Annotated in this window: 46 protein-coding genes and 12 pseudogenes (2 of these 58 cut by a window edge); 24 read left to right on the top strand and 34 right to left on the bottom strand. The window is 45.2% G+C overall.

Annotated elements, in window-relative coordinates:
* Positions 1-319 carry the 5' portion of a hypothetical protein gene (locus CS022_RS10990; protein ID WP_129122312.1) on the bottom strand. It extends 86 nt beyond the left edge of the window, so the window shows 319 of its 405 coding nt (coding positions 1-319); the start codon lies at positions 317-319; the stop codon falls past the left edge of the window.
* A gap of 719 nt (positions 320-1,038) precedes the next feature.
* Between CS022_RS10990 and CS022_RS26300 the strand changes: the two genes are divergently transcribed.
* The 7 genes from CS022_RS26300 (at position 1,039) to CS022_RS10955 (ending at position 7,735) form a co-directional block, all read left to right on the top strand.
* A complete protein-coding gene (locus tag CS022_RS26300) occupies positions 1,039-1,545 on the top strand; it encodes a hypothetical protein (RefSeq protein ID WP_328590347.1) in 507 nt (168 codons plus the stop codon).
* A 2-nt stretch (positions 1,546-1,547) separates the two neighbouring features.
* Positions 1,548-2,258 carry a hypothetical protein gene (locus CS022_RS10980; RefSeq protein ID WP_129122311.1) on the top strand — a complete coding sequence of 237 codons (711 nt, stop codon included), beginning with the start codon at positions 1,548-1,550 and terminating at the stop codon, positions 2,256-2,258.
* Positions 2,259-2,308: 50 nt separating this feature from the next.
* Entirely contained in the window at positions 2,309-2,974 is a 666-nt protein-coding gene (locus tag CS022_RS10975) for a GGDEF domain-containing protein (RefSeq protein WP_161569610.1), read from the top strand.
* 108 nt (positions 2,975-3,082) lie between these two features.
* Positions 3,083-3,343 (top strand): glutathione S-transferase N-terminal domain-containing protein, encoded by a 261-nt coding sequence (locus CS022_RS10970; RefSeq protein ID WP_129122309.1) that lies wholly within the window; start codon positions 3,083-3,085, stop codon positions 3,341-3,343.
* A gap of 10 nt (positions 3,344-3,353) precedes the next feature.
* Positions 3,354-4,061, top strand: coding sequence for an alpha/beta fold hydrolase (locus tag CS022_RS10965; RefSeq protein WP_129122308.1), 708 nt, complete (start codon positions 3,354-3,356; stop codon positions 4,059-4,061).
* A 318-nt stretch (positions 4,062-4,379) separates the two neighbouring features.
* On the top strand, positions 4,380-5,600 hold the full coding sequence (locus tag CS022_RS10960; RefSeq protein WP_129122307.1) for an ammonium transporter: 1,221 nt from the start codon (positions 4,380-4,382) through the stop codon (positions 5,598-5,600).
* A gap of 575 nt (positions 5,601-6,175) precedes the next feature.
* Positions 6,176-7,735 (top strand): chitinase, encoded by a 1,560-nt coding sequence (locus CS022_RS10955; RefSeq protein WP_408057232.1) that lies wholly within the window; start codon positions 6,176-6,178, stop codon positions 7,733-7,735.
* Between the two features lie 82 nt (positions 7,736-7,817).
* On the opposite strand, the gene CS022_RS10950 is transcribed toward CS022_RS10955, so the two are convergent.
* Positions 7,818-8,582 (bottom strand): alpha/beta fold hydrolase, encoded by a 765-nt coding sequence (locus tag CS022_RS10950; protein ID WP_268967892.1) that lies wholly within the window; start codon positions 8,580-8,582, stop codon positions 7,818-7,820.
* Between the two features lie 255 nt (positions 8,583-8,837).
* Between CS022_RS10950 and CS022_RS10945 the strand changes: the two genes are divergently transcribed.
* Entirely contained in the window at positions 8,838-9,524 is a 687-nt protein-coding gene (locus tag CS022_RS10945; RefSeq protein ID WP_129122305.1) for an SDR family oxidoreductase, read from the top strand.
* 67 nt (positions 9,525-9,591) lie between these two features.
* On the opposite strand, the gene CS022_RS10940 is transcribed toward CS022_RS10945, so the two are convergent.
* Positions 9,592-10,056, bottom strand: a complete 465-nt coding sequence (locus tag CS022_RS10940; protein ID WP_129122304.1) for an Mpo1 family 2-hydroxy fatty acid dioxygenase — start codon at positions 10,054-10,056, stop codon at positions 9,592-9,594.
* A 362-nt stretch (positions 10,057-10,418) separates the two neighbouring features.
* On the opposite strand from CS022_RS10940, the gene CS022_RS10935 reads away from it, so the two are divergent.
* Complete coding sequence (locus CS022_RS10935; protein ID WP_129122303.1) at positions 10,419-10,781, top strand: DUF4377 domain-containing protein; 363 nt, start codon at positions 10,419-10,421, stop codon at positions 10,779-10,781.
* Positions 10,782-10,839: 58 nt separating this feature from the next.
* On the opposite strand, the gene CS022_RS27700 is transcribed toward CS022_RS10935, so the two are convergent.
* The 10 genes and pseudogenes from CS022_RS27700 to CS022_RS26285 form a co-directional block, all read right to left on the bottom strand.
* Positions 10,840-11,289 carry a type II secretion system protein gene (locus CS022_RS27700; protein WP_129122302.1) on the bottom strand — a complete coding sequence of 150 codons (450 nt, stop codon included), beginning with the start codon at positions 11,287-11,289 and terminating at the stop codon, positions 10,840-10,842.
* A 90-nt stretch (positions 11,290-11,379) separates the two neighbouring features.
* Positions 11,380-13,008, bottom strand: coding sequence for a BatD family protein (locus tag CS022_RS10925; RefSeq protein WP_161569609.1), 1,629 nt, complete (start codon positions 13,006-13,008; stop codon positions 11,380-11,382).
* Positions 13,009-13,037: 29 nt separating this feature from the next.
* Entirely contained in the window at positions 13,038-14,936 is a 1,899-nt protein-coding gene (locus tag CS022_RS10920; protein ID WP_129122300.1) for a vWA domain-containing protein, read from the bottom strand.
* Positions 14,929-15,890 (bottom strand): annotated as a pseudogene (locus tag CS022_RS10915) (vWA domain-containing protein). The gene CS022_RS10920 and the pseudogene CS022_RS10915 overlap by 8 nt, the downstream one beginning before the upstream one ends.
* Before the next feature lie 72 nt (positions 15,891-15,962).
* Positions 15,963-16,403 (bottom strand): annotated as a pseudogene (locus CS022_RS10910) (DUF4381 domain-containing protein); the annotation flags it as partial.
* Positions 16,400-17,374, bottom strand: a complete 975-nt coding sequence (locus tag CS022_RS10905; protein WP_129122299.1) for a DUF58 domain-containing protein — start codon at positions 17,372-17,374, stop codon at positions 16,400-16,402. The gene CS022_RS10905 and the pseudogene CS022_RS10910, both read right to left, overlap by 4 nt.
* Entirely contained in the window at positions 17,371-18,327 is a 957-nt protein-coding gene (locus CS022_RS10900) for an AAA family ATPase (RefSeq protein ID WP_129122333.1), read from the bottom strand. Before CS022_RS10900 ends, CS022_RS10905 begins: the two co-directional genes overlap by 4 nt.
* Before the next feature lie 274 nt (positions 18,328-18,601).
* Positions 18,602-19,963 (bottom strand): annotated as a pseudogene (locus tag CS022_RS10895) (8-oxoguanine deaminase).
* 248 nt (positions 19,964-20,211) lie between these two features.
* The gene (locus tag CS022_RS26290) at positions 20,212-20,481 is read right to left on the bottom strand and encodes a type III PLP-dependent enzyme domain-containing protein (protein WP_235869461.1); all 270 of its coding nucleotides are present in this window, start codon (positions 20,479-20,481) and stop codon (positions 20,212-20,214) included.
* A 170-nt stretch (positions 20,482-20,651) separates the two neighbouring features.
* Positions 20,652-21,245, bottom strand: a pseudogene (locus CS022_RS26285) (alanine racemase); the annotation flags it as partial.
* 390 nt (positions 21,246-21,635) lie between these two features.
* Here CS022_RS26285 and CS022_RS10885 point away from each other — a divergent pair.
* Both CS022_RS10885 and CS022_RS28075 read left to right on the top strand, forming a co-directional pair.
* Positions 21,636-22,577 carry an FAD/NAD(P)-binding protein gene (locus tag CS022_RS10885; RefSeq protein WP_129122298.1) on the top strand — a complete coding sequence of 314 codons (942 nt, stop codon included), beginning with the start codon at positions 21,636-21,638 and terminating at the stop codon, positions 22,575-22,577.
* A 111-nt stretch (positions 22,578-22,688) separates the two neighbouring features.
* A pseudogene (locus CS022_RS28075) lies at positions 22,689-23,038 on the top strand (DUF3088 family protein).
* Between the two features lie 98 nt (positions 23,039-23,136).
* Here the strand turns inward: CS022_RS28075 and CS022_RS10875 are convergent.
* A complete protein-coding gene (locus CS022_RS10875; RefSeq protein ID WP_129122297.1) occupies positions 23,137-23,436 on the bottom strand; it encodes a DUF4242 domain-containing protein in 300 nt (99 codons plus the stop codon).
* A gap of 519 nt (positions 23,437-23,955) precedes the next feature.
* Here CS022_RS10875 and CS022_RS10870 point away from each other — a divergent pair.
* Positions 23,956-24,990, top strand: coding sequence for an AraC family transcriptional regulator (locus CS022_RS10870; RefSeq protein ID WP_129122296.1), 1,035 nt, complete (start codon positions 23,956-23,958; stop codon positions 24,988-24,990).
* Positions 24,991-25,034: 44 nt separating this feature from the next.
* Positions 25,035-26,600 (top strand): AMP-binding protein, encoded by a 1,566-nt coding sequence (locus tag CS022_RS10865; protein ID WP_129122295.1) that lies wholly within the window; start codon positions 25,035-25,037, stop codon positions 26,598-26,600.
* Positions 26,601-26,612: 12 nt separating this feature from the next.
* Here CS022_RS10865 and CS022_RS10860 read toward each other — a convergent pair whose 3' ends face one another.
* On the bottom strand, positions 26,613-27,272 hold the full coding sequence (locus tag CS022_RS10860; RefSeq protein WP_129122294.1) for a hypothetical protein: 660 nt from the start codon (positions 27,270-27,272) through the stop codon (positions 26,613-26,615).
* Between the two features lie 319 nt (positions 27,273-27,591).
* Between CS022_RS10860 and CS022_RS10855 the strand changes: the two genes are divergently transcribed.
* Positions 27,592-28,062 (top strand): nuclear transport factor 2 family protein, encoded by a 471-nt coding sequence (locus CS022_RS10855; protein ID WP_235869460.1) that lies wholly within the window; start codon positions 27,592-27,594, stop codon positions 28,060-28,062.
* Between the two features lie 59 nt (positions 28,063-28,121).
* Here the strand turns inward: CS022_RS10855 and CS022_RS10850 are convergent.
* The 4 genes and pseudogenes from CS022_RS10850 to CS022_RS10835 form a co-directional block, all read right to left on the bottom strand.
* Positions 28,122-29,503, bottom strand: a pseudogene (locus CS022_RS10850) (class II fumarate hydratase).
* Between the two features lie 16 nt (positions 29,504-29,519).
* Positions 29,520-29,897 (bottom strand): hypothetical protein, encoded by a 378-nt coding sequence (locus tag CS022_RS10845; protein WP_129122293.1) that lies wholly within the window; start codon positions 29,895-29,897, stop codon positions 29,520-29,522.
* A gap of 211 nt (positions 29,898-30,108) precedes the next feature.
* Positions 30,109-30,936, bottom strand: a complete 828-nt coding sequence (locus tag CS022_RS10840) for a DapH/DapD/GlmU-related protein (RefSeq protein WP_201746257.1) — start codon at positions 30,934-30,936, stop codon at positions 30,109-30,111.
* An 883-nt stretch (positions 30,937-31,819) separates the two neighbouring features.
* Positions 31,820-32,284 (bottom strand): GNAT family N-acetyltransferase, encoded by a 465-nt coding sequence (locus CS022_RS10835; protein WP_129122292.1) that lies wholly within the window; start codon positions 32,282-32,284, stop codon positions 31,820-31,822.
* Between the two features lie 348 nt (positions 32,285-32,632).
* On the opposite strand from CS022_RS10835, the gene CS022_RS10830 reads away from it, so the two are divergent.
* The 5 genes and pseudogenes from CS022_RS10830 to CS022_RS10810 all read left to right on the top strand — a co-directional run bounded on the left by CS022_RS10830 (position 32,633) and on the right by CS022_RS10810 (position 42,188).
* Positions 32,633-33,106 (top strand): peroxiredoxin, encoded by a 474-nt coding sequence (locus tag CS022_RS10830; RefSeq protein ID WP_129122291.1) that lies wholly within the window; start codon positions 32,633-32,635, stop codon positions 33,104-33,106.
* 250 nt (positions 33,107-33,356) lie between these two features.
* Complete coding sequence (locus CS022_RS10825; protein ID WP_129122290.1) at positions 33,357-34,484, top strand: efflux RND transporter periplasmic adaptor subunit; 1,128 nt, start codon at positions 33,357-33,359, stop codon at positions 34,482-34,484.
* Between the two features lie 10 nt (positions 34,485-34,494).
* A pseudogene (locus tag CS022_RS10820) lies at positions 34,495-37,586 on the top strand (efflux RND transporter permease subunit).
* Positions 37,587-37,893: 307 nt separating this feature from the next.
* Positions 37,894-39,047: pseudogene (locus tag CS022_RS10815) on the top strand (efflux RND transporter periplasmic adaptor subunit).
* Positions 39,022-42,188: pseudogene (locus CS022_RS10810) on the top strand (efflux RND transporter permease subunit). Before CS022_RS10815 ends, CS022_RS10810 begins: the two co-directional pseudogenes overlap by 26 nt.
* 60 nt (positions 42,189-42,248) lie before the next feature.
* Here CS022_RS10810 and CS022_RS10805 read toward each other — a convergent pair.
* The gene (locus CS022_RS10805; protein WP_235869457.1) at positions 42,249-42,545 is read right to left on the bottom strand and encodes a hypothetical protein; all 297 of its coding nucleotides are present in this window, start codon (positions 42,543-42,545) and stop codon (positions 42,249-42,251) included.
* A 303-nt stretch (positions 42,546-42,848) separates the two neighbouring features.
* Between CS022_RS10805 and CS022_RS10800 the strand changes: the two genes are divergently transcribed.
* Positions 42,849-43,049: a hypothetical protein gene (locus CS022_RS10800; RefSeq protein WP_129122289.1), complete on the top strand. Its 201-nt coding sequence runs from the start codon at positions 42,849-42,851 to the stop codon at positions 43,047-43,049.
* A gap of 130 nt (positions 43,050-43,179) precedes the next feature.
* Here the strand turns inward: CS022_RS10800 and CS022_RS10795 are convergent, their stop codons facing one another.
* Complete coding sequence (locus tag CS022_RS10795; protein WP_129122288.1) at positions 43,180-43,431, bottom strand: hypothetical protein; 252 nt, start codon at positions 43,429-43,431, stop codon at positions 43,180-43,182.
* Between the two features lie 486 nt (positions 43,432-43,917).
* Between CS022_RS10795 and CS022_RS10790 the strand changes: the two genes are divergently transcribed.
* Positions 43,918-44,259 carry a DUF1428 family protein gene (locus CS022_RS10790; RefSeq protein ID WP_129122287.1) on the top strand — a complete coding sequence of 114 codons (342 nt, stop codon included), beginning with the start codon at positions 43,918-43,920 and terminating at the stop codon, positions 44,257-44,259.
* Here CS022_RS10790 and CS022_RS10785 read toward each other — a convergent pair.
* From CS022_RS10785 to CS022_RS25325, 6 genes and pseudogenes are all read right to left on the bottom strand, one after another.
* The gene (locus CS022_RS10785) at positions 44,253-44,816 is read right to left on the bottom strand and encodes a type 2 periplasmic-binding domain-containing protein (protein ID WP_129122286.1); all 564 of its coding nucleotides are present in this window, start codon (positions 44,814-44,816) and stop codon (positions 44,253-44,255) included. The genes CS022_RS10790 and CS022_RS10785 overlap by 7 nt on opposite strands.
* A complete protein-coding gene (locus CS022_RS10780; protein WP_145964508.1) occupies positions 44,813-45,328 on the bottom strand; it encodes an extracellular solute-binding protein in 516 nt (171 codons plus the stop codon). Before CS022_RS10780 ends, CS022_RS10785 begins: the two co-directional genes overlap by 4 nt.
* Positions 45,329-45,457: 129 nt before the next feature.
* Positions 45,458-45,748 carry a CBS domain-containing protein gene (locus CS022_RS27315; protein ID WP_129122284.1) on the bottom strand — a complete coding sequence of 97 codons (291 nt, stop codon included), beginning with the start codon at positions 45,746-45,748 and terminating at the stop codon, positions 45,458-45,460.
* Positions 45,640-46,994 (bottom strand): annotated as a pseudogene (locus CS022_RS10770) (chloride channel protein). The gene CS022_RS27315 and the pseudogene CS022_RS10770 overlap by 109 nt, the downstream one beginning before the upstream one ends.
* 278 nt (positions 46,995-47,272) lie before the next feature.
* Positions 47,273-48,192: pseudogene (locus tag CS022_RS10760) on the bottom strand (mechanosensitive ion channel family protein).
* 116 nt (positions 48,193-48,308) lie between these two features.
* A complete protein-coding gene (locus tag CS022_RS25325) occupies positions 48,309-48,575 on the bottom strand; it encodes a hypothetical protein (RefSeq protein ID WP_201746260.1) in 267 nt (88 codons plus the stop codon).
* Between CS022_RS25325 and CS022_RS10755 the strand changes: the two genes are divergently transcribed.
* Positions 48,565-51,099: a M4 family metallopeptidase gene (locus CS022_RS10755; RefSeq protein ID WP_235869455.1), complete on the top strand. Its 2,535-nt coding sequence runs from the start codon at positions 48,565-48,567 to the stop codon at positions 51,097-51,099. The two genes, CS022_RS25325 and CS022_RS10755, sit on opposite strands and share 11 nt — an antisense overlap.
* On the opposite strand, the gene CS022_RS10750 is transcribed toward CS022_RS10755, so the two are convergent.
* The 7 genes and pseudogenes from CS022_RS10750 to CS022_RS27305 all read right to left on the bottom strand — a co-directional run bounded on the left by CS022_RS10750 (position 51,092) and on the right by CS022_RS27305 (position 55,207).
* Positions 51,092-51,613, bottom strand: a complete 522-nt coding sequence (locus CS022_RS10750) for a DUF4136 domain-containing protein (protein ID WP_161569607.1) — start codon at positions 51,611-51,613, stop codon at positions 51,092-51,094. The genes CS022_RS10755 and CS022_RS10750 overlap by 8 nt on opposite strands.
* Positions 51,614-51,734: 121 nt before the next feature.
* Complete coding sequence (locus tag CS022_RS10745; RefSeq protein WP_129122279.1) at positions 51,735-51,926, bottom strand: hypothetical protein; 192 nt, start codon at positions 51,924-51,926, stop codon at positions 51,735-51,737.
* Positions 51,927-52,091: 165 nt separating this feature from the next.
* Positions 52,092-53,114 carry an oxidoreductase gene (locus tag CS022_RS10740; RefSeq protein ID WP_201746256.1) on the bottom strand — a complete coding sequence of 341 codons (1,023 nt, stop codon included), beginning with the start codon at positions 53,112-53,114 and terminating at the stop codon, positions 52,092-52,094.
* Positions 53,111-53,389 (bottom strand): beta/alpha barrel domain-containing protein, encoded by a 279-nt coding sequence (locus tag CS022_RS27685; RefSeq protein ID WP_145964506.1) that lies wholly within the window; start codon positions 53,387-53,389, stop codon positions 53,111-53,113. The genes CS022_RS10740 and CS022_RS27685 overlap by 4 nt, the downstream gene beginning before the upstream one ends.
* Before the next feature lie 208 nt (positions 53,390-53,597).
* Positions 53,598-54,521 carry a 5-oxoprolinase subunit C family protein gene (locus CS022_RS10735; RefSeq protein ID WP_129122278.1) on the bottom strand — a complete coding sequence of 308 codons (924 nt, stop codon included), beginning with the start codon at positions 54,519-54,521 and terminating at the stop codon, positions 53,598-53,600.
* Positions 54,511-54,893, bottom strand: a pseudogene (locus tag CS022_RS27310) (5-oxoprolinase subunit B family protein). The gene CS022_RS10735 and the pseudogene CS022_RS27310 overlap by 11 nt, the downstream one beginning before the upstream one ends.
* The gene (locus CS022_RS27305) at positions 54,779-55,207 is read right to left on the bottom strand and encodes a carboxyltransferase domain-containing protein (RefSeq protein WP_129122276.1); all 429 of its coding nucleotides are present in this window, start codon (positions 55,205-55,207) and stop codon (positions 54,779-54,781) included. The pseudogene CS022_RS27310 and the gene CS022_RS27305 overlap by 115 nt, the downstream one beginning before the upstream one ends.
* Positions 55,208-55,723: 516 nt before the next feature.
* Here CS022_RS27305 and CS022_RS10720 point away from each other — a divergent pair.
* Positions 55,724-57,142, top strand: coding sequence for a cytochrome ubiquinol oxidase subunit I (locus tag CS022_RS10720; protein WP_129122275.1), 1,419 nt, complete (start codon positions 55,724-55,726; stop codon positions 57,140-57,142).
* A 3-nt stretch (positions 57,143-57,145) separates the two neighbouring features.
* Positions 57,146-57,671, top strand: the 5' portion of a protein-coding gene (gene cydB, locus CS022_RS10715; RefSeq protein ID WP_129122274.1) for a cytochrome d ubiquinol oxidase subunit II. It continues 473 nt past the right edge of the window; 526 of the gene's 999 nt are visible here — the first part of the coding sequence; its start codon is at positions 57,146-57,148; the stop codon falls past the right edge of the window.

Here is a 57,671-nt window from a genome sequence, read left to right as displayed (position 1 = left end):
CTGCATTTATGTAGGTGTTACAGGCAAATTCTTTAGTCTGCAGATTGGCTTCTTCTTTACTCAATTGCCATTGCCAACGGTTCCCCCTTGCACGGTGAACGAGCGTTAAGAGTCCTTTACTTTCATCGAAATGGAAATTTAGCGTTTTACCTCGGAACGACTGTGCAGGTTCGTTGTTCAGAGTCATCAGTTGTTTGCTGAGCTTTTCTGGAAGAGTCGCTTGATAATCAGAGTCGGGTTGTCCAGATGGAAGCACACTTTTACAGCCTGCTCCTGTTATCACTGCGGAAACGACCAACAGCGGCAAAAGTTGTTTCATAAATACTCTCTCCCTGAGTGCATATAGAGCGGTACTATTATCTGGCGATTTGTCGTTTTTATGATTGATGAAGTCATCACCAAGGGGTTGAGGCTAGGGTGACAAAGATGCATGAGCAAGTACTGGCTGCTCAAATCAAAAGCTGAATCATGTTCACCATGAAATATGATCTGCTCATGCTCGAAAGAGGGAAAAGTCTCTTGAATTTGTATTTAGAAACTGTGAAGAAAAGCGACAGAACACATTATGGTAGTGGGTGAAACTGAGTATTTATTCAATATAAAAGCTTGGTAAAGCATCACTTTTCATGCCTTCCTAATGCAACCCGTAACATTTTATTTTGGGCAGAACATCAATTGTTTGTATTTTGTTCTCCCGTATCGCCTTATCAGCCTCCCTAAAACGTGTTGAAATCGAGTCACTTTCTATTTTTCGAGACGCGAAATAAATTTGGGCAGCCTCCTCTTTTGCTTGTTACTGGAACCTTCCGGAGGCGGCTTTTTCTACCCAATGTAAACGGATAGAAACGCATACATCGTTGAAGAAAACCCAGTATCTGACCGTTAGAGTCAGCGCTGCTTTTTTACTACTTGGAGAGCCAGCTGTGGACTCGTTCTTCAAAGGCCAATAAAAACGACCGTGATGCGGACCTTAGTGCTCAAGCTAACAGCGACATGTCTTGAAAAATAATGACATTTATGACTTGGAGGGAGTCAGCTGTGAAAAGATGTATCTTTTGTGCTCTTATGCTTATCAGCGGCGCAAGTTTTGCGGTTTCCAATGCAACCTTTCCTGAAAATTTGGATGAGATGGTGTTGGTTAAGCAGAGCGTCATTCCTGCTAAAGATGTTGTCTTGCCCGAATCTACACCAACGTTTCTTCAAGAAACCGTCAAGATGTACAACTGGATTAACCATGGACAGGGAACAAAGATAAATATTTTTGTCCCTGAAAATAAACTTTCTTCCTACGGAGAGCATGGTCCTTACGATGACGGCACAACGGCTGTCGCGATATTCGAGGATCAGGACATTATTTTTGTTACCGAGCATCTAGCAGGCGAGGCACTTTATGGCACTTATGACAGAGTCGGTAATGATATAAGTCATACACACCCGTCGTTGCATGTAGAAACCTGTTACTCATGTCATATCGGTTACAAAGAGATATGCCGGGGCGGTACTTGTTCCACGCCAATCATTGATGTGTTTACAAATAAGAACTGATCATGAACTCGATTAGAACAAAAATCTTCGTTTCTCATCTGCTTCTAGTATCGTTGGTGATAGTTGGGATCACGTATTACAACTACAAAAATGCAGTGAGCTCTCTAATAAAAAGCTCTATTGACGCAAGAGAGAGCAGCATAGTGTCATTGGTCTCTTACATCAGTGATGCGGCTACAGGCAGTAACTACGCGCGCCTTTTGTTGCCGAGCTTCAAATCAGACTTATCCAAACAACATGGCCTGAGATATTTGTTGGTGAATGGGAAGTCGAGTTTCAACAATCAACCCATATCTATTGCTTATGACAGAGATTCCAGTCTGTTATGGCGTGTTCATTTCGAGAAGAATTACGCTGCTAACCTCAATCAAAGAATAAAGCGACTCGAAGAGAGGAAATCTGACAAGAGTGCAGATTTGGTAAAAGTGAACTTTCTCCTTGAGCGACTCGGTGAATCGAAAGACTTGTATGAAAAGAGTAAGATGTACAATGCCACAAATTTAATGGATCTTAATCATTTCCGAAGTAAAGGGCTAAGCCATGTCGATCTTGAGCGTGAGTACCTTTACGTCAAAGTGCTGTTGAAGAATGGGTATGCAGGGCATGCTGAATTACTCTTTGATATCAGTGATATTACACGCCTGAAGAGACTGTTTATCGAAGACAGCATCAGAGAGTTTATCGTCACGATTTTTCTCTCTATCCCTTGCTGATGTTTTTATCTTTCAGTATTTCGACACCACTAAAAGCGCTGTCGGAGCATATGAAGGGCAGTATTTCTGAACTGGAACATCAATCATCACCGGGGCTAAGGCGTCAGGACGAGATCGGTGAGCTTTCGAGACAATTTAGCAAGCTTATCGACAATGTGGCTCGTCAAAATCGTGAGTTGGATGATCTGTCGCGTCGAGACCCTCTGACGGGCTTATTAAATCGACGGTCTTTGACAGAAAAACTGCAACTTCTCAGGAAAGAGCACCCTGAGAAAATGCTGTGCGGCCTCTATATCGATATTGATCACTTTAAGGCTTACAACGATACCTATGGCCACATCTATGGTGACAACGCACTGGTGCTCGTTTCTGGTGAACTCGATGCTTTTGCGCGAGAAAAGTCTGGCTTCGCATTCAGGCTTGGAGGAGAGGAGTTTATGCTGGTGTTGACTGCTGATAATGAAGATCAAGGCTTTAATCATGCTCAAGACTTGTGTGAGCGTGTTGAGGAAATGGGTATTCCGCACAGTGGTGGAACTGATTCGAAATGCATCACGGTGTCTATTGGTTTAGCCTGTACAAAAGAAGAAAAGATCGTAGAAGAAGTAACACAGAATGTGTTAGTGAGAGCTGACAAGGCTCTCTACAGCGCCAAGGAGCTTGGGCGTAATCTGGTGCAGATGTACTCTACAAAGTATCAGGATCCCGCTAATTAATGACTAAATTAGTGCCTGCTAGATCAAACTCCTCACTAATGATGCACAACATGGAAGCTTGTTATGCGATAAACTCCTCTAAGAAGCGTTTTCAAGGAGGTTTTCGTTATGGCAAAAGATATCGCAGGGATCCAGCTCTATCATTTCAATGCTTGCCCGTTTTGTATTAAAGTTCGTGCTGCCGTCAAACTGATGGGTTTAGGTCTCGAAACGCGTAATATCAGGGAGAATAAGCAGTATCTCGAAGAGTTAGTTACTGGTGGTGGTAAACGACAGGTACCATGCTTGCGGATCGAAGAGGGCGATAGCGTACGCTGGTTGTATGAATCGGATGATATCATTGCATACCTGAAGCAAGAATACGCTTGAGAAGACCCGAGTGGCTGAACAAGAGCAACCGGTAGATATTTATCTACTACCCGGTACCATGTGCAATAAGGCGTTATGGCAACATCTCGTTACGCCTTCCTCTGTTCGGCTTCATCATCTACCTATATCCGCTGGCGAATCTATCGATGATATCGTCGATAATCTTCGGCAGCGTTTATCTGGAATGAACATTCCCCTTGTTGGCTTTTCTCTTGGCGGTTATTTGGCTGCAAGCCTGACCTCACGTTATCCGGAGCTTGTTTCAAAGCTGATGATCATTTCGAACAGCCCATGTGCCCTGAGTCATGCCGAAATTTCCCACCGTAAGTTGTTATTGAGTGCGCTGCAAAGCGGTAAATACCAAGGAATGACAGAGAGAAAAGCCGCTGCTTTTCTTGATCCGGAAACTTGTTCGCAGAGCATTATCGAAATTATGATGGATATGGATGCGCAGTTAGGTAGAGAGGAATTCATCCGGCAAATATCAGCGACGACCGAGAGAGATGATCTCTTAGATGTTTTGTCGCAATTAACTGTCCCGATAAGTTTGGTTTACAGCAAACACGATCCGCTGGTAGATGTCCCTTGGTGTGAAAGCCTCGTTGCCTCGAGACAGAGTGTGCAACAAAAAGTCTTCGATGGAAAAGGGCATATGCTTCCGTTGGAGAAAGCAAATCTTATTTCGAACTTCATTACTCAATGGGCCACCACTGATTAACCTATTCATAGACTATTATCGTCCCTGATCTATTCGTTAGCGCTATAACCTCTCTATGTGCCACCTGCCTAATTGTTGTGCGACCTAAATGCACCATGTGAGTGCGCGATGAGAATTTTATGCCCTCATTTAATGCATATTCACACCATGAAAGATGACCCTAACTATTTAATTGATTGTTTAATAACGGATTAAATGCTTGGGGCGACTTGGTACGTGTATTGCTTGAAATCTTCTGATTGGACTTAATCACCAACTTGGTGAATAAAAATAAAACACGCACAGGAAGTGTGCGAAATACAACGGAGAGTACAAGTAATGACCACATCAGTGACCGAAGTACATGGCGCGGTACAGACACTGACGCAGAGTTCCGACACAATGTTTTTATTATTGGGTGCCATTATGGTGTTCCTGATGCATGCGGGGTTTGCTTTTCTTGAAGTCGGTACCGTCCGACACAAAAACCAAGTGAATGCCTTGGTTAAAATCCTTGCTGACTTTGGCGTGTCAGCTATCGCTTACTTCTTTATCGGCTACTGGGTCGCATACGGTGGCACCTTCTTCGCTGATGCCGAAACACTCTCTCAGGGGAATGGATACGAGCTGGTTAAGTTTTTCTTCTTGCTCACATTTGCAGCAGCGATTCCGGCTATTGTGTCGGGAGGCATTGCCGAAAGAGCGCGTTTTTACCCTATTCTAGCTGCAACATTCCTGACAGTCGCACTTGTATACCCACTTTTCGAGGGCATGATCTGGAACGGCAACTTCGGTCTACAAGCATGGTTTGAAGAAAGCTACGGTGTTGGGTTCCACGACTTTGCCGGATCTGTGGTTGTACATGGTGTTGGTGGCTGGATTGCACTGATTGCTGTTCTGTTTCTTGGCATGAGAAACGGTCGTGTAAGAGCGGGTAAGCATACTAACTTCGCACCATCAAACATTCCTTTCTTGGCGCTGGGAGCGTGGATCCTTGCTGTGGGCTGGTTTGGTTTCAACGTCATGTCTGCGCAAACACTGAATGGAATCAGTGGTCTGGTCGCGATGAACTCGCTAATGGCGATGGTCGGCGGTATTTTGGCTGCGATGGTAGCGGGTAAGAATGACCCGGGCTTTATCCATAATGGCCCGTTGGCTGGTTTGGTGGCAATTTGCGCAGGCTCAGACTTGATGCACCCAATTGGCGCTTTGGTAACAGGCCTCGTAGCCGGTGCACTGTTCGTTTACGTGTTTACCTATCTGCAAAATAAAACTCAAATAGACGATGTACTGGGTGTATGGCCACTTCACGGTCTTTGTGGCGCATGGGGTGGTATCGCAGCGGGTATCTTCGGCGCATCTTCTCTGGGTGGCCTCGGTGGTGTTAGCCTCACTGTTCAGATCATGGGTACGCTTCTGGGTATTACTGTTGCGGTGGCGGGTGCTTTCTTGGTGTACGGCGTGTTGAAGTTGGCTATCGGCTTACGTCTGTCTGAAGAAGATGAATATCGCGGAGCAGACTTGGCGATTCATAAGATTTCTTCTACCAGCGCCGAGTAACTACTCACTGCTTTAAATTAAGGCCATGGTGTTCTTTCTTGTTCAGGAACCCGTGGCCTTTTTGATCTTCTTTACGCTTTGGCTTTCAGCTCAGGTGTTTGAAACATCATGAAACAGCACCTATTGATAGATTTGAAATATCTCGCATCACTGAAACAATAGTGAAATATTGATAATGCTATTTATTATCTCGCCTATCCGTTACCAGTCCTTCATATCCAAGCATTTCTGCTCGTAGTGGCTTTACGGCACAGTTAAATCGTCTGAATTCTGATGTTCGTTCTGACTGTAATTCAAATGTCACGTTATTGAGAAGCTGTACGCTTTCACTATATATTCAGCCTCGCCATGTACCTGAGCGCCGGAGTTATTCTGCAATCATACGATGACATACTATCTCCTTGTTAACGGATGGGTAGAGTGTTTTCGGGGCAGGGTACATGGCTTAACAATAAAAGAGCGTGAATAAAAAACTCTGTACCCTACATTGTCCTGAAACAAGGAATGATTTTTATGAAAAAAGGACTGCTAGCACTATTGGTCGGCATGAGTTTCTCTGCCAGAGTGCAATTACCATGTCTCCCCAGCCTGACCCTGAAAAGCAAGGCGCTTATTTGGTTGAGAAAGCGGAAATTGAAGCAGCGGAAGCTGCGTTAACTTCAGACCCTATGTACAAAATCTGGGCGAAAGCACTGGAGACGCGTCCAAACAACGTTGTTGAAGCTATCGACACGGGGCTCGCCAGCAACCCAGATAACGTAAAACGTGTTGAACGTGTTTTCCCTGAATCTGAGTGGAACTTCCTGACTCAGATGGCTGCACCTGAATATACCTACACGCGTTTCCTTCGCGCAATCGGTAAGTTCCCGGCATTCTGCGGCGACTACGCGGATAACCGCGATGCAGATGCTATCTGTGAGCGTTCAATTGTCACCGCCTTTGCTCACTTCTCACAAGAGACGGGCGGACACATTGCTATTGATAACACGTCTGATAACCCATTAGCCCTTGAAGAGTGGCAACAGGCACTAGTTCACGTTCGTGAAATGGGTTGGTCAGAAGGACAAGAAGGTTACACCACGGGTTGTGGCCAGAACGACTGGCAGAACAAGCGTTGGCCTTGTACGGCGGGCGAAGGCTACTTTGGTCGTGGTGCGAAACAGCTTTCTTACCACTTTAACTACGGCATGTTCTCTGAAGCCATGTTTGACGGCGACGCGACCGTTTTGCTTGAGAGCCCGGGTTTAGTAGCAGATTCATGGCTTAATCTAGCGTCAGCAATTTGGTTCTTCCTGACACCTCAGGCACCTAAACCAGCAATGCTTCACGTTATTGATGGAACTTGGTCACCGTCACTGCGTGAGAAAGAAGCGGGCATTGGTTACGGTTTTGGTACGACAATCAATATCATCAATGGCGGCATTGAGTGTGGTGAGCAGAACAAGACTAAGGGTCAGCCAGTCAACCGTATTCGTTACTGGGAAGGCTTGGCTGAGCATTATCAGATTGCCATCGGCGCAGATGAGAAGAATACCTGCTGGCAGCAAACGCCTTACGGTAGCCTCAACCTGAACGGTGCAACAGACGTTCTGTACACTAACTGGGACGGCAACTGGAAATACTATGCAGACCGCCCTGAAGGCTTCTCATTCGAATGTGAGCTGGTGGGTTATCAAACAGCATACTCTGCACTTGTACCGGGCGACTACCAGAAGTGTGTGACCAATTTCTATGGTTCACACGCAAGATGGCCAGAAGTGACTGTTGTAGAAAAACTGGAAAAACCGGGTAACGGCGATGGCACAGGCTCTGGCGGTGAAGTAGACCCAAATGCGTGGAATGCAGATAAGGTTTATAATACCGGTGATCAGGTTGTTGTTGACGGTGTCACCTACGAAGCACGCTACTGGACCAAGGGTGATAACCCTGCAACCAGTGAGCAGTGGGGCCTGGAAACAGGTGTAACATCAGACAAACAATTCAAGCGCTGCCTCTTGGCAGCGTTTTTTGTTTCTGGATTTACACGACTTGCGTTCATATCAGACCTACCTAGTTTCGCGCTAACCCTTACTCATGCCCAATGTTCGATGAACAGGTATCAAAATGGCTCGCACACCAATAACCTTTTGCCGTAGCAGTTGATGAACCGCAACTTAACCTCGGTGCGCAAAACCTTAAGTTAGCAATTAGATAGCATGACGCAACCCTATGTTTGACCTATAAAACCGTTACATTGTCAGGCAACTGTTGTTCAGTAAACCAAGCACGCAACAACTGATTAAATGCGTTTGGTACAGAAATACTCCAGTTATGCTGCTGCGCCAATTTAATCGATGAATCATGTTCAATAAGCCCGACCGTAACGTTGTGCTTACCCTGCAATTGGTTGATGGATTCCAGCATGGTTTTATGCTCTCCCTGCCCAGCGACAACAAGCGTGGGTACCGAAGTCTGCCAATCTTTTGCCAACCTGAAGGTTTGATTTGCTGCTAATGTCTCAATAAATGATTTGGCATCCACTTTTTGTAAATTCTGGAAAAAGGCGTCTGCGTACTGACTGGGAACCCCTGCCGAATACCGCCGATTAAGCTCTGACCACCACAGAAAATTGTTGAGTGGCTGAAGGCACCATTTATAGGAGTGATACATCAAGCTGCCAGTCAACCATTTGGCACCAGGTTGTGGTATCAGCGATGGGCTACTAGCCAGGCAGCTGGCAAACAGATCAGGACGTCGATCGAAAAGATTTAGAGCGATTTGTGCCCCCATTGAAAGCCCAACCAAATGTACCTTTGAATTTGCCGCAAGCTTTTCAATTACCTCGATGACATAATTAGCTGCACTGCTGATCGTAAATGTATGTTCAATCTTATTGTCACCATGAGCAGGTAAATCTGGTGCGATACAGTGGTAACCTCCACTAAACGCGACAATCTGTGGTTCCCACATCCGAGCTGCACCACCGCCACCATGTAAAAAGATAATAGGCTCATTGGCGCTTGAACCTTCAATCCAGACATTACATCAACCTCATTCGTACTGTTATTGGATATTCATCAATATGACCAATGTCATCAATCATACTGCAACATCACCTTGAACAAACATTGAATAGCGAGTTTTTGAACGATAAGTTGATGACAGTTATGAGAAAGCCTATTGAGGCACTCAATAACAAAAGACAGGATCCAGAGAGCGTCTTATGTTTTGAAAAATAATCTGCGGAGAATATTGAGCATGAAAACAGTACTTATCACGGGTGCAAATCGCGGTATCGGCCTTGAGTTTGTAAAGCAGTGTCTCAAGTCTCAGTTTCGTGTGTTTGCCACCTATCGTGACGCAAAAAGCGCTGACACTCTTATCAAACTCTTGGACAAAGAAGATAGGCTGACATTGATTCAATTTGATGTGACAAATTATAAAGCGTTACCCGACCTGGTAAAGCAACTTCCAGCTATCGACATACTCATAAACAATGCAGGGTACTTTGGCCCTAAAGGTTATGGCTTTGGTAATACTGACGAAGAAGAATGGCGGCAGGTATTGGAGATAAACACCATTGCGCCGCTTAAGCTGATTGAAGCCGTTTACCCTAACCTGATGGCAGGATCAGGCAGAAAAATAGCCTGTTTATCGTCAAAAGTTGGCAGTATGAAGGAAAATACCTCTGGCGGTGGATACATATATCGCTCATCGAAAGCGGCGCTTAACTCTGTGGTTAAGAGTTTGAGTAACGATCTCTCTAATGATGACTTTACCGTTTTAGCGCTACATCCTGGTTGGGTAAAGACTGACATGGGCGGGCCCAACGCACTCATTGACGTAGAAGAGAGCGTGGCGGGATTAATGTCCGTGATACTGGATAGCGATATTGCACAAAGTGGAAAGTTCTTAAACTTTGATGGAAATGAGCTGCCTTGGTAGGCAGCTTTTATGGAGGCTATTCATACGTCCGTTTACGAATTTATCCCATTGTTTTTCGGTACTGGATCTATCGATTAACGATTGCTTTTTGCATCCACACAACAACCCATGCAGGGCCAATTAGCAAAAATTGTATATCTTTGAAGAAAGATGGCTTCTTCCCTTCTATTTTGTGGCCGACGAACTGGAATATCCACATAACCACAAACAATGCCAAGCTCATTTCAAATACCGTGCTGATCCCTGCCTGTTCGTACATAACAAGCAGGTAGTAACACAAAGCAGTGAAGAGGCTCATGCCAATGCCTAAAGCTAATGAAAGGCTGAAGTAAAAAACCATGACCACCGGCATTATCAGTACCATCCAATTATTCCACCACTCGCCGGGCAGAGCAGGTATAGCGGGCAGAGCATAGAGAAAGCCCATCACTGTGAAATAGATACTTGGAACGGCAAAATAATGGATGAATTTATTGGTTTTATTTTGGTGGCTTTCAGAATACTCTTCGAGCCATGAATTTAACGAGCGCATAATTTATCCCTTAATCGAGCACCTGCACTACTGTAGAGCAGACAACGCCGCAAATGTGTGTTGGGGTTGAGAAATTAATTTAGGATTCCCTTAGTTTTCTGCTGTTGCACTATCTAGGGTAAACACTTTTGTCATATTTGAGAGCAAACTACTCGTGCTTACTTGATCTGTTGTCAAAAATCGAAGCCATATTGTTGAATGTTTTTTGCGCAGATGCTTTGTTGGGCGGATAGTACGCAATGGGTATCGATGCGATATTTTCAGGTGGCCCAGCGTCATATTGATGTAAAAATAGATGATATTCTGCGGGTATTTCGATTAAAATGCGCCCGATCCTAATGGTATGGCTATATTGGTGAGTTATGTTTAAAAAAGCGCTCGTTCTGCATGTGTCGATTTTATTGGCTGCCTGCAGCAACCCTCAGCTTCCTAACATCGATGTACCGCTGTTTAAACCGAGAATCTCTCCGGATGCAGATTTGCTGGTGGTAGATATCGCACCAAAGAAAGAATTCTGCGTGGGATTGATCCCCGGGAAGTGTTTGGTGGTTGATGGTGAGCTTTTTTACGACCAGATTCAGGGGTTCCGCTTTCAAGAGGGGTATCATTACAAAGTGAAAATGGCTGTTGAGAAGGCTTTTTCTGGAAGTGGTGTCCAGGCTAATGCAAGCCCGTACAAGTATACGCTTGTCGAAGTAATGGAAAAATCTGTACAGCCATTTTGATGATGCTGCTGAATAATGGGTAATAAAAAGCCGCTTTAAGCGGCTTTTTATTACCCATTTAAGTAAGATGCCTACAGTCGACAACTTCAACTAATGGCGGGATCCAGCTAGGTTCTGTTTCGTATTTGACGCACCGTTTTAGGTTGCTGCTAAGGTAAAACTCCTCCGATTGGACATCAGCGTACTTGTTTATTTTCCATCCTGTTTCCAAACCATCGATCACATTAAGAATGCTCTCGCCTTCTCCTGTGCCTGTTGGCCATCCGAAATGCACCTGTGTGCCATCTGCCAAACGTGTAAGTTTCTGTTTAGTTTTTCCTTCCAGTATTGCTTTGGAATGCACGATATTAGCCGCATCGATTATTGTACCTTTTAAGCTCTGCAGATCAGCCTCGTTAGCGTCGTTCCCAAGGTTGAGGAATTTGGGGGCGGCAGTGACAGCCAAAATGCTTGTCAGCACAATGACGACAACCAATTCAATCAATGTGAAGCCAATTTGTCTCTTCATGTTTCCTCGTACGTATTTCTGATTTTCAAAACAATACCTGAGTGGTCAAAACAAAAGGCGGATGAGGTCCCTGCCTTTTCGTCATCCCACTCAGCGGTTATTAGATGGCACCAGAGGTGCTAAATCCGTATCCGTACGATTTTCTTGAAGCTTCTTTCCATTACTTTTTTCAAGCATCTCCAAGAGTTTTTTGTTGTCCCAAGATGTGGTCTCTTTGCTGTACATCGAGGCATTCATTTTTTCTATTTCGTGCTTAACGCTATCTTTAATTTTCTTAGGATGGTTATCTTGCCGCCAGCGTTTATAAGCATTCTGAATCTGAATAGGATGATTCTCTTTTACAGCGTCAAACAAATTTTCCGATCTGGTTGGAGCATTAAAGGAAAAGTCCGGTGAATCAATGCGCTGACGGCGGCTGGTAACAACCCAGCCTGTGGCAGTGGCCAGCCACAAAACACCGAGAAGGGCGCTCACATAGGGCCAAATACCTGCATCAACGATTGTCACTACATCATTGACGTTTTGTGTTTGAGGTGCCACTTGAACAGGGCTGGTGCCCACCGTCGGTAAGCTTTGTTCTTTGGCCGGAGTGACCGTGAGTGTCAGTGGGGAGATCTCGCTGCTCTTTTCTGTCCCTGAAACAGTGTCCCACCAGGGAATAACCAGGCCGGGCAGTGTTATGCTTCCCTCTGACTTTGGGATAATGACTTGCTTAAGTGTCATGATGGTGTAGCCATCTTCATCACCATATATTGGTTTTTCGTCATAAACACGCACACTGTCTGGATAGCTCAGTTTAATATCAGGAAGACGGCTCTGACTGACGTTTTTAACCCTGAGTGTGATAATACGTGTGATCGGCTCTCCGGCTGCAACGGTGGTTGATTCTGGTTGCCAATCCTGAAGTAGATTGAGGTCAGGGGTCGGTAACCAAAGCCCTTTGAAGGACGCAGGGATCGGTGCGACGGATAATGTAATGTCGTCTGATTTGCGGTCAACAGGGATATTGACTGAAGAGCCAAATCGTCTGCCTTGCCGGACGACACTGCCTATGAGCTGTGAGCCCGTGATCGTCATTGTTCCATCCACTTGCGGCGTTACCTGATAGGTACGCGTTATCATCAAGTAGCGCTTGCCGTTTTTCACGACATCCTGTCTTTGATCTTCGCCGATCTGTTCGACACTGAGCCCGGGCGCGGAAGGTGCCGTCAGGCTCGCTTCTTGTAGGTTTTCAGCGATAAAAATACGGAGCTGATAACGTGTACTTTCACCCACATAAAGTGTCGTTCTTTCAAGTGATGTCTCTATCTGAATATCTAATTGTTGCGTAGCGTTAATGTTGGCTTTTTTTACCTTTACCCTGATGGGGGTTGTTTTAGCACCGGATATATCGAGTGAGGGGATCGTAAACGTCCCTTCTTTACGCGCAGCCAGACCTATTTTCCAGGTCACATTTTGTGAAAACTCACCATTAATCCAGTTTGTGGCGCTTGAAACACTGGGTCTACCGACCTGAAAATCCTGCTTAAGCGAGGATATGTCTAAGCTGTCAGAATCAACATTGCCGTTGACAGTCACCGTCAGCTCAAAGACTTGATTGACGGAGACGGGGTTGTCACTGACCGTAGCGACCGCCTCCAGTGCACGGGCATTCGACATGCCTGCAAAGGCAAATAAGACAAAAAGTAAAAACGTTTTGAAAAAATGTGACTTTTTCACGTTGTTATAAAATCCTTTCATGTGTCTGACTACCAGCTCTTTTCTGCTGATTCCGGTGCTTGCTTTTGTCGCGCCTGAAGGAGTATTTGTGCCCGTATGAGGCCACTTGGGTCATTGGGAACCTGCTCAAGTTTCTTCAACGTAGGATTACTTTGTTGAAGAGCATCAGATGGTGTGCCTGATTCTCCAGCGCGGGCAGATTGTTCATTTTCATCTTTTGCTTCTGAACCGTCGGAAGAGGGAGCTGGACTCTCTGCCTCTTCGCCATGGCCACTTTGCTCAGAAGACGCTTGTTGATCATCTTTTTCTTGCTGCTCATCATGGTTATTTGGTTCGGGTTTACCCGTAGCTTGTTGATGATTGCCGTCAGATTGGTCAGCATTTTCGCCAGATTGTTGCGACTCTTGCTGGTTGTCGGATTGTTGATTTTGAGCCGATGAAGATTGTGTCTGCTCATTTTGCTGTTCGGAACCCTCACTGCCGTCTTGATTCTGTTCTGAATCTTGTTGTGATTTGTCAGATTCCTTGTTCTTATCTTGTTGCTGTTGCTGTTGCTGTTGCTGTTGCTGTTGCTGTTGCTGTTGCTGTTGCTGTTGCTGTTGCTGTTGCTGTTTTGCAGCTTTAACTTTTTCAAGGTTCTTGCTGGCATCACTGAAATCAGGGTGCTCTTTAAGCAACTTATCGTAAGTTTCTATCGCTTTGTCATAATCGCCATTTTGCGCGTAAGCGTTACCAAGGTTATACCTTGAATTAGGATCTCTTTCTTCTTCTAGCGCTTGGATAGCCCCCTCGTAATCACCTGCGCGATAGCTTGCGATACCTTTCCATCGCTTGTCTGCAAACCCTTTCGCAGCGGCATCATAATTCCCTTGTTCGAAAGCCTCATGAGCGATTTGGTCTTCGGTTTTCCAAACACCTGCGTAAGAATGGCTTATCGGCATAATGCACAGTGCTATTGCAACAACAAGTCCGCGTCTAAATCCAAACAGACTCAGGATCAGCAAAGGAACAATTAACCAAAATCCGCCATTTTGTTTTTCTTCCAATGTTTGCCCTTCAGACTTTTCGGTGTCTGTCCCCGTTGTTGCTGTGCGGGCGATTATTGCATCAATGTCTTTTCCGTCACTTCTTACAAATCGGAGCACGCCGCCTGTTTTGTTTATCAGTGTCGCGAGTTCATTAATTTGAAGCTTTGCGACAACGGGCTTTCCGTTTTCATTCAGTAAGCTGCCATCAGGTAATTGGATAGGGGCGCCTTGTTGCGTCCCAACGGCAAGTACCGATAGCCGATATGGTGTATCTGCGAGGGTTCTTTCTAAATCAGATGCCTCTTGGCTGTTCACACCGTCAGTAATTAAAATAATGTCACCTGAATGATGACCAGCCTGATTCAGTAATTGGATTGCCTGTTCAATACCCGCCGAGGCATTACTGCCGGGGTAGGGAATCAATTCTGGCGACAATGAAGGTATTTGGTTGGCTAATGTTGCGCTGTCATCAGTCAGTGGACTGATCACATAAGCGTCTCCAGCGTAAGCAACCAGCGCCGTAGCCCCTTCTTTCCAGCCGGGCAGCAAATCAAGAGCTTTGAACCTTGCTTGTGACAAGCGGTTTGGTGCCACATCCGTGGCATACATTGAGCGAGACATATCCATTACCAATACACGGGAGCCCGCAAGGTGGTATGCAGGGATAGTTGTTTTCTGCCAACTTGGGCCTGCCAATGTTATCACCGCTAAAACCCAGCCTAAACCCAACAGAATAAGGGGTAGGACACGCGGCGTCGTCTGCTCAACTCCCATGTATTTTGTTAGGTGGTCGGCTATGAGTCCAGATTGACGACGACCGCGGACAAGCAGAGGCAGGATCAGTAACAAGGGTGCTAAGGCTAAAAACCAAACGGGATAGAGGAAAGTAAACTCAGCCATATTGTCTCCTTAACAACACGATGAAAACAGAAAGAACAAGCGCGACTGTCAATGGATAACGGAAAAGCTCGTCTCTGGGTCTCCATGTTTGCTCGGCGGTGTTGACTGGCTCTAGCTGGTTGATGAGCTGATAGATGTTCTCTAATTCTTTTGGGTTACGGGCACGGAAGTACTTTCCTCCTGTCAGAGCAGCAATTTTTGTCAGTGTGGCCTCATCGAGATCACGTGAGGGGTTGATACGTTCTGTGCCAAAGAAACTGCGATGAAGTATTTCGTCGGCACCTACACCCACTGTGTAGATCGTGACATTGTGTTCTTTAGCCAGTTCGGCGGCTTCTATCGGGTCGAGCACGCCGGATGTATTTGCCCCATCACTGAGCAGGATAATCACCCGTTGAGGGGCGTCGCTATCGATAAAGGTTTTCGTGGCAATGCCAAGCCCTTCACCAATAGATGTGCTGTTACCAATCATTCCGGCTATGGTGCGCTCAAGTTGCTCCTGAACAGTTTGTCTGTCAAAGGTCAGCGGGGTTTGTAGGTAGGCATGCTCGCCAAAAACAACCAGACCAAGGCGGTCACCGGGACGTTGCTTGATGAAATCACTGACAACAGTTTTTACCGCAGATAGTCGGTCAGTCATCCCAGCAGTTGTTTTCATGTCCTCGGTTTCCATCGACAAAGACAAATCAATGGTCAACATCAGGTCTCGGTGTTCTGGTTGATATCAACCGGATCGCCAAACCAAACGGGTCGCGCGCAGGCCGCAACAAGTGCAAACCAGAAAAGTGCCATGAGCGCTTTTCGCCAAATTGTGCCGGGCTGTCGTTCAGCCAATCCCGAAGGGAGGCTGGGAAGCGTTATCGGTGCCTGACGTACAATCGGTTTAACAAAGAAATAAACCAACAGTGGCAGAGGCAACAATACAAATGCCAGTGGCCATGCGAACTCAAACATTCTGCCTCCGGCAACTTTCTCCCGGTATACGCCCTGATTGCTTTTTGCCGGCGGAAGGGCGTGTTTCAGCCATTTCCTGGCTACGTCATGGCATTGTCTGAATTCTTCCTCAGAGAGTGATTCTGACGAGAATAGCCCTTTGCGCCAAGTCTCTGATAAGTCAGTAAAGGAAGACGAATTACCTTGAGTCGTATCCAAAAAAGCCAGCCAGTTGTGACCTGAGAGTTTTGCTACATGGTCGCGAGGAAAATAGCTAAGCGCGGCTTTTCTAAGTAATTCATTGACCGCTGTCAGCCCGTTTGAAGAATTTAGGCCGTCAAGCTGCTGGAGGGCCTGTCGTTGCGCGGCCCTGTTTCTAGTATTTTTTCTGAACCTAATAATAGCAATGACAATAAGTACAACTGCAACGACGAATACCAGCCACCAGCCCCATGCTAATGGCCAGTACGTAGGCGCATCAACGAGGTGAATGTCAGCCAGGGGAAGAGGCGTGGTTTTTATATCCTGACTCACATCGGTTTACCTCTTGTCTGCGTTGTTGCCACTTTATTCGACAAGCCAGATGTCAGTTGGGCCAGAAGCGGCTCTGCTGCCGAGAGAGAGTGCACTGGAATGGCAAGAGCGCGCGCCATATCTTTGATGAAATCCTGATGTTGCTGAAAATGGAGACTGAATCGACTGCGGGTTCTTGCTGATGAGAAATCAAGCCATGCAGACTGTTTGCGGTCACTGACTTGTTCTGTTCCTCTGAAGTCCGTTTGGCCTCGTTCAAGAGGATCACTGATCCGGACGAATTGAATGCGGTTATGCTGTCGCATGCGGCTGAGCGTCAGTCTGTCATTATCGTTGAGTGACTGAAAGTCGCTGATAATGACTATTTCACTCCCCTTGGGGCAGAGGTGATGAAGGTGCTGCAATGCCTTGGAGAAGGTGTGTTTTTCATGCTGCTCTCGGTGTTCTTGCTGAACCTCTTGTTGCGCCTCAATCAGCGTATTGATGACATTCAAAGGCCCTTGTTGACGCGCGGTAGGTTTACAATCTCTCAAAGACAAACCGTTCGATATGACGGTTCCAACTCTGTCTTTCTCGCCAACAGCTATCCAACTGAGTAAGCTTGCAAAATGTGCTGCCTGAACGGATTTCAGTAATAGCTTAGAGCCAAATTGCATCGAAGCGCTAAGATCTACCATCAACATAACGGGTTGTTCGCGCTCTTCGCTAAACAGTTTCGTGTGGGCTTTGCCCGTTCTTGCGGTAACACGCCAATCGATAGCACGAATATCGTCACCCGCCTGATACAATCGCACTTCGGCAAAATTCATTCCGCGCCCTTTGGCGGAACTCCTGTGTTGGCCGCTCATCTGTGACCACACGCTTTTTGCGGGAGGAAGCCAACGTATGGTTTGGCTTTTGTATTGCAGCATTTCAGGTAAAGACAAGGTCACCCCGTCACTGTAACGTGGAAGTTGTTGCTCTTGTGTCATACTGCGGCGACCTGATTCAACAGTTCATCAATCAGTAAGTCAGCCTGAATACCTTCTGCTTGAGCTTCATAGCTCAGCAGAAGACGGTGGCGCAAGACTGGGTAAGCCATTTTTTGCACGTCTTCTGGCGTGACATAATCACGACCACTCAACCAAGCATGAGCACGGGCACATCGATCGAGTGCCAGTGTAGCCCGAGGACTTACTCCCATTTGTAACCAGCTATCGAGTTTGTCGCTGTAGCGTCCGGGCTCTCTGGTTGCCATAGAAAGACGGATAATATACCGCTCAACATCTTCTGCCATATGGATAGTCAGCACTGCCTTACGCGCCTCAAAAATCTCAGGCTGAGAGATATGAACAGTGTCAGCGGCTGTTTCGCCCAACGCCTCACCACGATTAAGCCGTAAAATCGCGAGTTCGCTTTCTTCACCGGGGAAGCTCACGTTCAGTTGCATGAGAAAGCGGTCTAGTTGCGCTTCCGGCAACGGATAAGTGCCTTCTTGCTCAATCGGATTTTGTGTGGCCATGACGAGGAAAAGCTCTGGTAATGTGTGAGTTTTACCACCTGCCGTAACTTGCTTTTCCGCCATGGCTTCGAGCATGGCAGCCTGCACTTTCGCCGGTGCACGGTTGATCTCATCGGCGAGGATCAGTGCGTTAAAAATCGGCCCTTTTTGAAAACTGAAATCGCCTGTTTCCGGGCGGAAGATGTCAGTACCAGTCAGGTCAGCAGGCAGTAAGTCAGGTGTGAACTGAATGCGATGAAAGTCGCCTTCGATACAGTCAGATAAGACTTTAACGGCCCGTGTCTTAGCAAGGCCAGGCGGACCTTCGACCAAAATATGACCGTCCGCCAACAGTGCGATAAGAAGTTCTTTAACCAGTTCAGGCTGACCGATAACCTGACTTTCGAGATAGGCATTTAGCCGTTGAAACAGATTCACCAACATAAGCTGAAACATTTAATCCTATTATTTTTGACTCTGAATATGCCTAACACGAACGCTTCGGCTTTCTTTGGAGTCACGAAAGAGTCGAAAGTTCGGGGCTGACGTAAAATAAACGGCTTATTTTTTACAAAATACTGTAGAGGGAGGTCAAGAGGCTCTGTGTCTCAGTGAGATTATGGTAAAAGTTTAGCGGGTCAAACTGACGGCAGTGATACGTATTTGACCCATTATGTCTGGAGATATGAGCCGGGATGGCCTACAAACTGACAATCGCCTATTTAGCTTGGCTCATTTTGCTGGCAAGTCTTTTCGCTGCCGCTCGATGCTGATGGATGAGTGAATTGACGTCAAGTTGATTGACGGTCCATCCTCAACGCGCCAAGCTCCGTTCACCATTACCCTGTCTGCGTGTTGTGCACCACAAAGTACCAATGCAGCCAGTGGGTCATGGCTGCCGGAAAAGCGAATGTCGTCGAGTTTGAACATGGCAATATCAGCCATTTTTCCTGCCTGTAGCTCGCCAATATCGGTTCTGCCAAGACACGCTGCTGAGCCTTTGGTCGCCCACCTGAACGCGTCTAAATGACTTATTTTTGCCGAGCCATAACGCAACCGTTGTATATATGTAGCCATGCGTAACTCGTTGACGAGGTTTGAACCATCGTTAGAGGCTGAGCCATCAACACCAAGGCCAATATTTGCGCCTGCAGCCTCCAGTTCGAGGTTACGGCAAATCCCAGAGGCCAACATCATATTTGAACTTGGGCAGTGGCATATGCCTACACCCGCTGCACCGAGGCGAAAGATCTCTTCTTCATTAAAATGGATGCCATGGGCTAACCATGTACGACTGTTCAACCAGCCAACGTGCTCAAGATAATCAACGGGCCGCATACCAAATTTCTCAAGACAGAACGCTTCTTCATCTTCCGTTTCACATAAATGGGTATGCACCATCACCTGTTTATCCGCAGCCAACTTGGCAGTTTCTTTCATCAAATCTGTGGTGACTGAAAAAGGTGAGCAGGGCGCAAGGGCAATTTGTGTCATTGCACCGTGACTTGCTTGATGATAAGAATCAATGAGACGAAGGCTGTCATCCAGTATTTGTTGCTCTGTTTGAATGGTATGACGAGGCGGAAGCCTCCTTGGTCTTTACCAAGCTCATAGACCCGCGTGTGAGCACTGTGCGTAATCCGAGTTTCTCGGTTTCTTGCACCTGAATATCAATGGCGTGTTCCAGCCCATGAGGGATGAGGTAGTGGTGATCTGATGCTGTTGTGCACCCTGATAACAGTAATTCGACGGAAGCGAGCTGCGTTGATAACCTCATCATTTCTTCGTCAAGACCTGCCCAAACTGGATACAAGGCCTTCAGCCAATGAAAAAGTTCTTTATCAAGTGCGTCTGGGTAGGCGCGGGTCAGGGTTTGATAAAAGTGATGATGTGCGTTAATCAGGCCCGGCAAAATAACGTGTTGTGATGCATCGAAGACGTCATCAAAATGGCAGGAAGGCGCACCGCCGCTCGCGACGAGCTCAACGATTTTGTCCCCATCAACAACGAAACCACCGCTTGCATCATCGTTGTTGCCAGTCCAAATCGCCAGTGGTGACTTTATCCATAGTGTCGCCATCCTATCTCTCCCTGTCTCACTGAAAAACACTCTCTAAAGTGTAGTCAAACCTGTATGCACTCAATGTGTCGTATTCACGCTCTATGCTTCAAAACTTTTGGTGAGATCATTTGCATGAGAGAGTTAGCGACAGTGAAATTGTATACAATTCCCTTCGATTTTTTGGTGTTAAAGCTGAGATGACTGGACATTTGTTGATGTAAAACAGGTCTCGTTAAAGACCTGTCAGAGTGGGGATAAGAAAATAATCAGTCGCTACGGCCTCGGCCTTTAATAGACCATGACTCAACAACCTCGCCATTTCTGATGCCATAAAGCCTATCGAAATTACTCAGCGTGGTGTCACAATGGCTTGGCAGCATGAGAAGTTGCCTACCGATATCGACGAAAGTTTCTCCTTCAGGTAAGTGGAGGATCCCGTGTTCATCGCCGCCGCTGGCGTAGCTGATATCTGAGCGTTCATCGACTTCGGCCGGTCCCATATCAACAGAAAGGCATTTGGTGCCTGCATCAACCACGGCTCGTGAGGGGGTGGGGCGGCTGATAACGGTTGTCCATACTTTGAGGCTGGTGCAAACTGATGGTTGGTTGCTGCATCGTTTTCATCGCCGATTTTTTGGTAAGACGCATCCATAAAAATATATGAACCCGCTTGGATTTCGGTATATCCCAACCCCTCATAGGCTTCATAAGTGCCTGTGCCGCCGCCGCTGATCACTTCAGGGGCTAAGCCTTTAGGGATTAATTCTTGATTAATGAAAGCAAAAACGTCTTCAACTGCCTGCCGAGCGACGCGGTTTCTCTCGTCATACCCTTTAACATGTTGAAGATGCCCACTGTATGCCTGGATGCCTTCGTAATTGACGTTCGGTGATGAAACAATGAGTTCAATGAGGTCAACAAGTGTCTGATCTGGCATGACTCCGCACCGTTGTTGGCCGCTCTCCACCTCAATCATAAGCCTGACATTCACATCGGCAGCAGTGGCAAACTTAGAAATCGCCGTGACGTGTGCCTGATTGTCGATGACTTGAACAAAACGCGCGTCTGGGTAATTGGTATGAAGGTCAATGAGCCGCTGATATTTTTTTTCACCTGCAATCGGTGTGGTGATTAAAATATCATTAACACCGCCTTTTGCCATCACTTCCGCTTCGCCGAGTTTTGCGACACAGATGCCTTCCGCACCCTCCGCTATTTGTCTTAACGCCAGTTCAGGGATCTTATGCGCTTTTGTATGTGGTCTGAGCTTAAGCCCTTTCTCATTGAGGCGTGATTGCATCTCTTTCAAGTTCGCATCAAACAGCGTCAGATCGACTATCAATGCGGGAGTATCAAGTTGATTCAAGGTCATTGCTATTTACCTGTCAGCTGCCACTTTAACAAGTGACGGATTTTAGATGTTAGGAGTGTAAGGAAAGGGCTTTTTTCAAAGAAATATCGAGTCTTGAAAATGTGACATTGAGCACACCAAGAACAGCTCCGTATGATACTTAAAAGTCAATAAAAACAATATTTTATGAAATATACGAAAAAAAACACTTCTCAAAACTTGAGCATTGTCTAATTTATTCTACATTTGAAGTCTATTGGTTCCAGTTAAAAAATGAAAATAAAAGTTCCAGAGCGAAGTCTGTGGTAAGGAACGCAAGCAACGTCAGAGGATTTCATCATGCAGGACATGACACTTTTAGCCTATAAAGCGCGTACAACCATCCCTGATTACGTCGATACATTGGTGATCGGCGCGGGATTATCAGGTCTTTACAGTGCGTGGCAAACCGTAAGACACAATCCCGTTAGCACGGTATTGGTGCTGGATAAATTCAAACTAGGAGATAACCCGAGTGGCTCTTCCTTAGAACGGAAAGCCAATACGACGTCACCAGAGCAAGCATCATCACAAAGTACCGTCAATATCTTGGATCGGTTGATGAGTCGCTATAGCTCGTTACTTGAGGGTGTTGAGGAGCCAAAGTCTGTCTTTGAAGCAAGGTCAAGTGAAAAGAGAAACGAGATAAATGGATGTAAAGTCTGGGCGGAATCATACTACTTGTCAGTCAAAGAACGCATGATTGCGCCATCGTCTATGCTGGTCACCCTTTTTTCTAACGTCATTGAGAACAACCCGAATTTTGCTGCGAATGAGATTGAAGTGGGGCAAGACTTTTGGCACAAATTTAGTGAGCAATGCGAATGGCAAGGTAAGTCTGTAAAATACTGGACCTTGTGGGATCTGCTCGGCGATATGGGCTATAGCAACGAGGCAATAGCCATGCTTTGCCATGCTTCAGGATTTAACAGTGCATTTATCTCATCAGTTAATGCAGGGATCGCTCTGCAATTATTTCAGGAATTCCCGTCAGAAAGTCAATTTGACACATTAAATGATGGCCTAAAAACATTTCCGTTGACGCTCGTTCAAGAGATTGGCAAAGATAAAGTGGTGTTTGGTGCCAACGTCACTCACATACATAAGAAAAACGAACAAGGTTACTACCCGGTTAGCTATATGCTGACGACAAAAGAAAACGTCACTGAAAGGCAAATGGTTAATGCAAAGAATATTATATTAGGCCTTAAATATAATGATCTGTTGTCTATGGTTTCTTAAATTTTAACGTCTAATGTGTGATTATTTCTGTTTAGAGACGAATAGATTGAACAGTTACCTATATAACTGACCTGGTGGTAGGAGGTATCACCTAAAAGTTGTGAGGGAAAAATGAAGACAGTTCTATATCTATTCAAACGTGACTTTACAGATGATAGCGCAGGCGAAGGGACGTTTTTCTGTCCTTTTTGTTTAAGAGTTGAAGGCCTAATGGCTATGTTTCCTGAAATAAGGCATAACGTCGAGGTCAGGTATGTTGACTTTCAAAACCTAGGGGCGATTTGGGTAAGTATTTAGGGGAAGGTAGCCAGAGCTGTCCTCACCTTTTATTTCCTGAAGGTGATGATGCCTGGTCAATTAACTATTCATCGACATCTGAACAAGGAATGATTCACATAGATAGAACGAACCATATCCTTGAGTATTTCATCAATCGATTTGAGCTCCCGAGATCGCACTAAAAAAAACGCTTTCTCCTTAGAGAAAGCGTCTAAAGAACAAGTTACGTCTGTTTGAAGGCAGCGTGACTCGTGTTGCTTCTGTCGGTAGCTACTTAAAATCACAAGCAACTAGCGAACAATTCGTCTTTAGCAGACTGTTCAACTTCCCTTGTTGTGAAGTTTGGCAGTCCCGCACGTCGATTCGCTCTCTGCACGGCCTTGATATCTTTTGCTAAATTAAGATACGTAGCCACGCCATCCTGCGCACCAGCGTGTGAAACCAAGTTAACTACTCCCTCTTCTTCGCAGATTTCAACATACTTCGCACGGAAGTCTTCTAACTCCTGTTTTGAAGAAAATGTTGGGACACTATCATCAAGGCGACTTAACGTATCCATAAAGAGTTTAAGTTTTGTCATTATTATCCCCTAAAATAACTGGTGTTCTGAGCGTTCAACACACCATGAGGGCCGATGACATAACATTAGTGTCTGAGGATATCTTTGAGTTCCAAATACTATTCAATAATATTAGAAATCGTTTATCATCCTTGGTGGTGACGTGTTTAACTACGCGTATTCTTCAGTGAATATCTTATTTTACAAAGGCTTAATTCTATATCGACATGAGTTAAAATACTCGAATAGCATTATTATCTAGTGATTAAATGCTAAGTTTTCTAGATATATTATAAAATACATCTAAAAAACATATAGTAAGGTGGGAGATTATTCGATTCAAAAATGAAACGTAGTGTCTTAATTTTTCTCATATTTAAGGTTCTCATTAATTAGACAGCACTTCGGCTAAAAATTATGCTTAATTTAGTTTTAATAAACAATTATTCAGAAATGAAATATAAATAATTGGCTCTGATCAGAAAAGCTAAACAGAGAATGCTTTTCTTATTTTGGTGAGAGTCGGAGAAGCAGGAAATAATGGCAGGGACGTATAGCACGACAAGTGGCTGGCTCATTACTTTGACGCGCGCGATGGAAACGTGCGGGTTGGATGTTGATTCATGCCTGAGTGATGCAAACATTGATCGAGCGTGGGTTAAGGACCCAGAAAAGCGAATCTGTCTTGATGCATTTTCTCGCTTGATAAAATTATGTAATGACCGACTGACGGAGAGAAACTTTTCTGTCATTCTCGGTCGTTCGCTGCATCCAGGTATGTTTCATGTACTTGGCTACTCTATGATGACATCAAGTACACTTAATGATGCCTTTAAACTCATTGTCACTTACCAAAAAATATTAACGGATGCATGCAGATTCGAAATTGATGAGGGTAGAGACTCTGTCTGCCTCTCGTTAGCTGTTCAGCAATATGATATGACTAATCGCTCGGCAATGGACAGAGAAGTTGTTGAGTCTTTTTTATCTGTGATTATCGGTTTTACTCGAAGTCTTATTCACGACAAATTTAACTTGAGTAAACTTGAATTATCTTTTGAACACCCTGAAAACAATACCGAGTATCTTCAGTCTTTCTTTGATTGCGAGATAGAATTTGGTTGTGAAAAAACACAAATAGTTTTTGATAGGCGATATCTTCATGAACCGTTGTCGGTTGCTAACCCAGTTGTAAATCTCGCCCATAAATCTGTACTTAATGAATTTCTCTCTCGTGTAGAAAGGCATGATCTGACTTATTTAATAAAACACGAAATATATAAATCTTTGGCGTTAGGTGCACCATCGCAGCAAGAGATTGCAAAAAACCTTTGCATGAGTACACGGAACTTGCAGAGAAAACTGTTCGAACAAGGAACAAACTATAAAGAGATCTTGGAAAAGACGCGGTATTCGCTTGCGATGAATTACATGCAACAGGCGCATTTGAGTTTTTGTGAAATTAGCTATTTGCTTGGCTTTTCAAATGTCGGCAACTTCAATCGAGCATTTAAACGATGGACAGGAAAATCACCTGGCACATACCGAAAAACATTAGCTGAGAGCAATAATTAAACTTTACCTGTTTAAAACACAGGACGTTATTTCAGGGCCAAATAATGAACATTGAACTAAATGACATGACAGATGTAGCGATAAATAAAGAATTTAAAAGTCTCGCTGATTTGTTTGAATTCAGTATGGGAAAATTTTCCAAATCTATTGCTTATTATCATAAAAATGAGCAGATAACGTTTGCTGAAGTCGATGAAAAAAGCCGTGCTGTTGCGGGATGGATCCAAGAATATACAGATTTGGTACCCGGTGACAGAGTGCTCGTTCAACTTCCTAATATACCTGAATTTGCAATCATTAATTATGGCTGCCTTCGTGCTGGTTTAGTGCTGGTTAACATATGCACAAGTATCAAGGATATCGGTTACCTACTCCAAGACTCAGAAGCAAAAATCGCCTTCTTTTCAAAAGACATTAATCCTGACTTGGCTTCTACTCATCTCGACTCTTCCCTTGAGTTTCGGGTGAGTATTGAGGCACACGACCTCTCTGAGAACTCGCTCAGCCTAAACGACATCTACGAGAAAGGGTGTCTTATAACGCTACTTCCACGTGACTCTGATTTGGATGATCTTTGCCTACTTCAATACACAGACGGTACGTCGGGAAGACCTAAAGGGGCGTGTCTTTCACACCGAAACATCATTACTAACCTTTTGCAGCTCATGCAAAGGGTAGAAAATGTACACGACAGAAACTCTGAGATAGTGGTTTGCCCGCTGCCCTTTCATCATATCTTCGCGTTTGTTGCTAACTTTGCGCTTACATTCAGTTGTGGTAACGCGAACATACTCATTCCCGATCTCTGGGATACAAAACATATTGTAGAGGTGATGCGAAAGCATAAGGTGACATGCTTTATTGGCATGAACTCCCTTTTCCATTCATTGTTGGAAGACGATGAATTCATCGAATTAGACTTTACGTCGCTCAGTTCTTCATTCTGTGGTGGTTATCCTCTCTCTGTTTCTGTTGCTGAGAATTGGCGACTATTGACCGGTATTAGGATCACTGAAGGATATGGACTCACTGAGGCATCTATGGGTGTATGCCTTAATGAACCGGGGAATGAACAGTTGGAAACTGTTGGTCCACCGTTAATTGGAACATCTGTTGAAGTGTGGAATGAGAACGATGAGCCTCTGGGGTTTGGAGAAGTTGGACAGATTGTGGTGAAAGGACCGCAGGTCATTAAGCGATATTGGAAAGATGAAGCGCTGAACGAAAAAATGTTTAGCAGTGATGGGTTCCACAGAACAGGTGATTTGGGCCTTCTTCGCTACAACGGACATATTAAATTACTTAATAGGAAAGACGACTCAATTTGGGTGGGAGACTCGATTGTTTACCCGCGAGAGGTCGAAGAAGTGCTTGTCAGTGCGGACGGTGTCAGAGAGGCCGTAGTGATTGGAGAAAATGATCCTCTTAAAGGAAGTCGACTGCATGCGTTTGTGATTGTAACGAAAGACTTCGTGTCTAAAAGTGAATTAATTGAGTATTGCCGCGATATGCTGCCTGATTTCTATGTGCCAGAGAAGGTCACTGTGACCGAACGTTTGCCTCGTTCTTCTCTGGGACGAGTGCTACGAGGCAAACTCAGAGGGCAATAGGCTATCGCTGGTTTATTTTGCGGCGTCAATGAGTTGTCTCGCCCAGATATTTTCTGGATCAATCCGAAGGGATGCTTCCAGCGCGGCTATGTAAGCGTCTTGCCCCTTCATTTCCTGTAATATAAGCGCTTTCCAAATCTGATTTTCTGCCTTTCCCCAACACACCTGATCACACGGCAGCGCAAATGCGTTTTCAGCTTTGTTTATCAGGCTAAGTGCGCGTTCGTTATTACCCCCAAACAAAGATGGTGTATTGAATGCATTCACTGCTTTGGTCATCAGTAGTCTTGGATTATCTGGCGTTTTCTGCGCTGCAGCTTCCAGCGCATCATCAATCTTTGAGCCAAGAAATACTGCTTTGATAGGGCTTAAACCAATTTGTAAGCCATGCGCAGATGCTTTCAAAATGAGTGATTCTGAGTCATCTTTTCCATCGAGAAGAGAAATAACGTTCTCTAATGGACGTTTGGCCTTTTTCTTCTCACCTAAAAAATTATACAAAAATGCCAGTCGGTAGTGCGCATAGGCCGCGCGATATGTTTTGCCTTCGTTAAACTGCTCTAATGCACCAATGTTCATTTTATTTACTGCGCTTTCGATATCATCGAAGATATCAGCTAAACTGCCGACAGAAAAAAACACAATAAAAAGCGTTGTGAGTATATTTTTCATTCTTAATTCCGTTTTCCCACATATAAGGTAGAAGCTCTGTCTGGCAGTTTTTCTGATTATTATTCTGGGTGCAAGGCAGACTGTGTTTATTGCTACTCATACAGCCAGAAGAAGCGATCCTTTCAATGTGAAACATGAGTAGCTAACAGAGGGACATTAGGAGTCTTAGTGTAACTACATGTTATAAATTATTAAATTAGGTTCGAGTCGATTGTTACGTTTTTCGTATCAGTGAAATAGAAAAAAGCTCTCTACTCAGTTGATCAAATTTTTTTTATTCTCTTTCTCAACAAATCAAAACACAAATATGGGAATCACAATGAACACACTAAAAAATATAATGATGGCGTTACTTATCACTTTTTCAGCTAACGCGACGGCAGCTCATCACGGCCATGAAAACGACAATATTAAAATGATTGAGGCCTATTTTTCTTCTCTAGCCGCTGGTGACATGGAAACGTTTGCTGGTTTTTTTGCAGAGAATGTGGTTTGGCATCAGCCGGGAAAAAATAAGTACTCGGGTGCAAAAAATGGATTCAGAGTTATCGGCCAGATGATTGGTGGAATGATGCAGGACACGCAGGGAACATTCGTCGTTAAACAAAATGGTGACGTGATGGCTAACGGTAACTTGGTGTCCGTTGAAGTAGCGTTTAGCGGTAAAAAAGGCAATACAAGCATCGACATGACAGGCCACGATCTGTTTAAGATAAAAGATGGCAAGATTGTTGAAGTATGGTTGTTCTCAGAAGACCAAAAAGCAGAAGATGCATTTTGGGGTAAATAAGGCAAAAACAGAAAAAGGCAGCTTCTCGCTGCCTTTTTAGTTTCATAAAAACAAGCCGATTAGTCTGCAATACCGCCTTGAGTGAGTTTTCTGGGGTTAAGAAGACGTTCAAGCTCTGAACGACCCAGGTCTGTTTCCTCTTCCGCGACATCGATGATAGGTCGTTGCTCTTTATAGGCTTTTTTAGCAACCTCCGCCGCTTTAAGGTAACCAATTACTGGGTTCAACGCTGTCACCAGAATCGGGTTTTTTGACAGCGCTGCATCAAGGTTATCTTTACGAACGACGAATGAAGAGATGGCTTTGTCCGCTAACAAGCTCGAACTATTAGCTAGGATCTCGATGCTTTGAATAATATTGAAAGCGACGACAGGGAGCATAACGTTTAGCTGAAAGTTACCTGACTGGCCAGCAATAGTGATAGTCGTGTCGTTACCGATAACCTGTGCGCACGTCATTGCAACAGCCTCAGGGATCACTGGGTTTACTTTACCCGGCATAATTGACGATCCGGGTTGCAGCGCTTTTAGCTCAATCTCACCTAATCCTGCGAGAGGGCCTGAATTCATCCAACGCAAGTCGTTAGATACCTTCATCAATGCGACTGACAGCGTTTTCAGCTGACCAGATAGCGCCACAATGGCATCCTGGGTTGACAAATTATAGAAAAAGTCTTGGCTTGGTTGGAAACTGACACTTGTCAGCGCAGTCATCTCTTGCGCGAACAGAGCAGCAAAGTCGCTGTGGGCATTAATGCCAGTGCCAACGGCCGTGCCACCTTGTGCCAATGCTTGTACTTGGCCGAGACTATTATCTATGCCTGCCATAGCTGCTTCAATTTGTGACTGCCAGCCGCGAAGCTCTTGCCCAAAGGTAACTGGCATCGCATCCATGAGGTGTGTGCGACCTGTTTTCACAACATCGTTCAAGTCGTCGCTTTTTATTTTAAGCTGCTCACTTAAATGTCTCAACGCAGGCAATAATTGTTCGTATACCGCGACAGCAGATGACACTTGGATCGCGGTAGGGATAACGTCATTACTGCTCTGACCCATATTCACATGGTCATTGGGGCTGACAGGCTCGCCAAGTTTGGCACTCGCTAATGTGGCGATAACCTCATTAGCGTTCATATTAGAGCTTGTGCCTGAACCCGTCTGGAAAACATCGACCGGGAACTGTTTTTCAAAATCACTTTCAAGCAGTAACTGGCAACTTTCCGCTATCGCATTGGCAATGTTGCCATCAAGCAGGCCTAACTTTGCGTTTGCCAACGCAGCAGCGTGCTTAATTGTCACCAGCGCTTGATAAACTGAGACGGCATTGTCAGGCTACTCACTGTGAAGTTATCAACAGCTCTTTGAGTCTGGGCTTGATAAAGCGCATCAGCGGGAACATGAACGTCGCCCATACTGTCTTTTTCTATTCTATGGTCTTGCATTTAGTGGTCCTGAATTTTAGTGAAAAAAGCAAACCTTCTGGAGGTCGTGCTGAAGCGAAAGAAACTTTTCATGGCCGCCATCAAATTCAATGTAGTACCTCTTAAGTGCAATCAAAGGTCCATGAATATGATCAATGCAAAGTTGGCGGAAAATATCTGAACGATTCACACATCCAATTGCCATTAGCATGTTGTAGTAGACTCGACGGAGGAACAATTCTTCAAGAAGCGCGTTAGTTTGCGCACCCTCGCTGCAATATACCCCTGTAAGATTAAGCCCTGCAGAGATATAGCCTACAATGATGTCGTACTCGAACCCTTCCTGACATTCATTGGAGAGAAAGCGTTCTTCCTCAGCAAAGAATGTACGATAAAGCGCAGCATTATCTGGCATGGTAAAGTCTCTTTTAAATCGCAATGATAATAATTATCAATAACATTTGTATTTTTTCAAGCTGAAGATTGAGACTTTAGAGATTGATCGGGTTCAATGTTGTTCGATTCAGTGCGGTCCCGTCGAGACCGCAGACTTGGTGGGGATTAGTCGTTGCTGTGCAGGTTTTGGTTTAGACCGCCCCAACGAGAGGAATCGGTTGGCAATGCCTCTAGCTGCCAGTTTGACTATTGCGGCGAAAAAGAAGGCCGGAGTGCCCTGATAATACGCGAGCACTGACTACCTCTCCATCAGGCAAGCGTACCTTGGTGCCCGCAGTAAGATAAAGGCCAGCTTCAACTATACACTCATCACCAAGCGAAATTCCGGTGCCTGCATTTGCGCCGAGCAAGGTATTTCTACCTAGGGAATTTACCTGTTTTCCGCCACCTGAAAGGGTTCCCATAATAGATGATCCCGCGCCGACATCAGAGTTTTTTCCAACGACGACACCCGGCGTAACGCGTCCCTCAACCATTGATGCGCCAAGTGTACCCGCGTTAAAATTCACAAAACCCTCATGCATGACCGTTGTACCGGGCGCTAGATGTGCCCCGAGGCGGATTCTGTCCGCATCGCCGATCCTCACTCCTTCAGGAATAACGTAGTTAGTCATTCTGGGGAATTTGTCGATAGAGGTAACGGTGAGGTGGTGTGGCTCTTTCGAAATGGCAGCTTTAAGTGTCTCTACATGAGCGGGAAGTACTGGGCCGGCAGATGTCCAAGCGACATTTGGCAGCAAAGAGAAAATACCCTCTAGATTTATCTCATTAGGCTTGGTTGCACATTCGGAGAGTAAGTGAAGTCGAAGATAAGCATCTTCGGTACTCAGAGGTGGCTCTGACAGGTCATGTATTTCAAGCGTAAAACACTCACCCCTAATTAATCCTTTTTCAATCGCTAGGCAATGGCGCTCAATAGACTTGTTACTGCGTGGAAACCAACTATCGAGCGTAATACCAGTGTTGACATCAATGTACTTGTGCCCATGTCTTATCATTCTAACTTCCTTGTAATTGATAATTATTATCACTAGCTGAAAAGTTGAAGTGATTCAAGAGATATTTAGGGGGGATGTAGCCAGGTACTTATAAGTTCAAAATGTGTTGGTTTGAGCGAGAGCCGACAAGCGATTAATGTTTCAGCGAAGGAACCGATAGGGAAAGTTTAAAATAAGGCATGAAGACGCGAGAAAGGATCCCGCAGAATATCTAAGGAGAGTCGCTTTTACAGTTGGCGATTTTCCATTTGCAGATCAGCTCTCTTTTTTCTGGAGGCAGCCGCCGTCCACCCACTTGCGTTATCTCGTACTTGCGACATTGTTTTCTTACTCTTTCCGTGTTCTCTTTTCTTTCAGAAGACGGCTCAACACTGTTGTCGTTTTTATCTGCAAGTGACGCGCTTTTGTGAGTTGATCCAATGGGAATAATTTTACAACTCATCTTTAAATGAAATCCCTATAAATAACCGTTGACCATAATACTGTCAGTTTCGTCTTGATTTGATAGTTAAGCAACATTTATCATAGCAACGTTGCTGAAAAATCTGGCGAAGTAGAATGGCTCAAAGTCGAGACATAATTATAAATAAGTCTTGAACTGTCTGAATTGGGCTTGTTTTATGAACAACCTGTCATCATTCATTAGTAATTGCTTTAATGCTTACTCAGTACCGACTTCTTTCAGTGTCAGTCAGTCAAATTTAGTTCCAAAAAAAATAGAAAAAATGATGATATCTGTTTAATGTTAGATGCCCTGGTAAAAGGCGTATACATTATTCGGGTTGCGGCCATATAAAATCAGGCCCGCGATATGAATAATGAACCGCGGACCTGTGATGTGTCGAACGAAGCTGTTGTTGCTTCTATCAGCCTCTGACGGGCTCTAAAGAACTTTAATGAGCTGCCTGCAAGGGGTGTCTTCTCCCCACAGATCGTCGAAGTCTTCCAGCGCCATAAAGCCATGCTTTAGGTAAAATTTCATCGTAAGGGCATAATCTGCATTCCCTGCTTTGGGGCTAAGGGTTTTTACCTGAAGAAACTTAACACCTTTGCTTCTGAGTGCGTCTTCGACATTTTTGAGCAGGTGACTGCCAATTCCATGTCGATGATACTCGCGTTCTATACCCAAAACATGCAGCTCTGCTGAAGTTTCAAAGTGCTCGCTGATCGTAAAAAAGCCAACTGTTCTACCGCATTCTCTCGCGGTATATGTATCCATGTTGTCGATTTCAGAGACATATTCGGCAAGTGAGTCTTCACAGCCAAACCATTCTGGTAATGTTCTTAATACTGCCTCACATTCTGCCCCGCAGTTTTTTGCTGCAGGAAAGTATTGGATATTTCCCATGCTTTATTTCCGTATATTTCATCATTGGTTACTCGATATTCGTGTGCGGTCAGGGATGATTGCTGCAGCTCGTGGGCTGAAGTCACAGTTGTCATATGGACAGTATTTGCTGAGTGCCGCAGGCACAGCGCATACACTGTGAAATTATTGTGTTTTGATGCGTATCATTTGTTCTGTAAAGCACCATTCATTCAACGTGTTGAGTCATTTACTGCGGCGACGTTCAAAAATTTTTTCACGGTTGAGGGCAGAAATGATCCTCAGGCACATAAATAAAAGTATTAGCTGCAGTTGATGCTTGATTTAGTGCACTATCAGGCCAAATCTCTATGTAGGAAGGAAATAACCATGATTGAAAAAGGCCAACCTTTACCGTCTGCGACTTTGAGTGAGCTAACTTCAGAGGGCATGCAATCACATCAAGTCGGAGAACTGTTTGCAGATAAAAAAGTGGTTTTATTTGCTGTGCCGGGTGCATTCACGCCAACATGCTCTGAAGCTCACCTTCCAGGCTACGTCGTATTAGCCGACGAACTTAAGGCTAAGGGTGTGGATTTGGTTGCGTGTGTATCTGTGAACGATGCATTTGTAATGAAAGCATGGGGTGAGGCACAAAATGCCGGTGACATTGCAATGCTGGCAGATGGTGACGCAAGCTTTACTAAAGCGCTGGGGCTTGAAATGGATACCGCAGGCTTTGGCGGTGTGCGCTCTCAACGCTATGCAATGGTTATCGAGAAAGGCGTTGTCACAGATGTTTTCGTTGAAGCACCAAAGTCTTTTGAAGTGAGTAAAGCTGAATACGTTTTAGCGAATTTGTAATTACTTACGTTAGTGGGGGCTCTATGCTTCCACTTTCCACTTTTTGTCATCTCACTAAATTTTTTCACTTATCCCCATCGCTATATATTGCTGACTTTTCAACATATTGACCTATTGTTTATATGGTATTGTTCGTTGCGTCTGAATCAAGAGAAAGATAAGCAACGTAATCTTTGGCATTGTATTTCATTGTTCGATCCTTTGACGAAGTCGCCATTTAAGCGGCCTGTATTTAGCAAGGTGAATATTTGTGAGTGTGTTGCGTTGGTTATTACCAATCATGATTCTTATCGCCAGTGCGGGCGGCTACTACGTAATGACCCAATTGGGGGACAAAAAAGAAAAGCCTCCAAGAGAGAAAAATATCCCGAGTGTCACCATAACCATCGCAAGAGAAATTGACCATCAGGTGACGCTGACAAGCTTTGGTGAAGTGTCTTCCGCTGAATCGACTAGCTTGTCGTCACGGGTCGCCGGAGTTGTTGGCCCGCTTCACCCAAACTTTGTGGTCGGTGGAATTGTGAATCGGGGCGAAGTTTTATTTGTTGTCGAAGACGATGATTATCAAGCCGCTGTGATTGAAGCCGAAGCCCAGCTTGCATCTGCCAAAGCCGCGTTGATTGAAGAAAAAGCGTTGGGTGATGTTGCTGCTCGTCAGGCGAAAGCAATGTCGAAAGACAAAGTCACCTCTTTGTTTCTCCGAAAGCCTCAGTTACTCAGTGCAAATGCTCGTGTGAAGTCAGCGAAAGCTGCGCTGCAGCGTGCGAAACGCGATTTGGAAAATTGCAAAATACTTTCGCCATTCAATGCGCTAGTCATTTCAAAATCTCTGGGAGCAGGGCAGTTTGTTAATAGGGGGGCCCAGCTAGCAACCCTCAGCAACGTCGAAACAGCGGAAATTCATTTACCAATTGCTGGTTTCGATATCAAACACCTGCCCGCCAAATTACAGGATATCAATGTTTCAATTAATGCCGAATCCATTAATGGGCTGCGAGCGGCTAAGGTTGTTCGAAATATTGGTATCGTTGATAGCAAGACGAGAATGTCAGGCCTGGTTGTCAGTATTGAGGACCCATACTCTCTGTTGTCAGGTGAGCCTACGTTAAATCTCGGTACATATGCGACAGTTACGTTGTCAGGGAAGTCATTAGAGGACGTTTTCATGCTGAGACAAGAGGCATTGCAAAATTCGTCGGTGTGGATCGTGAATGACACCAATACGCTTGAAAAACGTTCTGTTGACGTGATTTATCAGTCTGGTGAGTTTGTGTATGTGCGGGGGGATATTACTGACGGCGATAAGTTGGTTATTACTCTGCCTGATTTCCCTCAGAATGGAATGGCGGTCAATGCCCTTCCGTCCTCAGCGCAATAGGGGTTGCTGAATGACTGAGCAACAACACAAAGGACTGATTGCGTACTTCGCCAGAACCCCTGTCGCTGCAAATTTAATGATGATGTTCATCGTCATTATGGGAGCGGTGAGCTACACCTCTATCCAACGACAGATGTTCCCCAACATCGAAATAAATTACATCAATATAACGGCCTCATACCCCGGCGCTTCCGTCTTGGATATCGAAGAAAACATCATCATAAAAATTGAGGACGCGCTGAAAGACGTCAATGGCATTAAGAAGGTGGTGTCGGAAGCCAAAAGAAGCAGAGCCCGCATGTCTCTTGAAATCGATAAAAAGCTCGATTTAGACGACACGCTGATCAAAATAAAAGAGAAAGTTGATGCTATCTCTGATTTCCCTGACGACATGAAGCCTCTGAACGTAAGGACGTTCGAGTTTAAACAGGATGTCCTTCAGCTCGTGTTGGTGGGCAACAGGACTGTTGAAGAGCTGGCCCCTTTGGCAAGGAAAATTGGCGATGAGATCCGAAATCTTCCGCCTGTTTCAACCGTGAATGTTTGGACGCCCACACCTGAAATCGCTATTGAGGTGTCGCCGGATAATTTGAGGAAATACAACCTTACGATTCAGCAGGTTAAAAACGCAATTCAGAGCCACTCATTGAGTATCTCGGCCGGGCAGGTGAACACTGCTAAAGGAATCATTTTTGTTCGCATTGAGAAACAGGCCAAGCTTGGTGATACTTTCAGTCGTCTACCGATTATTACGGGAAATAATGGAGCGACGGTAAGGCTTGGCGATATCGCCAAAATAAAAGACGGTTTCACAGAGCGGGAGAGATACGTCAAGTATTCTGGCATGAACGCCATCAGCTTATCGGTGAAGGCGACAAAAAATGAAAACATGGTCGATATTGCTGAAAGCGTCAATAAATACCTTGAGGAAAAGCAGCTGCCAGCCGGTGTGCGTATCGAAACAATTGTTGATATGACGTACTACCTGAATGCGCGTCTAGATATGATGCTCAAGAATCTGCTGCAGGGTGCTATTTTAGTCGCTCTACTTCTGGGCATATTTCTGCGGGTAAAGCTGGCCTTCTGGGTCATGATGGGGCTGCCAGTGGCATTTCTTGGTGCCGTCATGTTGATGCCAGTGATGGGCGTCAGTATCAATGTTGTGACCTTATTCAGCTTCATTATGGTACTCGGCATTGTTGTTGACGATGCGATTGTCATTGGTGAGAGCGCCAGTGTAGAAATCGAGAAACATGGTGGAGGCGTCGATAATGTTATACGAGGTGCGCAGCGTGTGGCGACCCCGGCCACCTTTGGTGTTTTAACGACGATCGCCGTTTTCAGTCCCTTCCTCTTCTCATCAGGCGGTAACAGCGCGTTTTTCTTCGGTATAGCGGCGGTTGCTATTCTCTGCCTGGCATTCAGTCTTGTTGAGTCGAAACTCATTCTCCCTGCGCATTTGGCGCATGTCAGATTCTCGGATGTGTCCGAGACAAGCTGGCGTTTTAAGTTTAATCGTCACTTTTTCGGCTTTGTAAATGGCACATACAAGCGCTTTCTTACTCTGTGTTTAAGATGGCGATGGTCGGTACTGTGCATTTTTATCGGCCTTTTGGTCCTCAGTGTAGGCCTTGTTAAAGGGGGATTCATAAGAACCACGTTAGTACCCAAAGTACCGCATGATTTTCCGGTAATTAATATTACGATGGGCAACAGCACCGCCAGTGAACAAACAGTTAACGCTATAAAGACCGTTGTTGGTGTCATTGAACAGGTTGATAAAGATGTAGAAAAAGAAACGGGCTTAAAATCTATTCAAGACTTGCTCGCCTTCAATCGCAGCGATACGGAAGCAACCATAGTCGTCAAATTAGCCGATGAGAACGAACGGCCTCTCAACGCATTCGAAATATCTCGTCGGTGGCGGGATATTATGCCAGCAATGCCAGGTGTTCAGTCTTTGGTCATTAAAGATACGGTGAACGCCAGAGGTGAAACTGGCGATGACTTTGGCTTTTTGCTTTTCAGTAACGATATTGCTGAGGTCAGCCGTGCTGGTAGATATCTAATGGAGCAGTTGTCAGGGAAAGAGGGCATCTATGATTTGTCTTCGACGATTGATTTGAATAGTCAGGAACTTCGCTTGTCGTTAAAGCCCGTTGCTTATGACCTCGGGCTGACACTTAAAGCGGTTGGCCAACAGCTCTCGGAAGGGTTTTACGGTACTGAAGTGCAAAAAGTCCTTCGCGATGGGGAAGAAGTTGCAGTCAAAGTCAGGTACCCGAGGAATATAAGAGACTCTATTGCATCTTTGCAATATGCCGTCATTACAACGCCAGCAGGCAGCCAGGTTATGCTGGGGGACATCGCAAATGTCTCTATGGTACCCGGCACCAGCGAAATTCGCAGAGAGAACAGGCGTCGCGGTGTTTATGTCTATGGCTCAATTGATGAGGAAATCGTAGAGCCAGACGACGTGATTGAAAGTATGAAAAACAACCAGCTCAAAGACCTTCAACGGCGTTTCAGTAACACCACCATCGAGCTAAGTGGCGCTGTCGAAGAGGAACGAAAAGAGAGAAACGAGCAGCTTGGCTTTTTTATCGCCGCACTGATACTTGTCTATATTCTGTTGGCGGTGCCACTCAATAGTTATTGGCAGCCGCTCATCATTATGTCCGTCATTCCCTTCAGTTTTATCGGCGCTATATGGGCACATTTCGCCTTCAACGTAGATATCAGCATGACTTCAAGTTTGGTTTGGTTGCGGCGGCGGGTGTTGTTATCAACGACTCCTTAGTGATGACTGATTTTATCAATCAAATCAGAAAGCGAGGTATCAGCGTCGCGGAAGCAGTGGTTGAAGCGGGCTGTCAGCGTTTTCGGGCGATAACACTGACATCGATTACGACGTTTGCTGGTGTCTTACCCATCATGTTTGAGACCAGTTTGCAGGCGAGGTTTGTTATTCCTATGGCCGTCTCGCTGGGTTTTGCCGTTTTGTTTGCCACTCTGGTAACGCTTATTCTGGTGCCTTGTTTGTATTTAATGTTGCTTGATCTCTCTTTGATATTTAAATCGACAAATCGGCAGCCTCACTAAAGCTTGTGAATGACTCTTCAAACAAACTTCCTCAGTGGATTTCTCACCAAATTGAGAAATTTCACCAAAAATTAGTAAAAAGCACTCAAAACCCCTCGTTACCTCTTCTCTAGAAGCCCAACGGACACTGGCTCATCGGTGAGTCTTAATTGGTATACTTGTTGCATTTAGCATACAGATTGACCAATAATGTTGCGTGTAATTTTGTGATAGAGAGTCCAAAGTCAGAACTGTAATCCTGAGCTTTTGACACGTCCTGTTGACTTAATGCGTAGACAAAAATAACTGAAAACAATTAAGGGATAATATGTTTATCAAAGTGTTACGTTGGCTAATGCCTCTTCTTGTTTTGGTTGGCTCAGGTGTTGTTTTTTCAGCGCTTGCCGACAACAAACCTGAACCTGAAGAAAAGGCAAAGATTCAAACCGAACCCACTGTGAGTACAGAACCTGTTTCTGCTATTGATCACAGCGTACGCATTACGGGTTACGGTGAACTAACTCCCGTCGAAGCTACTCAACTTTCTTCCCAAGCGTCTGGGGCCGTAACTAGCTGGCATCCTAATTTTGTTGTGGGTGGTATTGTTAAGCGTGGTGAAGTTTTATTTTCAATTGAGAAAGAAAACTATGAAGCTGCAGTACTGCAGGCAGAAGCAAACCTCGCATCCGCAAAAGCAATGTTGGTAGAAGAAAAAGCAAAAGGCCAAGTTGCAGCGCGTCAAGCCAAAAGCCTGAGCAGTAAGCAGATAACAGATTTATACCTGCGTAAACCGCAGCTATTAAGCGCTCAAGCAAACGTAAAATCAGCACAAGCAGCGTTAAAACGGGCAAAACGTGACCTTAAAAATTGTGATGTCGAAGCGCCTTTTGATGCGCTAGTTGTCTCTCGCGATATTGGTGTTGGTCAGTTTGTTAGCACAGGTAGCCGTGTTGCGGTACTTAACAATGTCGAGTCTGCTGAAATACAGGTTCCGATCCCGGGTTTGAGAACAAATTTTTGCCAGCAAATGTCGAAGGCATTGCTGCCACCGTTACTGAGAAAGGTGACGTGAATTTGGTTAGAAACGGCACCATCGTTCGTGATTTAGGCGTTGTAAATAGTACAACAAGAATGACGAGCTTAGTCGTAAGAGTCCAAGACCCGTATGGCCTGAATTCAGGAAAGTCTCCGTTGAAGTTTGGTTCATTCGTTGAGGTCGCTTTCGATGGTAACCGACTCAAACAAGTATTTAAGCTTCCTCAAGAGCTTGTGAATGACAACCTAGTATGGATTGTTAACAAAGACAGCGAGCTTGAACCACGTAACGTAAACGTTGTTCGTCAGTCAGGCGCGTTTTTCTATGTTGAAAATGGCCTGCAGGATGACGACCAAGTTGTATTGACGTTGCCTGATTATCCTTCGCGTGGCATGGCTGTGGTAAACGCGAAAGCAGATGATGCTGCCGCTGAATCTGTCGAGTAAGGTGGAAGAATATGCAGACCACGAAAGAAAAGGGCCTGATAGCTACTTTGCCAATAACTCGGTTGCTGCAAACCTGTTGATGATATTCGTTATCATTATCGGACTTGTGAGTTATTTGACGATACAACGTCAGATGTTTCCTAACATCGACTTTAACTATATCAGTGTTACTGCCTCTTATCCCGGTGCATCGCCGCAGGAAATTGAAGACAGTATCTTGATAAAAGTTGAGGAGTCATTGAAAGATGTCACTGAAATTAAAAAAATGACGTCAAGGGCTAACAGAGCCTCAGGAAGTTTGACCCTTGAAATAAACACTGATGCCGACATCAAAGAAGTGCAAGATAAGGTTAAGCAAAAGGTCGATTCGATTTCAGGCTTCCCTTCGGCTATGGAACCGATTTCGGTAACTCAGATAGAGTTTAAGCAAGATGTCGTGGAGCTGGTACTGACAGGTGATAGGCCAACCGAAGAGCTTAAACCTATCGGTAGAGAAATTGAAAAAGAACTCTTGCAACTGAGTAACGTTTCGATTGTTGAATTCAATGCGCCTGCTGAAGAAGTGGCCATTGAGATAGAGCCCGAGACACTGAGAAAGTACAACCTGACATTAAACGATGTCACTGCTGCGATCCGTCGTTACTCTTCGAATTTTTCCGCAGGTCAGGTCAATACGAATAGCGGTCTTATCTCCGTCCGTATTGAAAATCAGTTTTATCGTGGTGAGGAGTTTGCGCAAATCCCGGTAAAGTTGGGACCGAATGGTTCGAAGGTACTGTTGCGTGATATTGCCACTATCAAAGATGGATTCACTGAAGGTGATCGTTACTTCAGCTACTCAGGTCAAAATGCGATTTACTTTTCTGTCAAAGCAACTGCTTCGCAAAACTCCATTACAGTAGCAGACTCAGTCAATAAGTACGTTGAGCAGAAGCGCGACACATTACCAAGAGGGTTAGAGCTGGTACCTGTTGTTGATATGACGTACTACCTTAATGGCCGCCTGGATATGCTGCTCAAGAACCTGATGCAGGGTGCTATTCTGGTCGCCATCCTTTTGGGTATCTTCTTGAGGCTCAGACTCGCACTATGGGTGATGGTCGGGCTGCCCGTCTGTTTTCTTGGCGCGATTATGCTGATGCCGGTTTTCGGCGTCACAATCAATATTATTAGTCTGTTCGCGTTCATCATGGTTTTGGGTATTGTCGTTGATGATGCCATTGTGATGGGGGAGAGTGCGTACACCGAAATCGAAAAAGATGGTGGTGGTGTTGAGAGTGTTGTGAGAGGGGTGAAGAAAGTCGCGACCCCAGCAACATTCGGTGTACTGACATCCATTGCTGTATTTGCACCCTTTATGATGGCAAGCGGGCCTATGGGCCAATTCTTCACCAACATCTCTGCTGTGGTGATTCTCTGCCTGATATTCAGCTTGATTGAATCCAAACTGATTCTCCCGGCTCACTTGGCAAATACAAAGTTCTCACCCATCAAAGAAAACAGTCTTAGGGCTAAATTTAACAAATCCTTTTTTGCATTTGTTAATGGTCCATACCGTCGTTTTGTAACATCTTGCATCAAATGGAGATGGACGACATTTGCAGTTTTCTGTGGCCTATTGTTAATCAGTACAGGGCTGCTCAAGTCTGGCGATGTCAGATTTGTTCCCAGCCCGAAGGTGCCTAATGACTACCCGGCAATCATGGTCACTATGAATGACACTGTGTCGAGTGCGCAAACACTTGATGTGGTCAAAAAGCTGGAATCTATAGTATCCGAGGTTGAAGAAAAGGTTGTTGAAGAGACAGGCAAGCCAATGGTCGACGGCGTCTTGTCGTTTACCCAAGGGCGGAATCAGGGCCGACTAGTCGTTAAGCTTGTTGATGAAGAGTTACGTCCACTCGATACCTTTGAGCTAGCCAGATACTGGCGCGAAGCGATTCCTTCAATGCCTGGCGTCAAATCGCTTACGATCAGAGATTCGCTGATCGGTGACGGAGAAGGCGGAGACTTTGGTTACCTGTTGTTTGGCTCAGATATTGAGACATTAAATAAAGCAGGTTTAGAGCTGATAGGCACACTTCAGCGACAAAAAGGTTTATACGATATCTCCTCAAGCATCGACAATGGCAGCAAAGAGCTTCAACTTTCATTAAAGCCGGTTGCCTATGACCTTGGTTTAGATCTGTCAATCATTGCTCAGCAAGTGGGTGGTAGCTTCTATGGAGGCGAAGCTCAGCGTGTCTTACGCGATGGTGAGGAAGTGCGTGTCATGGTTCGCTATCCGAAAGCCGATCGTGAAGCATTGTCCGCTCTTCGTTACACTGTTATTACTTCGCCCAATGGCAGCAAAGTGATGTTGGGTGATGTTGCGAATATTGTCGAAAAACCAGGGATCAGCTCGATTCGTCGAGAAGGTGGTTTCCGTTCAGTCTATGTTTACGGCTCAATCGATGATCAGGTTGTTGAACCTGGCGAGGTTGTGAAAAATATTCGCGATAACATACTCCCTGATTTAACAGCCAAATTCCCGAGTGTTAAAACAGAATTGAGTGGCTCGGTGGAAGAACAACAAGCTGAGATGGATCAGCAAATCCTGTTCTTCATTGCAGGTATGATCATTGTTTATATGCTGCTGGCTATACCGTTAAAAAGTTACGCACAGCCTCTTATTATCATGTCTGTGATTCCATTCAGCCTGACGGGCGCGATATGGGGACACTACTTCTTTGGCATTGATATGAGCAATATGTCTGTATTCGGTCTTGTTGCAGCGGCGGGTGTTGTTATCAATGACTCGTTGGTTATGACAGATTACATCAACAAAGCCCGTGCCAGCGGTCTGTCGGTGAAAGAGTCTGTCATTGAAGCGGGTTGTGCGCGTTTCCGTGCAATATTGCTGACATCCATTACGACTTTCGCTGGCGTATTGCCGATAATGTTTGAGACGAGTCTACAGGCCAGAATTATTGTCCCTATGGCGGTTGCACTGGCTTTGCCGTTCTCTTTGCAACCCTGCTGAGTCTGACACTGGTGCCGTGCTTGTATCTGATGCTTCAGGATATTGGCGGGAAGTTCCGCGCAGTCGCTGGTGTAAAAAGAGTATTCAATAGGAAACCAAAACCTACTACTCAGAGTTAATAGTGAATGACGAAAAAAGAGCAGCCATTTGGCTGCTCTTTTTATTTGAATCGAAATCTGTCACATACACTGGGCTAATTGACCTTTCTTAGTCGCTGCCATTACACAACCTCGCTCAGAGTCTGTGGCTGCCTGACATTGAGATACCAACGTCGCGTTATCGGGAGCCATACTACCAAGTACCTGCTTGGCGTGAGCCACAACCTGATTACATTGATCAACTGAGACTGCAGGGTGATCAGTGCATGCAGAGGTCAGAAGTATGCCAGAGGCGAAAAGTAAGCATGTAAAAAAGTGAGCGCTATGAGTCTTTTTCTCATATGGTGCCTGACGAACGGCATAGGTATTTTTTTTCATTGTAATACACCCTTTAGTAATGACTAATACTAAGGTAGAGTCATTGTTGGAAAATTGCACAATGATAGCCACCTACTGACTAAATCTGCTCAGTCAGTAAAATTAATGTTACCTATTAGAATGTTTCAAAATATTAATGTGATAGAGCTATTGAAAACTATTGTTTATCTCGTGGATGTCATGCAAAATCCGCCGCATAAATTATCATCTAAACACGTCTAGATATTTATAATTCCCCAACTTTCATGAATGCAATATTAGGCATTGTCTGTCGGAAGTTCTCTGGCTATAAGTGAATAAGGTATGAGAGAAAATGATTTGACTCAGGATCCCGTGGTTCTGATGTTGCTCGAAGATGTGAAGAAATATTTAAATGGCGATAAGAGTATTCTGGCAGAGGCGAAACGCTCAATTGAACTGCTTAGGAAGGAATATAATATCGGCCCGTGGTTTATATCAAAAACCTGTAATGTTGACTTAAATGATGTCAGCGAAATCTGGTAGTAATCGGCATATTAAGCTGTGGTTGTGCAACCAAGTACTTCTTTAGGTGTTGTTGAGTTGAATAGATAAAATCAGATTATTTTTGGTTTTTACTACGCCTCGGAGGGTAATCAGCTGAGGCGTAATAATGTTAGTCGAGGTCTTCTTGCCACGGCATTTCTGGCAACATATCTAGGTGCTCTTCATAGCGCTTCAAGTTAAATTCAGCGTCATTTTTGACGACATCATAAACTTCAATCATAAGCGCACATGCCATAAACTCTATGGCTTCTTCCCTACTATGACCTGTCATTCTGAGACGCATTAACGTTTCAGTCACTTTTTTGGGGTTATTGTCGGTTAGTTGATTTTCAACGATTTCGACCAGTTCTTCACCAGTCATAATTTTATCTTCCACTTTTGCTGTCTCTGATAGGAAAATGTGTCAGGCATAAAACCATCTTTGGCGACTTGATGCAAAGTGCTTGCTCGTAATTTCTATCCAAAACGACGTGGTTGGCCAATATTTAATCAAATCGGCTCTGCTTTCTTCGAATACTGAAGCAATATTCTAGTCTGTGCATCGGTTCAGCCTCAACTTACTTTTCATAGTTATCAAAGAGCAAAAGCTTTATTACACTTAATGAGAGTAATATTAAAAGAGAAGGGAAACCGCACCGGATAAAACCCCAGAAGTTAGCGTATGTAGAACTATTGAAGCGTCTCATTAATGAGTCATATTTATTGCCTTGAGTTCATGATAATAAATCAAAATGATTCCGTATCCCAAGAAGGTTTTTCATTGTTAACAAGTGGTTAGGTTTTAATACTAAAACTTGATGGCGTGAGGGACACAAATAAAAAAAAGATACATAAAAGGAAGCTATTTATGATTTACGTAGATGGACTTGTTACTGCACTGCCCAAAGAGCTTAGTCAGTCATATATGGATTGTATCAGTGAATCTGAGGCTCTGGTTCGTACTTACGGGGCGTTAAAGATTGTCTCTGTTCAGGATGACAGGCTTGAAAAATATCTTGAAGATGACGATTTAAAACAAAATAGAAATGCGGTTGTGTTGTTTTGGATAATATGGCCTTCACATGAAGTGCGTCGATCGGGTATGGCTTCAATGCTCTCAGACCCAAGGTTAGAAGATATGGTTAATCCAGAAGTATTTCACGGTAAACGTCTGGAAGTCGCAGATATAAACGAATATACCCTTCACTGAAATCGTTCTCTTCTCGAAAAGTATGGGCTGGTATCAGCCCTGACTTTCACCTCTTTGCTTTTGTCACTCAGCCACAGCTCAAATTTTGTTTGCCTAAGCTTTTTCGTTGTTAGATACCAGGTACTGTCCTGTACCAAAACTTGATTGGCCTTTTTACCGTTTCGTTGCGCATTGAATGGATATTTTATTTTTCCTGAATACTCATCAACAAAGTGAACAGCTGAGTCTCGGGTAGGGTAGGCATAAAGGTTATATGCGGTATTTGCCATGTGGTCGGGACGCAGCGAGTAAGTTAAAAACTCAAATCCTTGCGCTTTATTCTCAGATGAAGTGGTAACTGCCCATGATATTGGAAGGCGAATATGACCGTCGTTTAGAACTTCGAGGCGAGTATCAACTTCGAGTGGCGCTAATTCGCTTTTAAGTCCACTTCCCATAACGACAGCCCCCGTAAGGAGCAACTCTTTTGCCTCGTATGGCTCGTTCCACCAAATAATGCTTGGATATATTCTATCGAGAGTTTTCAGGGCGATATCAATACCCCTTTCTGTGCTCAACAATGGTATATTTGCTGTATTGGCACCCCATTGGCTAATAGCGCCCACTCCAGAGCAATATCAGCCTTTTTTTGAAGCCCTCTTTTTCCTGGGTAGTCGTCAAGGTCAAAGAAATCGCTGATGTTTGTTGGTAATTGTGTAGCGAATACGGCCCTGTCATAGGCGATAACAACGGCGTCATACTGATGAGCGATTGAACAGGTGTGAATAAGGTGAGGAGCAAAGTCTGAAGATTCAAATTCCGCTTTCATCTTTGCTGATAGTGGAGTAAGAAGCCCGGATTGGCAGGCTTCAATTGCAACGGTCTCAGTGAGCTCTATAACGTCCCAATCTGGTGCAAAAAAGAGGTCAGCATTGCGATAGAGCCTATTGTTGTGGGGGCTATCCGCAATATAGATGTTCTTAAGTTCCGAGAAAGGCCTGTAGAGTGTTGATTGATAAGCATCCGAATAAGCGCCTCCACGACTTGAAATCGTCAAAGCGTCAGACAATGCTGGATACGACATCATCATGAAAACGAGTAGGAAGCAAAAACGGATAGTGACACCTGAAAATTGTTTTGTCCTTTTCAGGTTAGCGCACAAAATCGTATGTGGCGTTTTGAGTGAGTGTTCAGGGAGAGATATTTGCAGCGGAGCGTCTTATATTGATGCCCGTTCCTCTTGTTGGATTTGATGGATAATGTCCATGTATGCCGTAATGATGTCTGCCTCAGTGACAACGGCAACGAGCTTTTTATCGTCATCTATCACTGGAACAGCATCACCAACGAACCCCTCTAGACTCTCCATGGCTTCCCAGAGGGATGTGGACGAAGCAAAGATCAGGTTTGGTAGATGAAGCGCTCCTTCAATTGACTGATTTTGTGCGAAAATAGGGCGGTATGTACCGAGAAATTCACCCCCTGGCTGATGATATAGGCCTCGCTCCATGCTGATTTTTCGAGCTTCACATTTAATGATGTCGCTGACTCTTCAATACAGGCAATGGGGAAGTCGGTTCTGACCAGTGTACCGACTGAGGTCGCTTGCAAAATAGCTTTATCTCGACCCTCCGCGAGATTAATCCCTTTGCTCAACAACTGGCAATCAAACAACGAGCGACCCAGTGTTTTGGCTACAACGAGGTTGGAGAATACGACGGCGACCATCGCGGCGATTGTCAGTTCGTAGTTTCTGGTCAGCTCGAACACAATCAAGATGCAGGTTAATGGTGCGCCAATAACGGGACTTGTCACCGCCATCATTCCTGCGATGGAATAAGCGGTCACCCCGGAGTTCGGTATATTGAAAATTTCGTCTATCAACAGCCAGTTGAAGGCACCAAAGAGGATGCCTATAAGCAATAACGGGCTGAACACACCGCCAACAAAACCGAAACTGATACATAAAATTGTGACAGCAATTTTTGCAATGATCAGTACGGCCAACTCCTTGATGTCATACGCTCCTTCAATGGTGGCAAAGCGCATCGCTTCGGTACCGATACCCAGTATTTCAGGAAGTATTAGTGCAAACAGGCCCAATACAAAACCGGCGATAGCGGGCTTAACAAATGCGGGTAAGGGCAGTTCCTTGGCGTGACGCTGACTGCTGAGCAACGAGGAAATGAAAAACAAGGCAAGACATGCAGAGAGTAAACCTACAAGAATAAACAGGATAAATTCACCGCTGTTTTCCACGCCGGAAAACTCAATGAGAAATAAAGGCTCTATCTCGAAAATCTGGTCGGAAAAAATATATCCGGTTGCTGCTGAAATTGTGGTTGGCGCAAAAGCCGCATTGAGTAGTGACGAAGAATGACTTCATGCGCGAAGACCAAACCTGCAATAGGGGCACTAAAAGCTGATGAAATGGCGGCTGCCACACCACAAGCAATAAATATTGAACGATAGCTTTCAAACCCAAGTTGTAATTTTCGCAGTAAATCCCCTACAAGTGCACCCATGTATACGAGTGGACCGTATTGCCCGACAGAAGCGCCACAGCCGAGCGAAATAACGGCTGCAAGCGTAGAAACGAGTCCTGACTTAGTGTCAGGCATGGGTTGATTTAATTGCACGGCTTGGATGGTATCGGGTGGGCCGAGTGGCCTTTTCAAACCAGAGATGTAGCTAACCAGAAGGCCAGTCACAAGTCCACCTAATGTGGTCACTAATACAATGACGACAGGAGACATAAAAAAAGCATCGTAAAGTGTGGCTCTCGACAGTGGTGAGACAAACAAGTTGTCATTTAGCCATTGTATGGCGGCCACAAATCCGGTGGCCGCAATCGCGGTTACCATACCTATGACTATCGCACTGATAGCAACAACAGTGACACTGTAAGCTGATGACTGCTGGGGCTGTGATGTGTTCATCTAGCAGGAAAGAGAGATATCAGGTAGTGGTATACAGGACATAGGTTCACCTCCAGCTCTCTCAGCCAAGACAAGTTTTTACAAGAATAAGTGTGTTATTGATTATTGTTGATAATGAGAGAGTTGGTTGAATCTTTTTCTGTCGTATTTTCAGAGGTTGCCGTTTCTACTGAACGACTGTCAGCGTTCAGTGTGGCGAAATAAATGTCCATAAAGTCTTGGTATATCGCCTGCTCAAGTTCGCCTGCACGTTCTGTTGGGCAAAATAGCCGGAAGTGCATAAACGCATCGCCAAGTTTCGTGGTACCGATACTTGCGTGTGGATCAGGGCCGGGTAAATCAACACCTGCATGCCGCTCGATAACATAGTTATAGCGGGAGGCTATTTCGTAGAAATCCTCCACATGATGGTGAAGTCTCTCTTCCATATGGTGGAGTAATTGAAACAGGTTAAGGTTTTCTTTTATATAGATTGAAAACTCGTGATAGACATATCGCTTCATGAAGTTGAGGTTTTTTACTGGATTTGTAAAAAACAAACTGTTGGGGAACGTGACTGTTTTGCCTGTGTAGTTGTAGTTGCCATTTTTAAGGTCAATTTCCTGAATTGTTGTGGCAATCATATTGTGCTCTAGGACTTCCCCACACAGTGCTCCTACCTCTATCCAGTCACCAATCCTGAACGAGCGCGACACAGCGCGTTGAATTGATCCTGTGAAGCAAAGAATGATCTCTTTAGATGCAACGACAACAGCAACGGCTATTGCTGTCAGTGAGAGTGCAAATTCATTGATTTCTGATTGCCAAAGAATAAAGAACAGAAAAATAAGGCGGTCACGCTGCCGTTTTTTGTCCTCGAAATCCATTTTCTCTGCCCTTCACTCAAGAAGTCGGCTCTACCTCTGATCCACTTTATTAACAGGACACGGAGTGAAATGAATACGAGGAAAATCAATAGGGAAAGAAGTAGTTTGCTATCAGAGAAAAAAACAACGATTTGCTCAAGGTGGTTCATACAGCTTCTCTAGTTCCAATATCTTTCTGAAAACTATAGCCTGCTGCGGGGGATGCCAAACGTCGCATCTGCGCGAAGCGCGATGTCTATTCATTCATAGCGGTCCATTCCTAAATCTATACAAATGTATTGAGCCAATCTTGAGGGTGGTTAATGGGCATCTTCATTGTATTCGACGCCATTAATGCCTCAATAGATGACATATGCATCAAAAAAAATTCATATGTTCCTTTCGTAAACATCATTCTTTGACCACGATTAATGCGAGTAGCTTCAAATTTAATTGGTGGCTTTGATTTTATGAAAGGGATTTTATTGGTCATAGGAGCAGCGTTTTGCTGCGTTATATCGCTTTTTGCGAGCGCTGCAAAAATGACGGCCATAGACGACCCTTCTCTCCTACCTGATGCCACTCACCCCTTCCACAGTCGCTTGCGTGCTCAACCTTCGGGATTTCAGCTTGAGAAGGTTCTCGACTTGCCCAATGGCAAGGCAAAGTACATTTATCACCAACTCCACAACGGTATACCTGTCCGAAATGCGAAAGCAATTTCTGAGTTTACTCAGGGCAAGCACAATGTGGTTCGTGGCCAAATGATGCGTGAAATTGGTATTGAAGGGTTTGATGCTTTGCCATCTATGGATGGGAAAAAAGCGATGGAGATCAGCAGTAAGGGTATCTCTGGTACACCAATGTATCCTTATGTTGAAGCGGAGAATGAAAAAAGCGAACTGTTTATTTGGATGGATAAAAATGACCAAGCTCGTCTTGTGTACGTGACTAATTATTTTTTGCCAGCCCGAAAGCCGTCCCGGCCATATGCCATTGTAGATGCAAAAACGGGTGAGGTTCTAAAGCGTTGGGAGGGGTTGGCGCATGCGCAAGAATTCGGTCAGGGGCCGGGTGGTAATACCAAAACCGGCCAGTACTACTTTGGCTTAGACTACCCGGGCTTTATGGTCGAAAAATCGGGTAACCAATGCACCATGTCGAATCAATATGTATCGACAGTGAATTTGAATCACAGCACATCGGGTAACACGCCCTATACCTATACCTGTAATGATAGTTTAAACACAAATACAGTTAAATCCATCAACGGCGCCTATTCACCACTGAATGATGCACACTTTTTTGGCAAGCTGGTTTTTGACATGTACAAGGACTGGTTCAATCTTGCACCTTTGAGCTTCAAGCTTGTTATGCGTGTTCATTATGGCAATGGCTATGAGAACGCATTCTGGAACGGGAGCTCAATGACATTTGGTGATGGCGGTTCGTATTTTTATCCATTAGTTGATGTCAATGTGTCAGCACATGAAGTCAGCCATGGTTTCACTGAACAAAACTCTGACCTCGATTATTTCGGTATGTCAGGGGGAATTAATGAGGCTTTTTCTGATATTGCAGGTGAGGCTGCTGAGTTCTATTGGAAAGGAACTGTCGATTGGGTTGTCGGCCGAGATATCACTAAATCAGCGGGTGGCTTGAGATATTTTATTGACCCAACTGACGATGGTGTATCAATAGGGCATGCCAGTCAGTATACAGATGGGATGGATGTTCACTATTCATCAGGTGTTTTTAATCGAGCATTTTACCTGTTATCAGAAGAATACGGTTGGGGAGTAAAAAAGGCGTTTGAAGTTTTCGTTCTGGCGAATCGGACATATTGGACATCGAGCACTGATTTTGACGAGGGTGGCTGCGGCGTGAAAAATGCAGCCTCAGATTTGGGTTATGACACGTCCGATGTTGAAAATGCCTTTAATCAGGTTGGGGTCTATCCTTGCCGTGTATTGACTACTCTCAACGCTGGCGTCCCGATTTCAGGTCTATCAGGCGACGTTGATGATGAGCTGTATTTTAGTTTCTCTCTTACCTCCAACACTGACAGTGCATCTGTAACGTTAGCGGGGGGCACGGGTAATGCTGACTTAATGATTAAGTACGGCACACCACCACAATCAGGCAGTTATGACTGCCTGTCAGATGGCAGTGACAACACTGAGAGCTGCAGCGTGCCACTTCAAGGGCCCGGCCAGTACTATGCGGTGGTTAAAGGTATTTCGGTATTCAGTGGTGTGACCATCAACCTCGAGTCGACCATACTGCCACCTCAGGTACTTGAGATTGATAAGCCAATCGTTGATATATATGGAGCAAAAGGTGACGAGCAATTCTACTCATTCACAATGCCAGCTGATCTATCCTCTCTGCGTGTAAACACTGTAGGTGGAACGGGTGACGTCGATCTCTATGTGAAAAAAGGATCTTTACCCTCTAAAACTGACTATGACTGTCGCCCTTTCCGGTACGGCAATACGGAGAGCTGCGAGGTCGATGACGGCGAGGGCACTGAGTATTTTGTCATGCTCCATGCATACAGCACCTATGATGGCGTGACGCTGTCACTCTTGGAGGGTGATCTGAGTGATGCTGAGGGTTCGGCTGTAGCGGTTGCGCCCGGAGAGCCTGTCAGCAATTTGAGCGGCAACATTGATGATAAATTCTATTTTGTGTTGAACGTCTCTGACTTCCGTTCGAACAATTTAAGCCAAATTATACAGGCGACATTGAGTCTGGGAAGTGGTGACCCTGATTTGTACATTCGCAAAGACAAAGCACCGACGCAGTTCGAGTATGACTGCCGTTCGATAGGCCTGGGGACGGCTGAAAGCTGCACCGTAGATGCTTCAGTGAATGGTAATTATTATGTCATGATTTACGGCGCTAACTCGTTCAATGGCGTGACACTGCAAGTTAATCGCTCTGCTGGTGGGCCGAATCCATCATCTGACCAGTCCTCAGGCTCTTCCGGTGGCGCAATCAAATACATCCTGTTGGCATCTTTCTTGTTGCTCTTCCGGCGACGAAGCTCTGTGACAGTGCGAATTGTCACTTAACGGATTTTGCTAACTTCTCTTCTGGTAATGAAGAGAGCATTCGAGTCAGTATGATCGCGATGTCATCTTCGCCTGTCCAGAATTTGCTTTTGTCATGAAGCGTTAACTTGTCAGCATGATGCCTCCAAACCGTTTGTCCTTTATTCGTATCTACAAGCTCTACATGCACTTCGTTAACAACTTTCACATTTGTTCTGAAGGGCGTCTTTGTCGGTCTATCTGGGTTTCTGAAACTGTATAAAGATTGGGGTAGGTAGATGGTCGTTTGTACGCGTTTCCTTATGCCCGGTTTTACCAGAAGGTCGGCACTGTGCGGCTGCAACGTGTAACCCTTGCTGGTCATGATGCGGTTTACACCGATTGTAATTTGGTTGCTGCCCACAGTATTTGGATGACTGAATAATCGATAAGACGTAAATTTGGTATTAAAAGGCTCATTACAATCAAAACCCGGCATTGAGCCACATCCTGCCAATGTAAGCATCAGGGAGAGTGATAAAGCACGTTTATGCATTGTCAGTAATATCCATATTTCTGAATATATCAAGGGTAACAAGCAACCGGGAGAGTTCGTGTCTAACCCGAGAGACAATGTAAAAAGGCCCATATAGGGCCTTTGCGTATTATGTGAAATCCTAGTAGTAGGACTCGCAACCCTCATGAAGCTGAGGCTGATGCTGAATTTCATTACAATCGACGACATAGGCGTTATCGTCATCGAGTGGATTAACGGTCACCGTCCTCTCACTTGTGTTAATACTGGTTACCCTGCCAACCCCTTTTTGGCATTCGACCAACATGCCTATCTCAAATTCATTAATGTTCATCAAAAACTCCTGAATTTGTCACTACCTATCTATGTTTGGCATGTTTCTCACTGCAATTTTGTACACGTCTGTGTTGTGCGGTTTGTCTCGCGGCCATTGCAACAGAAACACCCAGGATTATACGTGAACTTTTTGCAGACTGATCAACGGGGGATTTTATCCCTTCTACATCATCAATCGTCTTCCAATTCCTATCTTGTATTCACGTATTAGGTGGGAGACCAATGCTCGTAATGGTGACATCGACATATCTGGACTATTGCCCTCGGCCATTCGCAGCATTTGCCTGTAATACCAGCTGACCTCAGCTTGAGCATTGAGCGCTCGGACATCATTGTATTTGCTAGTGGCCCAAATCCCTTTTCCCATGTCAAGAGAGCGAATCACGATGTCATCAATGCTGCCGTCCAGTAATTTGTTGGCGCAATCTGGATCGATGAGCAGTGGCCTTGCAAGCCCAATCATATCGACGTTTGAATCTTGGATTGCAGTGTTCATCGATGTTCTTGAACGGAAACCACCAGTAACAAGCAGAGGAACCTTGTGGTTCGATTCTTCAAGTGCTTTTTGTATGATACTGGCATATTCCAAGAAATAGGCCTCGCGCAACCGTGTACTCTCTCGTTGTTCTGATTTGGGTTTCTCAAGCGTACTGTCGTCACCTTTGCGACCGAATAGGGACAATTGTTCATAAGTGCCGCCGGAGATCTCTAATAAATCGATACCTTGCTCTGCGAGCCACACAGCGACTTGAGCACTTTCCTCAAGCGTAAACCCTCCTTTTTGGAAATCCGCCGAGTTTAATTTAACAGAAACTGGCGTTTCTTTACCCACGGCTTTTCGCACTTGTCTGACGGTCTCAAGCAAGAACTTGGCTCTGTTTTCCAGTGAGCCGCCCCAGGTGTCCGTGCGTTTGTTGGTCACGGGAGACAAAAATTGACTGATAAGATAGCCATGTGCGGCATGAATCTGAACCCCGGTAAACCCAGCCTCGATAGAAAGTTCTGCTGTATCAACATAATGCTGAATCGCCGTTTGAATTTCAGATTCCGTCATCGCTTTGGGTGGGGCAAAATTACTCAGGATTTTCAATTGTACGTCTGACGGTGAGTGGGGCTTCAATGAAACTAAGCGTGAACACTGACGACCGGGGTGGGATATTTGCGTCCAAATGTGTGTACCATTCACTTTTCCTGCATCAGCCACTTCTTGAGTTCGGCAATCCCATTTGCTCGGTTCACGACGACATTTCCTGGCCTTTCCAAAAAACGCGCATCGACCATGACGTTGCCTGTGATCAGCAGCCCGGCGCCTCCATGCGCCCAACGGCTGTATATGACAACGTGCTTTTGCGTGGCTTTACCCTTGATGTTCGCCATACCTTCAGTGGTTGCTGACTTGGAAATTCTGTTTTTTATAACTGCACCACAAGGCAGAGTGAGAGGCTGGTTTAGACTGTTCATTTCGGTCCCTTGAAAAACTGAATAAAAGCTCTATCGGTTGTAAGTATGGTTCAAATATTCATGGTGAGATTGTTAAAACACCGATTTCTCATTTGTGATGCTGAGAGGGGAACAGCTACATGGCGAAAGAGAGACTGAAGGACAAACCAAGTGATGGGTGGACGTTTGGTTTGTCGCTGCATATAAAATGTGGAAGGGGGGTATTTGTCTAACGTCGGTAGATGACTTCCTGAAAGAGTCTAAGTTCAGCTTCCGCGTGAGAAACGGAGAGAGGAGTAAACTTGATTTCACTACCCGGTCGGGACTGCGATAACCTGCTTGCCCCCAGAGCAGAGAGTGTTCCCACTTTGGGATATCCACCAATCGTTTGCCGGTCTTTCATTAACACAATCGGTTGACCATCAGGAGGGATTTGTACTGCCCCAAACCCGATACCCTCTGAGATCACATCATAACGTTCAGCAATAATTGGCTGACCTTCCAGTCTAAACCCCATGCGATCACTGTGTTGAGAGATCGTGAAAAAAGAAGAAAATAGTGTTTTTTTTGCATCTTCTGAGAACAATGCTTGCTGGCTACCGAGAATGATGCCGATCTCAAGAGGTGAATCGTAATCCGGAATCGCCCAGTTGGGGACCTTCGTGTTTATTCGAGAATCTGACAAGCTGAAAGGGATGTTGTCACCAGCTTCGAGTCTTTTGCCATCTCCATTCAAACCGCCTATTCCTTCACGGCAGACGGTCGAGCTGCTGCCAAGCATAGGAGAAACACGAAACCCACCATGAACGGATAAATAGGCCCGCATACCGCTGACAGGCCGCGTAAACCTCAATTCATCACCTTCCACTGCGTGGTAAGAAAACCATGAGGAGAGAGGTTTTCCATTGAGTGATGCCCCAAGATCAGCACCAGTCAGAGCAAAATATGTTGTTGCATGAAAACGGAATGAGGCCATCCCAAGCGTGACTTCAATTTGCGTTGAGTTCAGGTCATTGCCAAGTAACCAATTTCCCCAGCCATAAGCATGTTCATCCATCGGCCCGCCGGTTGTGACCCCTTGATTCTGATAACCAAATCTCCCTTTATCCTGAAGCAATGAGAGAGGGCCAGATTGGAGCACTTCAAGCATCATTGAACTGACCTCCCAACGCAACATACTCACTGCGCGAGATTTGCTCGAATGTCACCTCATCACCCACTGATAATCTTGCTGGTGGTGTCTTATCCCAGTCAAGCATGCTCATTGGGGTGCGGCCGATAATGTGCCAGCCACCTGGTGAAGAGGTCGGATAAACAGCAGTCTGTCTCTCTGAAATAGCGACGCTGCCTGCAGGCACTTGTAACCTTGGTGTGGACATTCTTGGCAGCGATAAGCCTCATGCGTCTCGCCTAAATAGCCAAAGCCCGGAGAAAAACCGACCGCGAATACGCGGTATGGACGACCCGAATGTAATTGAATAACCTCAGCAACAGACAAACCGCACTCAGACCCAACTGTATCAATGTCCCAGCAACATCGTTGCCATAATAAACGGGTATCGAGATGTGCTTGTTGTGTGTCTTGGTGGTTTCTGGCGGTTGGTCTTGAAGCAGTATTTGTAATTGTTCCGTCAGGTGTTTGCCAGAGACCATTCCTGCGTCAAAAGTGACGAGTATAGAATGATATGCTGGCACGATATCAAGCAAGTGAGGAGCGAGATAGTGTGTGATTGATAACGTCGCGTTCCTGACTTCGTCGCTTACTTCTGCACTATGCGTAATGCCAAAGTAAATGATTAAAGCACTCTCATTTACGGGTTCAATCTTAATGGTTGACATAGGTGGTTGAGCGTTTCCAATATTTTATCTTCTACATTCATAAAAGATGCAAGTTGCGTTAATAGCAAATTTATCAGTAGATTAAGATGCTGGGAATGATGTGAAAAGCTATTGCTGCCGCCCGTGAGACAGTTAAATACGGTAATAACTGGCAGCATCTATGGCTTGAGGAGAAGATTCAATGCCGATATTCATTGTCGGCCTTTTTTTGAGATAGAGCTCTATACTGCGGGGAGATAAGCAGTAAGGGTACGGGAGGATGTGGTGGATTGTTGCCACTTATATCTTTCCATTTAAATGTGCGACTGGGTGTCAGCATGGTGTATCGACCAAGATCCCTACGCTAACTCTTCGTTGCAGTATATTATCCTGCAAATTAGCGGTGTTCTTTGTGATGCTTTTGATGATAGCAGCATAAAACCGCCAAAACTAAGCAGAAAGTACGACATTTTGGTGATCGTGTGACTATCCTTTAACGTTAATAACAAGGTTATCGATACAAGGGTGGGACGAGGTATGAGCGAACTCGCTGTAGACCTAGCCAGGATCCAATTTGCATTCACGGTATCTTTTCACATTATCTTTCCGGCGTTTTCTATCGGGCTCGCCAGCTATATCACTGTTCTCGAAGCGCTTCATTTAAAAACCCGTGATCACAAGTATTTGGAGCTGTCTAAATATTGGACAAAAATTTTCGCCGTCGCGTTCGGTATGGGCGTGGTGAGCGGCATCGTAATGAGCTATCAGTTCGGCACAAACTGGGGCGTCTTTTCTGACAAAACAGGCCCTGTGCTCGGGCCCCTCATGGGCTACGAGGTGCTGACAGCGTTTTTCCTTGAGGCCGGATTTTTGGGCATCATGCTGTTCGGGCGACAGAGAGTCGGTGAAAGGCTCCACTTCTTCGCCACAGCTGTTGTTGCATTCGGTACTTTGCTTTCTGCAACGTGGATATTGTCAGTCAACAGTTGGATGCAGACGCCTGCGGGTTTTGAAATCGATGAAATGGGCAGGTTTATCGTCGTTGACTGGTTCGAGGTTGTGTTTAACCCGTCCTTCCCATATCGGCTTGTTCACATGGTGCTTGCGGCTTACCTGACAACGGCTTTTGTAGTCGGCGGTGTCGGTGCTTACCACCTTCTCAAAGCTCCTCACAACTCGCTTGCAAAAGTGAGCCTGTCGATGGCGATGTGGATGGCAGTACTTGTCACTCCATTGCAAATCATCGCAGGTGACGTACATGGTTTGAATACCCTCGAACATCAACCAGTTAAAGTCGCTGCAATGGAAGGGCATTTTGAGACTCAGAAAGGTGCCCCTCTGATCCTATTTGGAATTCCAAATGAAGAGACCGAAACGGTCGACTACAAAGTGGCTATTCCGAAGTTGGGCAGCATAATTTTGACTCATGACATCGACGGTGAAATAAAAGGGTTAGACGCAGTACCCAAAGAAGAACGGCCCCCGGTTGCCATCGTATTTTGGAGCTTTCGGATTATGGTTGCCATTGGGTTTCTGATGCTGTTTATGGGGTTGGTAAGTCTGTGGCTCAGGCGGAAAAAAACGTTATACGAAACTCGATGGTTTTTGAAGCTATGTACGCTTTGCTCTCCTATCGGTTTTATTGCATTGCTCTCGGGATGGGTCACTACGGAAGTGGGTCGACAGCCCTACACCGTATATGGACTTTTGAAGACATCGGAGTCCGTGTCGCCTATCGAAGCACCAGCCGTTGCGGCTTCATTAACTGCCTTCGTCGTGGTGTATGTCTTGATATTCGGTGCCGGCATTTATTACATCCTAAAACTAATGAAAAAATCGCCGTCCAAGTATGAACAAGACTTTGAAGGCCGAATCATAACTCGCGTCTCTCCCAGCGAGGCATCAACACTGACAGCAAATCCACTGAAACCATCTCCTACGAAAGGTGAGGGGTAAATTATGGACTACGCGCTAATTTGGGCCGGGCTGATCGCTTTTGCTGTTTTGGCTTATGTGATTCTTGATGGGTTTGATTTAGGTGTAGGGATACTTTTCCCGACATTGAACGATCACGATAAAGATTCGGCAATGAACTCCATCGCGCCTATTTGGGATGGCAACGAAACATGGCTGGTTTTGGGTGGTGGTGGCCTTTTTGCGGTATTCCCTTTGGCCTACGCCATAGTGATGCCGGCCGTTTATGCGCCCATTATTGCGATGCTGCTTGGTCTTATATTCCGTGGTGTCGCGTTTGAATATCGCTACCGGACAAAGCAAGGTCGGTTTCTTTGGGATTGGTCCTTCTTTGGTGGTTCACTGATGGCCACCTTCTCGCAGGGATTAATCCTTGGCACGTTGCTTCAGGGTATCGAAGTAGACGGTAGACAATATGCGGGGGGATGGTTTGACTGGCTGTCACCTTTTACCGTTTTTTGCGGGATTGCGGTAACATTCGGGTACACTTTGCTGGGCGGTTGTTGGCTGT

Source organism: Veronia nyctiphanis, from assembly GCF_004116385.1.
GTDB classification, from domain to species: Bacteria; Pseudomonadota; Gammaproteobacteria; order Enterobacterales; family Vibrionaceae; genus Veronia; species Veronia nyctiphanis.
Note: the sequence above shows the minus strand (reverse complement) of the source record. Positions and strands in the feature narration are given on the sequence as shown.

Bases quoted from the DNA above. Each gene is read 5' to 3' on its own strand.
- CS022_RS10980 (WP_129122311.1), top strand. From the start codon at position 1,548: ATGAACTCGATTAGAACAAAAATCTTCGTTTCTCATCTGCTTCTAGTA.
- CS022_RS10975 (WP_161569610.1), top strand. From the start codon at position 2,309: ATGAAGGGCAGTATTTCTGAACTGGAACATCAATCATCACCGGGGCTA.
- CS022_RS10970 (WP_129122309.1), top strand. From the start codon at position 3,083: ATGGCAAAAGATATCGCAGGGATCCAGCTCTATCATTTCAATGCTTGC.
- CS022_RS10960 (WP_129122307.1), top strand. From the start codon at position 4,380: ATGACCACATCAGTGACCGAAGTACATGGCGCGGTACAGACACTGACG.
- CS022_RS10955 (WP_408057232.1), top strand. From the start codon at position 6,176: ATGTCTCCCCAGCCTGACCCTGAAAAGCAAGGCGCTTATTTGGTTGAG.
- CS022_RS10945 (WP_129122305.1), top strand. From the start codon at position 8,838: ATGAAAACAGTACTTATCACGGGTGCAAATCGCGGTATCGGCCTTGAG.
- CS022_RS10940 (WP_129122304.1), bottom strand. From the start codon at position 10,056: ATGCGCTCGTTAAATTCATGGCTCGAAGAGTATTCTGAAAGCCACCAA.
- CS022_RS10935 (WP_129122303.1), top strand. From the start codon at position 10,419: ATGTTTAAAAAAGCGCTCGTTCTGCATGTGTCGATTTTATTGGCTGCC.
- CS022_RS27700 (WP_129122302.1), bottom strand. From the start codon at position 11,289: ATGAAGAGACAAATTGGCTTCACATTGATTGAATTGGTTGTCGTCATT.
- CS022_RS10920 (WP_129122300.1), bottom strand. From the start codon at position 14,936: ATGGCTGAGTTTACTTTCCTCTATCCCGTTTGGTTTTTAGCCTTAGCA.
- CS022_RS10905 (WP_129122299.1), bottom strand. From the start codon at position 17,374: ATGACACAAGAGCAACAACTTCCACGTTACAGTGACGGGGTGACCTTG.
- CS022_RS10900 (WP_129122333.1), bottom strand. From the start codon at position 18,327: ATGTTGGTGAATCTGTTTCAACGGCTAAATGCCTATCTCGAAAGTCAG.
- CS022_RS10885 (WP_129122298.1), top strand. From the start codon at position 21,636: ATGCAGGACATGACACTTTTAGCCTATAAAGCGCGTACAACCATCCCT.
- CS022_RS10875 (WP_129122297.1), bottom strand. From the start codon at position 23,436: ATGACAAAACTTAAACTCTTTATGGATACGTTAAGTCGCCTTGATGAT.
- CS022_RS10870 (WP_129122296.1), top strand. From the start codon at position 23,956: ATGGCAGGGACGTATAGCACGACAAGTGGCTGGCTCATTACTTTGACG.
- CS022_RS10865 (WP_129122295.1), top strand. From the start codon at position 25,035: ATGAACATTGAACTAAATGACATGACAGATGTAGCGATAAATAAAGAA.
- CS022_RS10860 (WP_129122294.1), bottom strand. From the start codon at position 27,272: ATGAAAAATATACTCACAACGCTTTTTATTGTGTTTTTTTCTGTCGGC.
- CS022_RS10855 (WP_235869460.1), top strand. From the start codon at position 27,592: ATGAACACACTAAAAAATATAATGATGGCGTTACTTATCACTTTTTCA.
- CS022_RS10845 (WP_129122293.1), bottom strand. From the start codon at position 29,897: ATGCCAGATAATGCTGCGCTTTATCGTACATTCTTTGCTGAGGAAGAA.
- CS022_RS10840 (WP_201746257.1), bottom strand. From the start codon at position 30,936: ATGATAAGACATGGGCACAAGTACATTGATGTCAACACTGGTATTACG.
- CS022_RS10835 (WP_129122292.1), bottom strand. From the start codon at position 32,284: ATGGGAAATATCCAATACTTTCCTGCAGCAAAAAACTGCGGGGCAGAA.
- CS022_RS10830 (WP_129122291.1), top strand. From the start codon at position 32,633: ATGATTGAAAAAGGCCAACCTTTACCGTCTGCGACTTTGAGTGAGCTA.
- CS022_RS10805 (WP_235869457.1), bottom strand. From the start codon at position 42,545: ATGAAAAAAAATACCTATGCCGTTCGTCAGGCACCATATGAGAAAAAG.
- CS022_RS10800 (WP_129122289.1), top strand. From the start codon at position 42,849: ATGAGAGAAAATGATTTGACTCAGGATCCCGTGGTTCTGATGTTGCTC.
- CS022_RS10795 (WP_129122288.1), bottom strand. From the start codon at position 43,431: ATGACTGGTGAAGAACTGGTCGAAATCGTTGAAAATCAACTAACCGAC.
- CS022_RS10790 (WP_129122287.1), top strand. From the start codon at position 43,918: ATGATTTACGTAGATGGACTTGTTACTGCACTGCCCAAAGAGCTTAGT.
- CS022_RS10780 (WP_145964508.1), bottom strand. From the start codon at position 45,328: ATGATGATGTCGTATCCAGCATTGTCTGACGCTTTGACGATTTCAAGT.
- CS022_RS27315 (WP_129122284.1), bottom strand. From the start codon at position 45,748: ATGGAGCGAGGCCTATATCATCAGCCAGGGGGTGAATTTCTCGGTACA.
- CS022_RS10755 (WP_235869455.1), top strand. From the start codon at position 48,565: ATGACGGCCATAGACGACCCTTCTCTCCTACCTGATGCCACTCACCCC.
- CS022_RS25325 (WP_201746260.1), bottom strand. From the start codon at position 48,575: ATGGCCGTCATTTTTGCAGCGCTCGCAAAAAGCGATATAACGCAGCAA.
- CS022_RS10750 (WP_161569607.1), bottom strand. From the start codon at position 51,613: ATGCATAAACGTGCTTTATCACTCTCCCTGATGCTTACATTGGCAGGA.
- CS022_RS10745 (WP_129122279.1), bottom strand. From the start codon at position 51,926: ATGAACATTAATGAATTTGAGATAGGCATGTTGGTCGAATGCCAAAAA.
- CS022_RS27685 (WP_145964506.1), bottom strand. From the start codon at position 53,389: ATGAACAGTCTAAACCAGCCTCTCACTCTGCCTTGTGGTGCAGTTATA.
- CS022_RS10735 (WP_129122278.1), bottom strand. From the start codon at position 54,521: ATGATGCTTGAAGTGCTCCAATCTGGCCCTCTCTCATTGCTTCAGGAT.
- CS022_RS27305 (WP_129122276.1), bottom strand. From the start codon at position 55,207: ATGTCAACCATTAAGATTGAACCCGTAAATGAGAGTGCTTTAATCATT.
- CS022_RS10720 (WP_129122275.1), top strand. From the start codon at position 55,724: ATGAGCGAACTCGCTGTAGACCTAGCCAGGATCCAATTTGCATTCACG.